The following is a 57,671-nucleotide window of genomic DNA, read 5'->3' as shown; positions in this document are numbered from 1 at the left end:
CGGGTTACATTTGATAATTGTGAACTCAATGAATCTGAATTTAGTGAAGTTAAATGGAATCATTTCGAACTAACTAATTGCCAATTAAATAAAACAAACTGGGTAGGAACTCAACTAAATAAATTAAATCTATCCTCTTGTAAATTTGAAACCTTAAATCTATCCCCTGATTTAATTAAAGGTTTTATCGTTAATTACGAACAAGCTATTACAGTTGCTTTAACCCTAGGCATTGTTCTTGATGAGCCTAGATAATTTTTTTCAAGCAAAGCAATAGCGCTTATTCTTAATATCCTTTATACTGAAAAAAAATAAAAAGGACTGATCTAATTGAGCATAGAAACTCGCGTATCCTTTGGTAAAACTAAAACGACTGTATCTATTGATTCTTTTGAAACAACTATTATCTTTAAAACAACTAAAAGCATTCCTAAAACTCTTTCAGAAAACAATATCTATCTTTTTTATTTAGAGAAAGCACTTGTTTTTATTGGTGATCAAAGTGATTTAAAAAAACACAACGATATAGCTTGTGATTCCTTAATTGAAGTTCAAACAACTTTAGACATTGATTCTATTTATTTAAAAAGATTACTTAGCAACATCGCTATTGAAAATGGAATTACTCTTCCTACTATAGAAGAAGTATCTGTTCCATCCAATATTGAAAAAACATTTAGTAAACTAACTGAAGCGATCTCACTTATTATAAAAACAATGGGCTATTCCTTTGAAAAAGTAGAAAAGAAAAAAGCCAAACCTGCTAAAGCTCGACATAAATGGACAAAAGAAGTCAGCGAAAAGGAATTTTACATCGATACTCGAGATAGTATCGCTACAGTGATGTGGATTAAACGTAATCAAATGCTTATCAAAAAAGGAGCTACGATGATGAAAGAAGCTCCGTTAAACAAGGATGGTTCTGTTGGTTTTTCAGCAAAAATGGGTGACAAAATTCGTTCTGAAAACCATGATAAATTTTCTAGTTTTGTAACTACAGAGGATATTATTCTAAAAAGTGTTAATGAAGTTGGACTCTTTTTATATTTTGCTGGCACAAATAGCTGGCTAGAAATGATTGACAAAGATGGAAAAACACTTAATGAATGGACAGTTGTTGAATAGAAAAAGCTAACCGAAAAGGTTAGCTTTTTTTACTTATTAATCAAATCATTATCTGCAATCATCTCTCGTAAATCAATTTTAGATAAGTTAGCACCAAAAGGAGTATGGCCTGGTTCAAGAACAACTCCTCTAGACAACCTTCCTAAACTCAATGAATCAAAACCAAAATCTTCAATTATTTGAGCCACTTGATTACCAGCGTTAACACTATCTGTTGCATATGCTATTGCTTTATGTTCTTTTTCCTCAGTTTGATATAACACTTCTTCTAAATCATGATATCCCATATGATTAAATGCTTTGACAACAATACTATCTTTTAAGTATTTGGCTACTGTTTCACTTGAAGATAAAGAGTCTTGAATGATTGAGCTTTCTAAACCATCTACTTCCCACCAATAATTCATCGCATCTATCACAATCTTATTTTGTAATTTTTCTTTAGGTACTGTTTTATATTTTCCAAGAGGAAGAGCTAAAATAATAATGTCAGCTTCCTCAGCAACTTCTTCTGCTAATTTAGCTTTTGCACCAGGAACGAGTATCTCAATCGTCAAAGCAATCTTATCAACTGAACCACTGCCTGCAATCAATACTTTGTACCCTGAATTAATTCCTATTTTAGCTAAAACTGTTCCTAATTTACCTGCACCTAATATTCCGATAATCGGTTTAGTCATTAGTAACACCTTCTTTTAATAATTCACGTACTCTAGGTATTACTTTTTCACCATATAACTGAATGGTTTTAAATCGATCTTTTTGTAATTGCCCTCCTGCACCGTAAACTAAATCAAAGCGATTAATACCCATTTCTTTTATGACTTTAGCTATTTTTTGCGCGACCGTTTCAGGACTTCCAACATAAAGTGAACCTGTTTTAACTTCTTGTTCAAAATGTTCACGGGTCATCGCTCCCCAACCACGTTCTCTACCAATCGTATCCATTGATGCCTTTATGTAATTCCAAGCAATTTCAATTGCTTCCTCGTCTGTATCAGCTACAACGCCATGTGAATGCATTCCTACCGGATGAGCAACTTGTCCAAATTGTTCTGCTGCACGTTTATATAAATCCATGTAAGGTTTAAAACGGATTGGTTGGCCACCAATAATGGCTAACATAACTGGAAATCCGTACTTAGCTGCTCTGACTATTGAATCTGGAGAACCTCCTACACCAACTTGAACATCTAATTTTTTAGACATTTGAGGATAAATTTCTTGATTGGTCAAACTTTGAGTAAATTTACCTTCCCAAGTAATAGGTTTATTTTTAATCAACTCATTAAACATTGCTATTTTCTCTTCAAACAACTCATTATAATCTTGTAAATCAAAACCAAATAAAGGAAAAGATTCAGTAAACGAGCCTCGACCAAGCATGACTTGAGCTCGTCCGTTTGATAAAGCATCAATCGTTGCAAATCGTTCATACAACCTAACTGGATCATCTGAACTTAGAACTGTTACTCCAGTTCCTAAAGTAATATTCTCTGTTACCATTGCTAATGCTGCTAAGACTGTATCAGGACTAGAAATCGAATACTCTTTTCGATGATGTTCTCCTAATGCTAAGACATCAATCCCTAATTTATCTGCTAATTTTCCTTCTTCGATAATCATGCGTAAGGATTCTTCATATGTAAGGCGCTTATTTGTTTCATCATTAAAAGCAACATCACCAAATGTGTCTAATCCAAATAATATTTTATCCATCTTCAAACACTCCTATAACTGTTAATATAAAATCATTTTATAGTAAGTTTTTTGAAATCACAATTTTAATGCTTACTTTAAATAAGTGAGTATACAAAAAAAGATAGAATCACTTAATCGCGATTCTATCCTGCTCTTTATTTACCACGCAAAGGCATCTGTTTTTTCTTTTAAATAATCTAACCATTCTTCATTTTCTAAAGATAAGAAGGTTAATGAAATCCCTGCCATATTCGTTGAGGTCATAAAGTTACCACTCTTTTGAAAAACAACGTCAATCTCTTGTAACTGCAGCAATCTCTTCACATCATTAGCAAAAATGTATTGCTCCATAACCGTCGTTGTCCCTAAGCCATTAATCATTAAGGCTAATTTTTTTAAAGGTTTCCCTTTGTATTGAGCCAGTAATTTATTGATTAACTCATTAGCCAAATATTCAGACGAGAAAAAAGGCTCTTCTCTGTAACCAACTTCTCCGTGAATCCCTATGCCAAAAGAAATATGGTTTTCTTCTAGTTCAAATAACTTTTTACTACTACCAAATTCTTTACCACTTGCTAGAGCGACTCCCAGAGTATTCATTGCTAAAATAACCTCTTCACCTAAGTTTTTAAGTTCAATTAAACTTAATCCTTTTAAAGCAGCTGCTCCAATTATTTTTTCAACAAAAATAGTTCCCGCTACACCTCGGCGACGTTTTTTATAACTGCCCTCTTCAATGGAACAATCATCATTAACGATAATGTGATCAACTTTATAACCTAACTCTTTCGCTTTTTTCTCAGCTTCTAAAAATTCGGTCACATCAGCTTCAAAATTTTTAATAATTAATAAGGTTCCTTTGGGTGAGTCAACTTCTTTAATAGCTCTTAAAATTTCACTAGCTTTTGGAGGAATAAAAATGGGACCACTCACACTAGCAGATAGCATGCCTGCTCCTACATAGCCAAAATGAGCTGGTTCATGGCCACTTCCTCCACCGCTAATTAAAGCAACTTGATCTTTTGTATTTTTTTTATATGTTATAATGCCAGTATTTTTTATTCGTTCTAATTTGTCTTGATGAATAAATGCTACACCATTTAAAACTTGAGAAACAGTGTCTTTTGGCTTATTAATGATTTGTGTCATACCCTTTTTCTCCCATCTCAAACTTTATTTAGTGTAACACATACATTGATAATTCAGTAGAAACAAAAGAGGAAATTTCTGTTTGCTCAAAAAAGCATTCATCTCATTTCCTCTTTCTTGATTATTTAATTTTTAAAGGAGCCAACTGCTCTTCAATAGCAGAAATATCCGCACCTGCCTGGATTAAGGCAGCAGCTGTATAACTTCCTTCTAAAAGTGCTACATCATAAAAGACAACTTCTTTATCTGTCATCTCAATAGCCATCTCTAAATTCATTTTAGCACTACCTAAATCATAAAAAGCTAAAATTTTGTCTGCTTCATTTTCATCAAAAGCCGTTAGAATTTTATCAAAACTAGTGCCAACACCGTTATCCTCAGTTCCACCAGCAATCGTCACAGAAACATCTTTAGCTACTTCATTAATTAATCTTTTAATTCCTACTACTACGTCTGATACATGTGACACCATTACAATTCCTAAAGTCATTAGTCAATCACTCCTGCTTCTATCATTGCTTCAAATAAATAGCTACTAGACATTGAACCTGGATCAATATGACCTAATGAACGTTCGCCTAAATAAGAAGCTCTTCCTTTTGTTGCTTTAATATCTTTAGTTGCTTCAGCAAAACCTTGAATTTTTTCAATGGTTAAAGTATTGTCTTTTAAAGCTTCAATTGTTGGTACCCAAACATCAACCATTGTTTTTTCGCCTAATTCAGCTTTACCTCTTTTTTGAATATCAGCAAGACCTGCTTCTAAAATATCAACGATATCTTCTGATTTCATTGATGCTTTAGTCATTCCCATAAAAGCTGAACCATAGAGAGGTCCTGATGCTCCTCCTACTTTACTAATTAAAGTCATAGCAGTTAATTTTAACGTATCTGTTACGGTTTCAGGTTGCTTTTCTTCAATGGCTTTCATCATTTCAGCTGTACCACGTGCCATATTAGCTCCATGATCCCCGTCACCAATCGGCGTGTCTAAATCACTTAAATATTGTTTATTAGCCACTACTTTATCTGTAAATAATTGTAACCATTTTTTTAACGTTTCATTTGTCATCTAAAATCCCTCTTCCTACCAAGCAATTGTTTCTACTGGATAATTTAGTTGTTCTTTCCAGTTATCTTCTAGTTTAATCATAGTTAAAGAAAGTCCTGACATATCAAGGGATGTCATTAAATCGCCCACTTTTTTAAATTCAATTTGTAGACCTTCTTTTTCAAGCAACTCTTTCACGTCATTAATAAAAACAAATTGTTCCATTAATGGTGTGCTACCTAGGCCGTTAACTAACAATCCAAATTTCTCACCTTCACTCCATGAGAATTCAGCTTTTAATTTTCCAACTAATTCAACTGCTAATTCTTTTGAAGGTTGTAATTTTTCTTTACGATAACCAGGTTCACCATGAATCCCAACACCAAACTCAATCTCGTCTTCTTCTAAAACAAAACCAGGTTTTCCAACAGCAGGAACTGTTGCTCCTGTTAATGCTAAACCAATTGTTTTTATATTTGGAACTAATTTATCAGCTACTTCTTTTACTTCAGCTAATGATCTACCTTGATCTGCATAAGCTCCTAAAATTTTATGAACTAAAACAGTTCCTGCAACGCCTCTTCTACCTGCTGTATACGTGCTGTCTTCAACAGCAACGTCGTCATCAACAATAATAGTTTCTACTTGAATGTCTTCCATCTCTGCCATATCTTTTGCCATTTCAAAGTTCATAACGTCCCCTGAATAGTTTTTAATAATAAGTAGAACACCAGCACCTGTGTCTGCTGCTTTAATTCCCTCCAACACTTGGTCAGGAGTTGGTGAAGTAAAGACTTCCCCACAAACAGCCGCACTTAACATACCTTTTCCAACAAAACCAGCATGAGAAGGTTCGTGACCACTTCCTCCACCGCTAACTAAACCAACTTTTCCTTCTACGGTATTTTTTCGAACAATTACATCAGTTTCAGGAACTCTCTCAACTAAATCACTATACGCATAAGTTAATCCTTCAAGCATTTGAGTTAAAATTTCTTCTGGTTGGTTTATAATTTTTTTCATTGTGTTCTTCCTTTCTATAACTAGCATCTTAGCAACAACTTCATTATAATAGGAAAACGTTTTCTAGGTAATGGACAAAATTCAAAATGTGTCCGCTTACTTTTTTAATTGTTATTTATTCCATTACTTGCTATTCTTATTAGACAAGAGAGAGGATGTGTCAGAATGGTATCAAGTGGGTCATTAATTACCAAAAAGATAATTGCCTATTCATTTAAAGAATTGATGAAACATCATGAATTTGAAAAAATTTCGATTAAAGAAATAATGAACCATGCTGATTACCGAAGACAGACTTTTTATGATCATTTTTCAGATAAATACGAGTTACTTGATTGGATTTACAACCAAGAGATCACTGAAATTATTGAACATTTTATTAGTTATGAACATTGGACCAAAATTATCCCTCGAATACTTCATTACTTTGAAAAAAATAAAAAATTCTATCAAAAAACATTAACTATTAAGGATCATCATTCTTTTGATGCTTGTCTCGTTCAACATACCCAACTTCTATTTCAAAATATTTTAATGGAGAATAATCAACAAAAGCTTCCATTAAAACAAATTGAACAAAATAGCTCTTTTTACGCCTATGGTATAACTGGCATTATCAAATCATGGCTCCTTCAAGATTGTCAGACGCCTAATAATGACATGGAAAATTATCTTATTTCTGTTATTGAGTCCACTATAATAAAAAACGATTGACGAGACTTATCTCATCAATCGTTTTTCTATTATTAATGTAAAATATGCCCCTTAGCAATATTATCACTAATTTTCTTAAACATCTTCTCTGCTTTTGGATATAAAATAAATCCTGCTACAAAGAAAGCAATTGTGACACCGATTAGTATAGCTATTGCTTTAAGAGCTGTTGGCCAGTAAATTCCACCTACTGATTCACGAAGTAAGTTAACCGCATGAGTGAATGGAATATAAGGATGAATCGCTCTAAAGAATGGTCCTGACATTTCAATTGGGAAGTTACCCCCACCTGCTGAAATGGAGAGTACCAGTATAATAATCGCAATCCCTTTTCCAAGATTGTCAAAGAGAGCGACCAGTACATACACCATCATCATAAAGGCCAAATCAATAATTAATGCAAATATCACATTCCAAACTGGATTTTTCGTATAAGCACCTAACAACCACTGATTACCTAATACTACAATTAATGCTTGGAAGAAACCAACTGTTAAGTAAGTCATCATTCTAGCTAAAAATTGTTGACGTTTAGAATATTTTAGTTGTTGTTTTTCATTTAAATGGAATTTAGTTGAAGCAATACTTGAGAACAAGACCGCCCCTACCCATAAACATAATGCTGTATAGAAAGGTGTACTTGCAGATCCGTAATTAGGAACTGGATAAACATCTGTTTGTTTTAATTTTACTGGATTAGAGATAAATTCACTTTCTTTATTAGCATCATTTTTCAAGTATTTAACCAATTCATCTAAATCCAAATCTTTTTCACCTTTTTTAATAACGTCACTTGCCTTAACAATACCATCTTTAATATTAGGCCAATCTTCGTTAATTAACTCAACTGCAGCTGCCATAGCTTTTTCAAAATCTGGTGCTTTTTCATTTACCATCTTCATTGTTTTTTGAATATCAGCTTCGACACCAGGTAAATCATTTTGGATAAATAAGGCAGCTTTATTCAATTTCGTTTTTAATTGTGGAAAATCATTTCTAAAGAAATCTGCTCCACTATTAATTCCACCAACAATAAGATCCATATTGCCATTTAACAGCTCGTTTGCTGCATGAATATCATTGTGAATGGCAGGTAATTCTTTTTGATAAGATTCTAAGAATCCAACTGCTTGAGTAATAATATTAGAAGTACTTGTCATCAATTGATCCACACGATTAATTAAATCATCACTTATAATACTTCCTGTAATATTTCCAGCTTCTGTTAATGCTTTTTGGGCTTCAGTAATTAAAGCATCTACCTCACTTTGGATACCATTAATGTCTATGCCACTAACAACACTGTTAATATTAGCTGCTTCTTGGCTAATTCTTGTTAAAGTTGCTTTTAACTCTTCTGTTGAATTAGAGATTGAGCCCCAATTGTTAAGAACATTGTCTACATCTTGTTTCATATGGTCTACTGTATTTTTTGCTTGTTGTAATTGAGCAATAAAACCATCTAAATGATTACTATGAGTGAAACTTTGTAAACTTTCTAATAACTCGATTACCCCTTGAATCATTTCACTTTGACCTGCTAATTTATTCGATATAGTGACTAATTTATCATAAATCGCATCTTTGTTCTTCTTCTGATAATTCATGGTCACCTATCGCTGTCACAAGTCCATCTGCAATTTTTTGTGTTTCAGCAGAAACCATTTGAATAATTTTAAGACTTGAGTTTACCCCACTACCAATATTTGGAAGGGCGTTTTGAATTTTTTCTAAATCTTGTTTTACTTGTGGAATAAGTTCATTAGCTGTCTGAGCTAACTCATTTACTTCTGGTAAAACTTTTTGAGCATCTTGGATGATCCCTAAGCCTTTTTTAGCTTCATTAATCGCATCATCCATCATTTGTACAACTTGACCAAAATCTTGATCTACTTGATTGATTTGACGGCCTGCATCTTTTATTTCTGGAATTTTATCTTGTACTTGGTAAACTAGTTGCCCGTATTTTTCAATTTCTGGCATCTTTTGATTCAAGGTTAATACTTTACCTGTCATTTGATTCACTTCAGGAATCATATCAACAAATTCATTTGCCATTTTCAATTTATCTTTAAATTCAGGCATTTTTTTATTTAAATCGATAACTTCTTTTGTATAACCATCAATTTCATCTAAATGGTCATTAACTTCTAAAATTTTACTACTTAGTTTTTTAATAGAAGGTAAATTACTATCTAAGTTAAAACCTATTTCATTTAAAGCTTCCATTAAAGTTTTACTGACTGTTCCAACAAATTCATCTGAGATGGTGTCTTTAATGGTCCCAGCACCTTTATCAGAAATCTTAGGTGCAATGGCATTAATCTTTTGATTAACACTATAATCTATCTCAGGATTTTTAATATCACCTTTAACAAAACTTAGTAAGTTTTCTGAAAAGTTTTCAGGTAAATAAATCCCTGCATAATACTTCCCGCTTTTGACTCCCTTATCTAACTCTTCTTTAGAATCAACAAATTGCCATCCCATATTATGATTATCTTTTAAATTTTCAATAATATTATCCCCAATGTTGACTTCTTGATCCATTACCGTTGCCGTTTTATCTTCAGAATACACAGCTATTTTAATATCACTTGTATTTGAATATGGATCCCATAATGCTGCAATGTTAAACCAAGCATAAAGCGATGGAATAAACATTAAAGCAATCATTAAAATAAAAGTTAGTTTATTCTTAAAAATTCTCGTCCAATCAAGACGATACAGTTCGAAAACATTTTTTAAACGTTTCATCTTTGTCCCTCGCTTTTAAATAAATTGATTCCAATCTCTTTTAGGTATCTCGCCGTAATCTGTAAATACTTTAGACAAAACATCTTGTACAGAAACATGCTTTAATTCTTCATTCCAAGCATGATCTGCTTCATTGAAAACTTGTGAGATTTCTTGATTTCCGTCTTGTGCAAACTCATTAAAATCAGAGAATGCTCGTTCTAAAACACCTACATGCGGAAATGAATGTAGTGGGCCTTCTATTGACTCAACTATCTCCAATAAAGAGATATCTTTTAAACTTTTTTCAATGTAAAAGCCACCATTATTTCCAGAAACACCTTCAATTACTTTAGCCACTACCAATTTTCTCAATAATTTTTTAATATATGATTGAGACACAGATAATTTCTTATAAATAGCTTGTGATGAAGCCGGAATATCCTCAGTTTGCGTGGCAAGAATTGCTATTATCGCTAACGCTTGCTCTGTTGCATTTGTTAGTTTCATAAAAGTTACCATCCCTTTCCTCTACTTCAAATAGCTATTATAGACTTCTTGTGTCCACAATGCAATTTATTTATCTTGAAAAATAACAAAAGATTTTATTTAATTTTTAGTTAGTCCAATTATACTCTCTAATTATATTTTTCCATCTATTTTCCAGTGATTTCAATTTCAAACATATCAGGGTTTTCAACTAGTTTAATGATTGAATCTAAGTATTTATTTAACTCAGGAGACCATTCTTTTATAACTTGGTATCCTTTATCAGTTTTCAATTTTTCTATTTCCAACTCGGACAACTCATTATTTCCAGTAAAATAGCGCCAATTGGCCTGGCCTACAAATCTAGCCGCTTCATCTAAGTCCTCTTCTATATACAGACCATTTTCGATTAATTGACCATAAGCCATTTTTTCACCGTCATCCACAAATAAATTTTTGGTAAACTCACGGTAATTCAATAAATTAGGATCTTGAAGGTCTTCTTTTTTAGCCCAAGAATCAACATCAACTCTTTTTTTCTCGTAACTAATTTTTTGAGAGCTTAAGCTAAGTTCTCCGTACAATTGCTCTGTCATACTATAAGAAGGTGACACGACTTCCCTTATTTGCTGAGTTTTATCTTTTTTTACACTTTTAGCATGGATGTGACCAGAAAAGACTAAAGAGACATGATATTCATTCAACAAATTTTGTAATTCCGCATTATTATTGAGGACAAAACCTTCATAAACTACCTCATTGTGCTTCAACAAATTATGATGCATAAAAACGACAGTTTCTTTTTGGTTCTCTTGTCCTTTTTGTAATTGCTTCTCAATCCATCTCATTGTTTCTGGCTTAATCTCTCCTTTGGTTCGGGGAGATGTCGTACTTTCTAATTTGCTATAAATGTTAGTATCAAGCATTAAGAATTGATAGTCCTCATTGACATTCACCAAATAACTTAAAGAAGAATCATCTTGTTGAGTCCCATACTTATAACTTATATCAAATATTTTTTTGAACTCATCGGCACTTATTTGACTAGATTTAACTGAGTTATTTTCCTTAAATTCTCTAGCCCATCCATCTTGAATATCATGATTACCTGGAATAACCAAACACTGAATACCATTTTCTTCCAACGGATGAAAAATCTTGGCTAGTTCTTCTGCACTCTTTTTTTCTCCATTTAAAGTTAAGTCTCCTGTGATAATAATTCCAGCGGGTTTCTCATTTAACGCTTTATCTACCAAAGCTTGTAAACTTTCTTTTTGATACTCTAGTTCTTTACCTGCTGACGTTTTCTTAATTTTTTCAAAAGCCTCACCTGTATCGTATAATTCTGGGCTAATAAAATGGGTGTCTGACAATACCCAGTACACAGGATTTATGACCAGATTTTTTTCTTCTTTATTTGAAAATAAATTATTAGTAAGAGCTACTCCTAATACAATTAATAGACAAATTACTAAAATAACGATTGTTTTCCTTTTCATTTTATCCCTTTCCATTCACTTTAATACCTTCATTATAGAGTAAAACATAGAGGAACACATTACATAAAATAAGTAAGTTTTATTTTGTTCAAAAAATGCATATTAATTAACTTTTTCGAAATAGGAAGCTATACTAAAAGAAAAGAAAGAAGGCATTTTTATGACTAAACAAAAACTTGATATCATCTTCATTTCACTACTACTCCTCTTACTCGCAGTGATTCGACCAATTCTCTTTGATTTAACACTCTCTAACACTTTATATGGTTTTATTCCTCCTATTTTAATGGCATTATCTTGGTTACTTTTTCCCACAAAATTTATTCTTAATTTTATTGTCTCGTTCTTCTCATTTTTTATCGTTATTGATATGCGCCCCTGGTTTATTCAATTCACAAGTCATTATATTACAGCTTCGATGGCTTTAATCTTCTCATTATCTCTAACTCTATTATTAAAGCATCAAACAAAAGAAGACCCACTAGATGGAACGTTTCTTCGTTTCTTTCAAAAGAAATTTCCTCAACTCAATCTATTTCTATTATTTATTATTGATACTTTAGTGTCTGGTTCTATTCTAAGTCTTATGTTTATTGTCTCTATCCAAAAAATAACTTTTTTCCACTTAATCGCTGCATTTTTTATCAGTGGTTACTATTCAGGAACAGCTGTTTACTTCTATCTATACCTTCCAGAAAATAAAAAAATAAGAGAATGACTTAATTTTTAGTCATTCTCTTAGCGTCTCCTCAAGTTCATTACTTGAGGAGACATTTTTTTAATCTATTAACACCAATTAATTATTATGTATTCTTTCAATAATTGACAAAGTATCTTGTAAATCGATTTTAGTGTCATTTTCTTTTTGACTAATAGCAAATAACAAAGGCGATACCTTTTCAAAAACTACCTCTGCTTCTTGAGCATCTGGTATATCACTCCAAACAGCTAATGCGACACCTGGAAGTTGATTCGTTATCTTTTCAACTTTCTGAGACTGTGGATACATCAATGGATTCCAGTCAGTCATTATTTTTTCAAAGGTTGGATAAGTATATCCTGCTGCTTCACCTAACACATAATAGAAATAATTATCATTAAAGTTAATAACTTGATACCCTTTATTAATAAATGTTTCTACCGGTGCCATTTGTTGGTGCCACTTAGTCCAATAAGTTATTTCTACTTTATCGGATAAAGTAACTATTTCCTTACGATTTAAACGATAAAAACCATCATTCCAAACGCGAGGAACAAATCCCCAACTACTGATTTTTTCAGCTATTTGATTAACGTAATGAACAAAATAATCCATAGCCGTTGCTTGTTCTCCAAATAAAGCTACCGCTGCTTCTTTCAAATCTGGATAAGCGTCAATTTCATCAAAATCAACAAATTCATCTCCACCAATATGGAAATAAGTACTGCCATAAAATAATTCAGCATATTCCTTATAAAGAGACTCAATAAACAAAACAGCTTCTGAATCAACAATATTTAGGGCTGATGGATAATTTTCCAGTTGCCCATCTGCATTTTTCTTTCTTAGTTGCCATTCTGGTTTATCTTTTAATAATTGTTTTAAATGTCCCGGTGTATCGAAATCAGGAATAATCTCAATACCTAAATGATTCGCATACTGAATAACTTCTCGGATTTCATTTTTAGTTAAGTAGTCATCTGATACAATCTCAGGTGCCACTTCTGATTCAATTCTAAATCCCTCGTTCTCTGAAAAATGAAGTTGCAAGTAGTTAAATTGAGCAAGACTCATACTATCAATAAATTTCAATAAGACCTCTTTAGGAAAATATTTTCTTCCCATATCAATCATTAAAATTCTTTCTTTTTGAACGTAAGTAACTACTGTCTCACCTTCAGTAAGTTGATCTAAATAAATTTGTAGTAAGCCTTGTGTTCCAACAGCTAGTAGATTGTCTAAAGAATCTGCCGTAATAGTTACCTTATTACTATCAACTGAAATTAAACCAGCTACTGTTTCATCCAGTTTTAGAGAAATATCACCCTCAGTAAAACCAATTGCTATATCCGTATCTAACAATCTGTCAGCATTTACTTTTAAAGCTTTAGCTATTTTTAACTGCTCTTTATTTTCAACTTGAATGGATTTAATTAGCCGTGTTGTCATAACTTTTCTCAAATCCTCCATTGTCAATTAAAGACTTAAACCAATAACTACTTGCTTTATCTGAACGTGAATAACCATCTTCACGGTTCACACGATAAAAACCATAACGATTTTTATAAGCATTTAACCATGACCAACAATCTGAAAATGTCCACATATGGTAACCAAAACAGTTACTACCATCATTAATAGCCTCATTTAATTTCATTAAGTGATTTTCTAAGAACTCAATACGATACGTATCTTGTACTACCCCGTTTTCATCCATAAAACGTTCTTCTTCAGACACACCCATCCCATTTTCTGAAATATACCATGGGATATTTTTATAATCATTTTTCAAGCGCATTGCAATATCATACATTCCTTGTGGATAAATTTCCCAACCACGGTGTGGGTTAATTTCTTTTTCTGGCCAATCATAGTGACTTGAAAAGGCTCCAGGAGATGTTGCTGGAAAATGAGGATTTTTTGGTGCTTGTACACGTAATGGTTGATAGTAATTACACCCAATAAAATCAACTGTATTATCTTCAAAAATTTGACGGTCACCTTCTTCAACATCTGGAAGTAAATCATTTTCACGATAAATTTCAATTAACTCTTCTGGGAAATAACCATGAACCGTTGTATCTAGGAAACTTCTGATATAAATTAAATCAGCTATTTTACCAGCTTTAACATCTTCTGGTTCATTACTTTTTGGATAAACAGGTGACAAGTTTAAAATCGTCCCTACTTGTCCATCATTATTTGGATTGTCACGATAAGCTTTAACAGCTAAGGCGTGAGCTAATAAAGTATGATAACCAACTTGAATAGCACGCTTGAAATCATATACTTTAGGATAATGAGCATCTCCCATATAACCACATTCAATATGAACTAATGGCTCATTAAATGTTGCCCATGTTTTTACAATATCACCAAATTGTTCATAAGCAGTTTTGGCGTAAAAAGCAAAGTGGTCAACTGATTCTCTTGCTTCCCAACCACCTTTTTCCATTAACCACCAAGGCATATCAAAGTGGAATAAGTTAACAATCGGCTCAACGCCATTATCTTTCATCTCTTGGAAATAATCACGATAGAAGGCTACCGCTTTAGGATTCAAAGTTTTACCATCTGGTAATAATCTTGTCCAAGCAATCGATGTACGATAAGAATTCATCGACATCTTTTTCATTAAAGCCACGTCTTCCTTATATTGATAATACACATTTGATGTATCATTTGGGCCTACGTTATCAAAAAATAATTCTGGTTCTAATTCAAACCATTTATCCCAAGTTGAAGGACTTTTTCCATCTACTAAAGCTGCACCTTCTGTTTGCGGTGCAGATGTTGCTGCACCCCATAAAAAATCTTTTGGAAATGTAATCATGTCTTTTCTCCTCTACAATAACCTTATTTTTGCTGCTAATAACGAATGATCTGATAAGTCTGTAACTATATTTTTTATTGCTACTATTTCAATATTGTTAGATAAAATGATATTATCAATCGAATAATGGTTCATATTGCTATCTTCTTCTAAAAAGGTTCTTAACCATTTACCTTGATGACCATTAATAAGTTGATAGTCATTAAATACTTGCCATTCTTCTAAGTTTTGATCCATATTAAAATCACCTAAAATAATTTTGTAGGCTGCAGTCTCTTTAGTTAATTCATCTAACAAATCACTTATTTGAGATTGACGAATAACTGGAGATTCAAACGATAAATGAATATTATACAAAGCAATCTGCTTACCCATAATCTCTAATAACACTTTTTGATACACTCTTTTTTCTAAACCATATTCCTTAAAACTCACTGTGTCCTGGCTTAATATAGGAAAACAAGTAAGAATGGCGTTACCGTATTCACCTTCTTCAAAAACCATTGCTTTTGAAAAATAACGATTTGAATAGATTTCCTCTAAATATTTAACCATTGAATAAGGATTTCGTTTAGTCCATTCATCGACTTCCTGTAAACCTAAAATATCTATTCCCTGTTGATTAAGCCAATGTTTTAATTGTTCTTTATTTGGTTGTAAGCCAGCTGCTACATTAAATGTACCAACCCAACATTCTATCATTTATTTATCCCTCTTAATATTCTAAAGAGTACACCTGATAATAAGAATCACCTTGAACAGGTTGAATAATATCAGTTACTAATTTTTCATTGGTATTCAAGGAAGTTATCACTGGTAACTCTTTTCTAATCTCTTTTAACACTAATGGTTCAGTATTTCCTTGTTTTTGAAAAGCAAACACTTTATTGGCTTTTTGAGTAAAAGACCAACCAGGTATGTTAATCTCTTTAATAGCTCTTGTTTCGTAGATAGCTTCACCAAAAATGTCTAACCATTCACCAAGTGGTCTTAATATAGCTAGTGCTTCATTTGGTAATCGTCCATCTGGTTTTGGTCCAACACCTAAAATCAGATTTCCACCTAAACAAACAACTTGAACTAAGTTATCGAGTATTTCTTCAAAAGGTTTGTAAATATCATTGGGACAGAATCCCCAATTTTTAGCTAATGGGATATTACTTTCCCATACTTTTGTAGGAGGCACTTCAGGAATTTTACGCTCTGGTGTCACGTAATCTTCATACTTCCCACCAATCATACGGTCCACAATCAACATATCCGGTTGATTGTGGCGAACATTTTCAGCAATTTGTTTCATATCAAGCTGTTCATCACGAGCATTAACCCATCCACCATCAAGCCAAAGAATATCAATATCACCATAGTTTTCACTGATTTCTGTTAACTGATTTGTCACAAATTCATTATAAGATTTCCACATTTCTGGGTTTTCCTTAGGATTGTAACTTGCTTGTCGTCCCACAGCGTGCTCTCCTGGAACCCAATAAAGAGGTGAATGCCAGTCTGGTTTAGAATAGTAAGCTCCAACATTTAAGCCTTCATTTCTAAAAGCATTTGCCACTTCACCAAAAACATCACTTCGCGGATTATCCGCAAAAGGACTAGGTTCAGCAGTGATTTTGTAATCACTATATTTAGTGTCATACATATTAAATCCGTCATGGTGTTTCGTTGTAAAAATCATGTAACGAAAACCGGCCTTTTTACATTCTTTCGCCCATTCTTCTGGGTTAAAACGATACGGATTAAATGAATGGTTCAATCCCCAATAGTCTTCCCTTAACTCGTTTACGTCATTTCGCCACGGTTTTTTCCTTGCCCAATCATCTTCTTCTGATAATTGCCACGATTCCACAATACCAGCTAAAGAATACAGCCCCCAATGAAAAATAACGCCTAATTTTTGATCTTGGAACCATTCTAGTTTTTCTTTAATATTTTCAGGTAATTCTTGATACGTCTCAATCTCAGTTTCAATATTTTCTACAATATCTTCTCTTAATTTCGTCATTTCACTCACCTATATTTTTTATTTCAGTCTATGTCTTATTTCTAAACGTGAAAAATACTTATCTATTCTTACTTCTAAATTGTCCTGGAGTCATGCCAACAATTGTTTTAAATTTTCTAGTGTAATTGGAAACATCATAATATCCTGAACTTAAGATAATCTCTTTAATTGGTTTATCTGTTTCAATTAATTCTTTTTTGATATGTTCCAAACGTAAATTTTGAATGTATTTCGAGAAAGTTAAATCCGTTTCTTTTTTTATAAATCTACTTAGATAAGAGATAGAGACATCAAATTCCTCTGCTAATTGTTCTAACGAGATATCATGAGAAGCAAAATGCTGATTTAAGTATCCGAAAATCTCTTTTTGTAATTGAGACTCTTGGTTCTTTAAATCACTTTTAGCTGCTACACAAATTTGACGACTAATTTGAATTAAAGAATCTCTTAATTCTGATAAATTTCTAAAGTTAGCAGCATGTTCAGCAGATGCTAATATATCTGCTCCTATTGTATCCATTCCAATATTTACTACCGTATTTAATAAATCGAATCCATACAAACGCATTCTCTCATGATTAATTGGGTTATTTACTGGTAATCCAATTAACCAATCAATCGTTTCACTAGCAATTTCAAAATCTCCTTGAAGCAAACTTTGAGTTAATTTTAATTTTTCATCTTTTGGATAAGAAAAGCCTAAGTTTTTATCACTGTTTTCAGAAATTTTATCATAATAATAAACTTTACTTTTTTGTTCCGTAAAAGCAACTGACTGAATTGCTGCTAAACTCTCAATGTAACTTCTGTTAATATTTTTTAACTCAGTTACCACACGTCCTACCCCAATAATTGGTGACACTGTATTTTCAACTATTATTTTACGAACAATTTCGCGAACTATAGTTGGTTGTTTTATAGTACCATCCATACTAACTAGTAAAGCAATCGCCTGATCTGATAGCAACTCAGACCCGTAAGCTTGAAATCCCATTCCTGATATATCATCTAAAAAATTCATTAAAAACTCTTGATTTTGTATACTTGTTTTGGTGTTTACCATTTTGGTATCAATCAGCATAACAAAATACCCCTTATTAAAGAAAAGTAAATTAACAGAATCCAATAAAGTTTTCGTTTCACTATCATTAGTAAAACGTCCCATCATCAAACGTCTTAACACTTGTTCTTTAGCGTAAGGTGTCTGTCTTCTAATTTCTTCATGAAGGTTTTCATTTTGCTTTAAGAAATGACTTACATGATATTCAAAATGATCAAAAGAATCAACACTTTCAATAACATCGTCAGCTGTAATATTAGATTTCAACAACTTCTCTAATTTGCGAATAGGTTTATATTGCTTACGTCCTATAAATAGTACTGCTCCTACTCCAAGAACCATTACAAAAAACACTATAATTAACACATAACGATTGGTTCTATTCAGTTCTTTAAAAACCTCGTCTACATTGGTTAGCGCCACATAAGTTAAAGAAAAATCTTCATCTTTCAATGTATCAATCTTTATTCTGCCATCATCAGTTTTAAAAATATCTTTTTGGATAGTTTTTGCAATTTTTTTCTCAGAATCAAAAAATTCTGGTAGAGAAGTACTTATAGAAGATGCTAATACGTTTTGTTCATCATCTAATATAAATAACCTACCACTGTTTTTATCTATTGATTTTTCTAAAATACTCTCAACATTACTACTCTTCATGGTATACATTACTGATCCATAATGGGTCCCATCAGCTGAATTTAAAGGAACCACATAGGTTAGCAACCCAATTCTTTTTTTATTTTCAATTGGTGGAATCATTTTAAAGTTAGGAATCTTAGTGTTCAAACTCTCTGACAACTCTGTACTATTAAAATCAAAACTTTTATATCGAAATGCATTAAATGTATTAAAATCGACACTTCCTGCTGATGAATACAATTTATTTGGTTGATTATCGTAATAGAGATACATTTCTTCTATTGTATTGTTAGTTACCTTATAGCGCTGTAACTCTTTCATCATCTCCATTGAGTAATACGGATGCTCTGCCATTTTAGGTGTTATTTTGGGATTAGAATCAACTTCTTTAGTTAACAAATCTAATTGAGTAAAATTGGTTGAAAAGATTGATCTTACTTGTAATAAATAATTTCTCGTTGATAACTCAATTTGATTGTTAAGGCTTTCAATAGATATTCTGTACCACACAAATGAAATAATCGAAAATGGAATAAGAAAAACCAACAAATAAGAGATAATATAACGATGAAAATTTCTTTTTTTAAACCTTAATTTAAATAGTGAAACTTTCTTCATCTCTCCTCGACCTTTCTTTCAGCCTTTTCCATTCCTTGAATGCCAAACCAAATAATTGGTAACACATAAATAGGTACAGTTGACACGAAAAGTAAGATTGGAAAAATAGTTACAATAAAAGTTCCTACAAAAACACCTACCAACATCGCTAAAGTCCCAACTAAATTTGATAAAAATAAAATAACCGTTCTTTGTAAATATTGTTTATAGGTCAATTCATAACGACACAGTGCTGGAAAAACATATAAACTAGTTCCCAACGCAAAAACAAAAAATACCAATAAAATAAAATGAAGAATTGCTGAATGGATTAATGCTTCTGAAACTCTTAAATCAAACCATAAAAAACCTAATATTGCTAAAAATGTATACCCTAATTGATTAGCTATCTTAAAATAGCCTTTATAATAATCCTGAAACGCTTCTCGTTTTAATTCATCCCCATGTCTAATTTGGTTATAAAGACTTTGAAAAACAGCTGCTAAACTCGGGAAAACCCCTAATATAATAACACCTCGTAGTGCATATAATAAAAAATATAATTGATACATCACACCTTGAATGAGTGTTTGTCCAATCACATAACTTAATTTTATAATTCCTCGTAAATCCTTCATATCGTCTCCTCCTCTTAATTGAACAATAGCATAAAAGCATTTACAAGAAAACTATTTTTTCAAAAAACCTAGAAAAATGGAACGAGAGCACTGATGCTCTTCGCTCCATTATTGGTTTAAGCTATTATTTTGTTTCTGCCCAACGATCATAAGCACCTTGATATACTTTTACGTATTCTTCAACGCCCATACCTTCAAGTGTTTTCACGTATTTATCCCAATTTGATATTGGTTCAACACCTGTAATAAATTTAGCTTCCATTTGCTCGACATAAGTTTTCATATCTGTTCCAATATCTCGAGTTTTATCAGTCTCTTCTTTTGTTAAATAAAGAAGTGGGAATGGAACTTCTGCTGCTGGATCAATCTTATCTTTAGTTTCTTTTGCGATGAAATCATCAAAAGTTGTATCTAAAGGTTCATTAGCATTTTTGTAAATAATATACTCACCTTGTGGATCATAATCTACAGTAGGTACTGGCATACCATATGCTGGTGAAATATATTTTCTACCCTCTTCTGGATTATCTTTATCAGAATCTTTTGCTACAACACGTACTTTTTCACCTTTATCGTTAGTTTCCCATTTCCAGAATTCTCCTTCTGGACCTTTGTTCAGATAAAAAGCACCTTCTTCACTGTAGAAATAATCTACCCATCTCAGTAGCGCCTCAGGAGAAGCAGCTTTATTTGTGATAGCAAATGTTGCTCTTTGCATTCTTGGACTTCCTGGAATCACAGCTTTTTCTGACACTGGAGATGTTAAAGGTTGGAACATTGGATCTTTAACAGCTTCTTCAGGAGATTTTCCTGTTGTAAAGAATGAATACCAATCTTGGAATACTCCCAATTGATTGTTTTGTCCTTTAGCTGTTTTTTGTTCACCAGACTGACTATAAACCTCTTGATCCAATAATTTTTCTGAATATAGTTTATTCATAAATGTCACGTATTCTTTATAATTATCAGTAACAGGAGTATATTCTACTTTTCCATCAATTTCTTGAATTCCTCTAGCTTTCATTCCAAAAGCACCCATTAAATATGTACTTGTATGTTCCATTTTTGTATCAGTTAACGGGATTTCATCTTTTTTACCATTACCATTTGGATCTTCATCACGATATTTTACTAATAAATCGTAGAACTCATCTGTAGTTTGCGGTAATTCTTTTTGACCTACAGCATCTAACCAGTCACCACGATACCACATTGGACCTTTAGGCCATGATGCTGTTCTTGCTCTTGCCAACCAAGGTAAAGAATAAATGTGACCATCCGGAGTTGTGATTGATTTTTTTATTGTAGGATCTTCGTCCATTAATTTTTTAAAGTTCGGCATATTTTCATCGATTAAATCTTCTAATGGTACTAAAAGTCCTTGCTCACCATAATCCATTTCCATAGCTGGTGTTAATGTGTCTGGACCTGTTCCGAATAATACATCTGGTAAATCTCCACTAGCAAATGCTAAGTTTAATTTAGTTCCAAAGTCATCTGATGGCGGGGTAATAAACTTAAACTCCATATTAGTTTTCTCAGCATAATCTTTAAAAACTGGTAAGTCTGCCCACTCGACTTCCGTCATACGTGGCCCCATCATTGTCATTTTTAGCTTATCTTTAGTAATCGGAAATTCTCCTACTTTTCCCAACTCAACTGCTTCCTTCTTAGTTTCTTTCTCCTTGCTTCCACAAGCTACTAAAAATAAACTTGCTGATAATAAACTTAGAGCGATTTTTGATTTTTTCCCTAATTTCATCATTCTGCCTCCTAATATTTTTGGTTTTAAAAAAATTTAACCCTTAACTGATCCAACCATCATACCTTTTACAAAATATTTTTGTAAGAATGGGTATACAACGATAATTGGTAATGTTGATACAATCATTACGCCATATTTAATAATAGCGGCTAATTGTTGTTTACTATACATTAATTCAGCCATATCTCCAGTCACCATACCTGTAGAAGTTGCCCCCATATCATTTAATACTAAAATTTCTCTTAATACCATTTGAAGTGGATACATTGACTTATCTGATAAGTAGATTAATGCACTAAAGTAACTATTCCAATGCCCTACACCATAAAATAATGCCATAACAGCAATAATCGGTGTTGAAAGCGGCAATATTATTTTAAAGAATAATTTAAAATCTGAACAACCATCAATGATAGCAGCTTCTTCCATTTCACGAGGTATCGTCGTTTGGAAGAATGTTCTTGTTACAACTATGTTGTAAACCGAAACAGCTCCTGGCAACACTAGTGCCCAAACTGTATTTAACATGTGTAAATTTTTAACCAATAAATAACTCGGAATTAAACCTCCACTTACAAACATTGTCACTAACATAAATGAGGTGAACGTCTTATGACCATAAAAATCAGGTCTTGATAAAGCATAGGCTGCCGGTAAGGTAACAACTAAGTTAATCGTTGTTCCTAAAGCTGTGTAATATATAGTATTTAAGTAACCTCTCCAAATGCTATCATTTTGTAAAATTGTTTTATATCCTTCAAAAGTAGTTCCTTTTGGGAAAAACCACATTTCCCCTGAGTTAACAGCTTGCGGATCACTAATTGATGCACTAATAATATAAATCAAAGGATACAAAACAATCGCAACAGATAGAATAACAAAGATATAGTTAAATCCCATAAAGACTCTATCTGCTTTTGTATCTTTTACTAATCGATTATTCATGTTTTCCCTCCTTTTAAAATAGTGATGATTCCCCTAATTTTTTCGCGATTCTATTAACAGCTATTAAAAGAATAGCATTAATAACTGAGTTAAATAACCCTACTGCCGCTGCATAACTATACTGAGCGTCAAGTAACCCTTGTTGGTAAACAAATGTGGAAATAACGTTAGATGATTCCATATTCAATGGATTTTGCATTAAAAGTATTTTTTCATACCCTAGATTCATAACAGATCCAACGTTCATGATTAATAGAATAACCATTGTCGGTTTAATTGTTGGAAGGTTAATATGCCAAATTCGTTGAATACGACTGGCACCATCTACAATAGCTGCTTCATGTAGTTGAGTATCTACTCCAGCTAATGCTGCTAAATAGATTACCGAGCCCCAACCTGTTCCTTGCCAAACACCTGAAAGGACATAGACCGTTTTAAACCATCTCGGATCTTCCATAAACGCAATGGGTTCCATTCCGAAAAAGCCTAATGCATGATTGATGATACCTGTTGATGGATTTAAGAATGCCAATAGCATCCCAACCATTACTACTGTAGAAATAAAGTTAGGTGCGTAAGTAACTGTTTGCGAGAACTTTTTCCACGGTCCATCTTTTACTTCATTTAGAGCTAATGCCAAAATAATTGGTAACGGAAATCCAACTACTAAAGAATAGAAACTAATCCCTAGCGTGTTTTTTAATAAGTCCCAAAAATAGTAAGAATCAAAGAATCTTTGAAAATGTTTCATCCCTACCCAAGGACTTCCCCAAACACCTAATGTTGGCACATAATCTTTAAAAGCAATCAGAACACCGTACATCGGTATATAAGAAAAAATAAAAATAATTAGAAATGCTGGAAGAATAAATAAGTACAGTTGCCTACTGGCATATATCTTTTTCCTTCTTATTTCTTTCTTGCTCCTATTCGGCGTGTTGCTAACAACCTCCATTTGTTTTCCTCCTCTTCACTTGTTAACGCTTCCAATGTATCGTTTTTTCAAATGGTAATCAATGTGTTGTTTTTTTAACCTACCAAAAAGCTTATATAATAACGTTTCCAAGTTCTTCAACAATATATTTAACATTATAAATAATCAAATTTAGATGTGTAAAACTAGTTTTAAGTATGTATTTCTCTCTTTCACATAGTAACTGTACATCTTATTCTTTATAATAAAATGTATATACGAAAGGAGCTTAAAAATGAAAACGCTATATTTTACTGGTGACACAAAAAATGTTTACGATGGACTTTTATTGCTTCAAGAAAAACTTAATTTTAGAATGGATTCAGATGGGGTTCAAGTGAACTTAATTGAAACGCCTAAAGAATTAAAATTAATCAAAAAAAACAATAAAATTGAAATTTATTTTTCAGAACCGACACATCTCTTCAGAATGCTTTCCGTGTTATTTAATTATTGGAATGAAGATATAAATTTAACCGAAACACCTCAATTTAATCGAATAGGACCGATGATTGATACATCGAGAAATGCGGTCATGACTGTTGATAAAATAAAAGAAGTCATACTTACTTGTAGTACATTAGGATTAAATCAAGTCATGCTTTATATGGAAGACACTTACGAAATTCCTGAATATCCTTACTTTGGCTATTTAAGAGGCGCTTATTCTTATGAAGAATTAAAAGAAATTGATGACTTTGGAGATACTTTAGGTATTGAAGTCATCCCGTCAATTCAAGTATTGGCTCACTTAAAAAACCCACTAAAATGGAATTTCACAAGAGAATTCAGAGACACAGAAGACATTCTATTAGTTAACGAACCTAAAACCTATGACTTTTTAAAAGCCGCTATTACAGCTGCTTCTAAACCTTTTAGAACTAACAAAATCCATGTTGGAATGGATGAAGCTGATAAACTAGGATTAGGACGCTCTCTTCAATTACATGGTCTACAAGATCGATTCCAATTAATGAATGATCATTTAACTCATGTCCTCGAAATTTGTAATACCTTAGATCTTAAAGTAGAGATGTGGAGTGATATGTTCTTCCGTTTAGGTTCTAAAACCGGGGACTATTATGATCCAGATTTTAGTATTTCTGATGAAACAATTGCAGGAATTCCTGAGGTTGCTATGGTTTATTGGGACTACTATCACCATAAAGAAGAAGAATATTTAGGACTAATCACAGACCATCAGCTTCTTAAAAAAGAAATTATTTTTGCTGGTGGTATTTGGACTTGGAACGGTATCGCACCCAATTACGGTAAAACGATAGAAACAACTCATGCTGGATTAAGTGCTTGTAAAAAAGCTAATGTGGAATGTGTATACGCTACTCTTTGGGGAGACGACGGAGCAGAAACACCTTTTGATTCTGCCCTTTTAGGTTTACAACTCTTTGCTGAACATCAATTTTACGAAACAGTTTCAAATGAACACCTAGAAAAACAATTTGCTATGTATCAACAAGAAGACATGAATAGCTTTTTATTACTTGATCTATTCGATCAAACACCTGGGGTTACAAAAAATAATCCTCACGGGTCTCATACAAGTAAACTTATTTTTTATCAAGATCCATTACTTGGTCTTTATGACAAAACTATTAGTCCCTACGACTTAACAACACATTATACTGATTTAGCCAATCAATTAGCTAATTGTCACTCTACTAAAAAAACTGAAAAGCTATTTTCTTTTTATCAGTTATTTGCTATGATTTTAGCTAACAAGAGTTCACTTGGTATTGACATGCGTCAAGATTATCAAGCTAATACACTAGCTAATATTCCAACCTATGAAAAACGTATCCAAGAACTCAACAGTGACACTAATTTATTAAGAAAAAAACATCAAGAAATTTGGTTTGAGGCAAATAAACCCTTTGGCTGGGAAATACTTGATATTCGTTATGGCGGTCTTTTAACTCGTCTTGATTCGACCTTATCAAGATTACAAGATTGGCAACAAGGACTATCTATTCCAGAGTTGGAAAAAGAAATTTTACCTTTTGATGGCCCTTACCTAATGCCCAAAGGAATCGTAGGACGGAATCTCTATCACGGGATTATTAGCCCAAGTAAATTATCTGATGTTTAGAGAAGGATGTTAACGCGATGAAGAAAAAAATACTTATTATTTCCGGTATCCTTATTTTTACCATTATTACTATCAGTCTTTTTTCTCCTTTTAAAAAGTCACTGCAAACCGATACTTTAAAAATTACTGGGAAATTTAAAGACGAGAAAACTGCTAAAGAATTATTAGCTTGCCTTGAAAAGAATATCAATGCTGCTAATAACAAAGACATGGACACTTACTTGGAAACATTAACTCCTGAAAAAAGAGAAGATACCAAAAAAGAAATGACTTCTTTTTTTAAAGAGTATGATATTCAAACAGAACTTTTAACTTTTGACATAAAAAAACAAGATGACGACCATGCTTTAGTTCAAGCACAACAAAAATCAATTAACCACGGAGACAATAAGTATCGAAATCATATTGCTGAAGCCAATCACACCTTTGTCAAAATAGATGGTAATTGGTACATCGACCAATCCGTTATGAGTAATACTAAATTTATCAAAAAATAAAGACGTTAGGAATGACCGATTCAGATCATTCCTAACGTCTTTTTATATTTATTCAATCATCGAAGCGCCTATTAAATTAGCATCATTGCCGTATTCACAAACACGTAACTCTGGTACTAATGGGGAGCGTTGACCAAAACTCATCACTTCTTTTAACTTTAAATGAATTTCTTCAACTAAATTAGGATGTTTCGATATCCCACCACCAATAATAATCACTTCTGGATCAAGGATATACTGAAGATTATAAATACCTAGTGCATTAAACAAATACAAGTCATTAACTGCCTGTTTCGCTATCTCATTTCCTGAAGTAGCTAAAGCAAAGACTTCTTCTCCCGTTAATTCTTCACCTAACTCTTTTGAAACTTTTCTTGCCATGTGAACTGCAGAACCTAATACTGCCCACTCCTGTCTACCATCTACAAGCATCATACCAAATTCTCCAGCAAAATCATGAGCGCCTTTTTTAATCTGACGGTCATAAATTACGGTGCCGCCAATCCCAGTTCCAATAACTAAAAACAACATATCTTTGAACTGTTTCCCCGCACCAAAATGTAATTCAGCTAAGGCTGCACAATTAGCATCATTCTCAAAATAGATAGGTTTAGCAAATACTTTTTCTAAAATGGCAATGAATTCAACTTCGTGTAAATAGTGAAGAGAGCTAGCTCCATCAATTCGTCCTGTTTCATTGTTAGGGACACCTGGAACACTGATATTGATGGAGACAATTTTATGCCATTCTTTTTGATAGTCTAATACCATTGTTTCAAAAATACTCACCATCTCAGTCCATGTCTTTGGTGAAGAAACTTGCGTGATATCACTAAGGACACCCTCTTCACATAAAGTATGTTTAATGCTTGTTCCACCAATATCAATTACTAATTTCATCGTTTACTCCTTAATGTCTATTTATAGATTGGTCCAAATGTTTGACATGCTCGGTAATCAGAGCCTTCTAAATCTTCTGTTCCAAATAATGACCATGCTTTCGGTCTAAAGATACGATCCTCTGAAATATTATGCATATTAACAGGAATTCTTAACATTGACGCTAAAGTAATTAAATCATCCCCCATATGTCCATAAGAAATCGCTCCATGATTGGCTCCCCAATTATTCATTACTGAGTATACATCCTTAAATGATCCTTTACCAGTTAAGATTGGAGCAAACCAAGTTGTTGGCCATGTTGGGTCTGTTCGGTCATCTAATGTACGATGAACTGAATCAGGTAACTCAACTGAATAACCTTCTACAATTTGTAATACTGGTCCTAATCCTTTAACGTAATTAATACGAGACATCGTTAATGGCATTCCTTCTTTTGATGTATAATTCGCTGAGAAGCCACCACCTCTAAAGTACTCTTTAGAAGCTGGTCTAAATTGTGTATTTTCTAAAATAGCCTGTTTATCAGCTTCTGTTAACTCCCAGAAGTGCTTCATAATCGGTTGACCATTCTCATCTAAGGCTTGACCTGTTCCATCTAATGTTGAAGAGCCTGAGTTAATCAGATGAAGTAAACCGTCTTTAGCACGCCCTTCTAATTTATGTCCCGTCACGCGTTCAACAGAATCACTTGACCAAAATGTTCGAACATCAGCAAAAATTTGAGCACGGTTTGTTAATAAATAGTTCATTAACATAGAAACACCGTTTAAACTGTCATTTTCTGTTGCTAACATAATTGGCTCTCTTGAACCATTCCAGTCAAAAGTTGAATTAAGAATAGTTTCCATAAAGTCACCATTAGGGAAATGATCTGTCCATTGACGTTGACCTTGGAAGCCTGCAACAAGAGCTTGATGACCACACGCTTCTTCTTTAAAACCTAGTTCAGCTAAACGAGGGTTCCCTTGCATTAAATCACGACCAATTAAAGTCATTTTTGTCACAAATTCCCACGTGTCATCCAATGTTTCTCTATCCCATTTAAGAGCTTCTGGATTATTATCCGCTCCCTCAATACAATTTTCTTTTACCCACGCTAAAGCTTTTTCATACTCTTCTTTGTCATAAATTTCTTCTTCAATACGTCTTGTAAATTCTGACATATCAATATATTCATTTCTCATTCCTAGATAATCCATAAAGAAATCATCTTTTACAACTGAACCTGCAATTCCCATTGAAACACTTCCCATTGATAGGTAAGCTTGATGTTTCATCATGGCAACACTTAAGCCTGATTTAGCAAATTTAAGAATTTTTTCTGATACATCATCAGGAATACTTTCATCTCCGCCGTCTTGAACATCTTTTCCGTAAATACCAAAAGCTGGAATTCCTTTTTGAGCAAAGCCTGCTAAAACAGCAGCTAAGTAAACAGCTCCTGGTCTTTCAGTCCCATTAAAGCCCCATATAGCATGAGGAATTGATTTATCAATGTCCATCGTCTCTGTTCCGTAACACCAACATGGCGTCACTGTAATAGTTAGACCCACATTATTTTTATTAAATAATTCTTTACAATCAGTAGCTTCCTTCACGCCTCCAATTGTTGATTCGGCAATAATGCACTCAACCGGCTCACCATTAGGATAAGTTAAACTATCCGATAAAAGTTTAGCAACTCCCTTAGCCATTTGCATTGTTTGATCTTCTAATGACTCTCTAACACCCATACGTCTGCCATCAATTGTTGGTCTAATCCCGATTTTTGGATAATTCATCTGTTAATCAACCTCTTCTCAAATTTTTATTTCTTTATTTAAAATATCGGCGTATCTCCAAAAATTATTTTCCCATTCATCTGTCTCCATCAAATCTGGATAATATTTTTGTATTTCTTGTGTTTTAGTTACTAATCTTCTTGCTTCAGATACTGACTCAATTTTATCTAAGGCCATAAATTGAGTTAATAGATTTCCTAGAGCAGTTGCTTCAACTGGCCCTGAGTAAAGAGTTACCTTGGAAGCATCAGCAATCATTTGGCAAAGTAAAGCTGATTGAGAACCACCACCAATAATATAAACAGAATCAAAATCTTTTCTCAGCGTATCAGTAATCTCTAAAAAAGTGTGACGATAACGATAGGTTAAACTTTCATAGACACATCGAACAATTTCACCATCAGTTCTAGGTACTTCTTGGTTTGTTTGTTTTGCAAAGATTTGAATTTTTTGGATCATATTTCCTGGTGTGCTAAACATGGCGTGCTCTGTATCAATTAGTGTTTTAAATTGTTCAGTTGGCTCTATTAACGCTTCAAAATCGCCATAATTATAATTTTTACCTAGTTCTTCGAATTCCTTTTTAACTTCTTGAATAATCCAAAGACCAGTTAAATTTTTTAAGAAACGGGTACTTTTATTAATACCACTCTCATTCGTTAGATTATAGCCATATGATTTATCTGTCATCACCGGTTCTTTTAGTTCTGTTCCAATTAATGACCATGTACCACATGAGATAAATAGGAATTCAGTGGTTGAGGGAATCGACACAACAGCACTTGCTGTATCATGACTACAGACATTAATGACTGGAATCTTCCCTAAGCCAAAATCTTCTTTTAAAAAGCCTACTTGGTGGCCTTCATCCACTAATTGAGGAAATAAGTGAACAGGAATATTATTTTCTTCCATTAATGAATAATGCCACTCTCTTTTTTTAGGATCATAGAGCTGAGTTGTAGACGCGATACTTCTTTCAGCGTATTTTTTGCCTGTTAGTAAGTAATTAAATAAATCTGGCATTAAAAGTAAACGATCTGCCTTATCTTTTAATTCTGAATCTAAAGATAAATCTGCAAGTATTTGGAAAAAAGTATTAATTCCCATAACTTGATTTCCCGTTTGCTCATAAAGAGATTTGAAGGTTTCTTTTCTTTCATTAAATATAGGAGCCATACGACTATCTCGATAATTTCTTGGTGAATGTAATAACTCACCTTCATGATTAAGTAAACCGTAATCCACGCCCCAAGTGTTAACTGCGATACTATCAATTTGATGGTCAGACACAGCTAATTGAATCCCTTCAATTACTTGTTGAAATAAAAACTCAATATCCCAAACTAAAAAACCATCTCTTTCCACCGGTCCATTATTAAATCGATGGATGACAGACATATTAAGGTTAACTCCGTCATATTCTCCTAGGATTACTCGACCATTTGAAGCTCCTAAATCGATTGCTAAGGACTTTGTCATCATAGTATCACCACTTTAACTGTATTTTTTGTATCCTGGATGTTTCCCAGTAATTTTATATTTACTTCTCATTGAAAGAAGCTCATCTAATTTTCCTTTTTCAATTTCTTTTTCAGGTTCACCGTTTCTAAGCATTCTTGCTGTAAAAATGGTTTTTGCACATAATTCTAAAGATTCCATACGATAATACGCTGTGTACAAGTCACTTCCCATACTTAAAGCTCCATGATTTTCTAACAATAAAACATCATGTTCTGGTAAAAATGGAACGATTGATGCTGGTACTTCTTCTGTTGAAGGTAAACCAAATGGTGCAATCGGAATTGATCCAATAACTAGTGAACTTTCAACTAAAGAATAGCTATCTAAAGGAATTTGAGCTAAAGCAAATCCTGTTGCTGTAGGTGGATGAGCGTGAACCACTGAAAAGACATCATCTCTTTCCTCATAAACTTTTAAATGCATTTTGATTTCACTTGAAGGTTTGTAAGCAGGATCTCCCTCTAACACATTTCCTTCTTTATCAATTACTAATAATTTATCTGTAGTAATAAAACTTTTACTAATACCTGTTGGTGTTGCGATAAATTTATTATCTTCTAACTTAACCGTTACATTACCATCATTGGCGGCTACCCAACCTAATTGCCACATCTTTGAACAGACATCACACACGTCTGCTTTAATTTTTTCAATAGACATTAATTCATCTCCTAAGACTTTATTTTAATTTTTTTTTTGCTACAATATGATTTAAGGGAGGGGTTATTTTGTTAACTGAACGTAAAAATAAAATTATGGATATTCTGTCTAAAAAGAAAACGATTTCTAATGAAGATTTATCCAAAGAACTTTTTTGTAGTATTTCTACACTACGCCGTGATTTGATTGAACTTGAAAGAGCTGGTGAAGTATCCAGATACCATGGTGGAGTCACAATTGTTGATGCCACTAATTCTGAATATAATTACCTTTCAAGAGAAAAATCAAATACGAAAGAAAAAAGTTATTTAACCTCACTAGCTGTCCCCTTTATCAACGAAGGTGATTCTCTATTTTTAGATTCTAGTAGCACTGTATTAGAGCTTTGTCAGTACCTTGAATCTTTTAACCATCTTATCGTTGTTACAAATGGGGTTAAAACAGCTTTAACTCTAAGCACGATTGATAATCTGAGTATTTATATTGCTGGTGGCGAAATAAAAAATAATTCATCCTCAGCAGTTGGTGAGTTAGCTAGTAATTTTTTAACTAACTTCCGAGCAGATATTTTATTTCTATCTTGTCGTGGTTTAGATGAAAATGGTGTTTACGAAGCAAGTCTTAGCCAAGCACTAATCAAACAAAAAATGATTAAAAATGCTAAAAAAGTCGTTCTTTGTGTTGATTCTTCCAAAATGAATTCACCACACTTCTTCAACCTTACTTCTTATGAAGATATTGATGTGATACTTACAAATGAAAAGCCTTCCAAAAAACTTTTGACTGCTTTTGATGAACATAACTGTGACGTTTATTATTAATTATCGTGAGGTTGACCTAGTAGGTCTCCCTCACGTTTTTTATTCAGTTAACTTTTATTCCTCTTAATTAAAAACAACTTTTAATACAATATGGCCTTCAATTTTTTCCAAATTCACAACTAAATAACCATTTTGAACGGTAAAATCTATTTTTTCTTTTGTCACATTATTCTCGACTTCTTTAACTAGCTTATCTCCAATGTAATATTTCAACTCAGTTTGATATAGAGGGATAATCTCATCTATTGTGTAAATATCTTCTGAATTTTTCTTCATCACATAGTTTAAGCCATGAATCATTGCCACATTCTTATCTTCAGATTGGTTAACAGTTGTTAAGAAGACTGTTGGTCCATTATGGATTAATAATTTTTCTGTTATTTCCTTTTCAAGAACGTCTTTAATGATTTCTTTTATCCATCTGGCTGCATTTTTACGATAAATTCTAAATAAAGGATGTGAGAAATAATAGATTCCTTTTTGCTTAACCCCTGCTGGAAAACCTGTTACTTGTTGAGATGGTGCATGTTGATGTGAACAGAACGTCTCTCCTTCACGGTTAAAATAACTTTTAACTGAATCAAGAATAACTTCAGATGTAGTTGATTCAACTTTCAATCCTTTTAGATACATAACAAATTCTTCTTTAGGTAAGTTTTTACCAATAACATCATTTGGTAAGATAAAGTCACGGTCATAATCAGCTTCACCAAGGTAATTAACACCATAAAAAGGTTGTTCTTTCAGGTCTTCTTTGATTAATGACTGATAAGTTCCTAAAACAGCGCCGCCTTTAGCTACAAAATCTTCAAGTTTTGCTACTAATTTATCAGAATGCTTAATCACGTCAGGCAAAATAATTACTTTATACTGACTAAAGTCCATTTGACTATCAATAATATCAAACTGATAGTTTAATTCTTGCAATAAACGGTTTGCTCCAATTAATGATGGATCGATTCTAAGTGAATGCTCTCCTGCTACCCACGTTTCTTCTGGTGTTAATAAACCAATCTCTGTTTGTGGCTTATTAGCAAAGAAGCTATCTTTTTCAATTAATTCAATTTCTTCGTAAACATCTCCAATTAAATCATAAGCAGCATCAGATAATTTACCATTTGGGTGAAGTTGATCGCCAATTGAGCAACCAGCACCTAATGCTAACATGTTAAAACATTCAAACTGCAGAGCTTCCTTATTTTTTAAAGAGTGGAAATCCCCCCAGTACGTATGGAATTTCCCAGTCATTCCAATCAGAGGTTTATTTAAATTTCGTGCATAACGTGCTGTAATTGGGAAATGATCATATCCCCATCCACCACTAGGTAAACTCTCTAATTCTAAATGAGAATAACTATCTAGATTTTCTTTATCCGCAAATCCAACGTGTGAACCATTGTAGAAAATTCCTGTTCTTGGAATTTTGTCCCAAATTAATGCAGAAATTTCATCTTTAAATTCGGCTAACATCACTTCTGAATATTTCAAACGATTCACATCAGAATCATTTGGAATACCATGTTTAGCCATTTCACTTTGACACTTATCACAATGACAGTTAACTTTAAATAAAATATCCATAAAGATACCATCAATATTTTCTGGTTTTACTGTTTCAATAATATCTAATAAGTGCTCTTTGAAATACTCACGGTACCCGCTATTCAAGCATAGCGTATAATAAAAATGTGGTTCTGGAACTCCTTGACTGTTCATCGGCTCTCCATTTTCATCAATTGCTAACCATTCTGGATGTTCTCTTGCTACTAAACCATCCCACTGAACCGTTGTGTATATTGGCACATCAATGCCAACTTCATGACAGGCTTCAATTTGCTCTAACAATAAATTTTTATTAGCAAGCTCTGGATGAATAAGCTCTGGATGATTTTTTGATGGATAATACAGCCAGCCATGATGACATCTCGCAAAACAAGTAATTGAATCTACATGCGCCTCTTTTAATCTTGTTGCAAATTCTTCCTTTTTAAAATCAATTCCAATATTTGGAATATGTTCACTGGTATGAAAATCTAAATGGACCTGTCTTTGTTTAATTGACATTCACTAACGCCTCTACTTTCTTACTTAATTTATTGGTAGTTAATTGATATAATCCTAAAACCATCAATTTTATCAATGGTAAAATGAAGTTTATTTCCCTCTATTTTATAAGGTATTTCTTGCTTATTACTTTCATCAATCACACTAAAACACACTTTCTTAGATAGATCTAACCTCTTTCGAAGCAAATCCAAATCTATCGAAACGTCTTGACTGAATAATGGTATCTTTTCTTCTATTGTCTCAACCTTTAAAGAACGTCTCTCTGGAATATAGTGAAGACAATTTACTATTATCCTTTGATGACCAGGCTGATGATTAACAATAAAATCTGCAGTACTAGGTAATGACGTAGAGAAAACACTTTCATTTCCTAATAGGCGTTTGATACTCTCAACAATAATTTTTTTATACATCACATTACCAATTTCTTTATATAAAAAGAATAAAGGGAACGTTGAATAAATCATAAAGTCATCTTCAATCAAAACAGGGTCTGTTGTTTTTTTATTCAATGGAGCTTGGTAATGTGAATAATAATGAGCGTAGGTTCTTTGATAAAAAGGTTGTCCTTCATAAGCTAAAACTTTTCCACCATTGTTAACTACTTTTAAGCTACTACTATGCATGATTATTTCATTGTGTTTAATATTATTCAATGTGTCATTTATGAAATACGAAGGATTATACTCATTTTCACCTTGATTTTGGCATATCCACCACTCTGGGAAGTTGTTATCTAATAAAAGACCTGCTTTATAGGTACAAAAAAGTTTTCCACCTTGCTTAACAAAATCATTTATTTTTTTATTAGTTTTCTCATCCATAATAAACTCATCAGCTAAAATCAAAAGACGATAGGAACTGAAATCACAATCCACATCAATAATATCGAATTGAAAATGAGATTCATTTAAGGCATTAACTGCTCCAGCTAAAGAAACCGTATATTCTTTAGGTTGTGCACTACACTCTGGATGTAAAATAGCTATCTCAGCCATTGAACTTATTCCATCAATTAAGGGTTCATATTTTTCTATTTGTTGATAAATTTTACCAATTCGTTTATATGTTTTCTGCTCTAGAGTTCCTGTTGGTTTCAACTGATCTCCTATAGAACAGCCTGCTCCATGGGCTAAACACAGCATAGTTTCATACTCTAAAGCAACTTCATTTTTAAGACTTCCAAAATCTGCCCATGATTGATGAAATTTTGCTGTCATACCAAGATAAGGTTTCCCTAGTGTTTTGGCATATCTAACCGTTATCGGAAAATGCTGATAACCCCAATAACCACTTGGTAAAGATTCAATTTCGATATGACTATAATTATCAATGTTTTTCTTAATTTTAGGTGTTACATTTCCCTCATTGAAAAACACAGTACACTCTTCGTTATAAGCTCTTACTGTTTCATAAATTTCTTTTTTAGTACGTTCTTGCGTTTTTTCAGCAAATAATAATACTTCTTCATTATTCTCTGGATTAATTCCTTCAAGGGACATTTTCTTAATACAGTTAGGACAAAAACATGGGTTTTGCCATAATATATCAAAAAATAAGCCATCCAATTTTGCTCCAACATGTAAAATGGTATCAATAATTTGTTCCTTTAAATAATCTAAGTAAAGTGAATTAAAACAAAGCATTTTCCAGCCTGGCGATAATTCTAGATTGGAGTCAAAGCCATATAAACTACCATCTTTATTTCGTTGAAGCCACTCTCTATGACTGTCAGCACTAAAAGAATCCCATCCAACTGTTAAATATATCGGTGCTTTTATACCAATTTCATGAACAGCATCTACTTGAGCCATTAGAAAATCACCAATCATTTGAGGATGTCTTGCTGGTAACTTAGTATCATAATAAATATGACCATGGTGACAGCGCCCTGTTAAAGTAATAGAATCCACATGAGCATCTAATAACTTTTGTTGAAAGTCCTTCTTATTAAAGTCTTTTCCTAATTCAAAAGGTAAACTTGGTGTATGAAAGTCAAGATGTATCTGTCTTTTTCTCATGTCATTATCCTTTCACAGCACCTGCCGCAATTCCATTTTCAATTTTTTCTTGGAATAAGATATAAATAACAAAAGGTACTGAAATCGTGATACTGATAGCTGCCATCAGCGGCCCATACTCAGATCCTCTTTCTCCGTTAAAGTTTAGTAATCCTAAGGAAATTGTTTTAAGTTTATTGTCATTAATGAATAGTAAGGGGAATAACACATCATTCCATGTACTTAAGAAGTTAAAAATACCTACAGTTGACATTGCTGGTCCACACATTGGTAAAATAACTTTTAAATAAATTTGAAAATATGAGGCACCATCGATAATTGCAGCTTCTTCAATTTCTTTAGAAATAGTACTCATAAAGTTAGTTAAAACTGCTGTTGTAAATGGTAAAGCAAATGCTACATATAATAATACAAGCGCAAACATATTATTTTTCAAATTAAACATTCCGATTATATACGAAACAGGAACAATAATAGTATGCATTGGAATCATCATTCCAATTAAAAAGAAAAGAGATAAAAATTTATTAAATTTAAAGTTCATACGAGATAAAACAAAAGATAACATCGAACCAATAAATAAAATCAAAGAAACTGACACGACTGATAAAACTAAACTGTTTATCATATAACGAGACATATTAGCTGATTCCCATGCTACTTTATAGTTCTCAACTTTCCAAATTTCAGGCAAACTAAATGGTGATGTAAAAATCTCTGTATTATTTTTAAAAGATGAAATAATTGTAAATAACATTGGTCCTATAAAAACAAATGTCATTATAATTAAAAATGTATAAGTTAAAATTTTACCCGACTTAGTCATTAGCAGATCTCCTCTTTTCAATGAATTTTGGAATAAAAGTTCCAAGGAACGTTGCTACAAGTGTCATAACCAATAGTATAATTCCGATTGCACTACCTACACCATAGTTATCGTATTTAAACGCTTGATCGTAAACTAATGTGGTTGGTAAATTGGTTAAACCATTTGGTCCTCCACCTGTCATAACAAATACCAAATCGAAAATCTTAACAGTTCCAATAATATCTAAAACAATACATAAAATAATCGTTGGTTTTAACATAGGAATTGTAATTTTAAAGAAGCTTTGAATAGGTGTTGCACCATCGATTGTTGCTGCTTCATACATCTCTTCTGGAATCCCTTTTAAACCAGCTAGTAAAATAACCATATAATAACCAATACCAGCCCAAATATTAACGAAAATAACCGTTGGCATTGCCGTTTTAGGATTAATTAGCCAACCTGTTACTAAATCCGACAGACCCATTACTTCTAATAAACTATTAAATGATCCATTTGGCATAAAGATGAAGTACCACAACAAACCAACTGCTGTTAAAGGAAAAATAGTTGGAACAAAATAAATAATTTTGAAAAATCTTTTTCCTTTTATTTTAGTATTTAAAAAGACAGCCAATACTAAAGCAATAGGCGTATGGCATAACACACTAAAAAACACCATCTTAACAAGGTTACTTACAGATGTTGTAAATAATTTATCTGAAAATGTTCTTGTAAAGTTTTTAAAGCCAACAAATTCCATAGGCGACCCTTGAATACCATTCCATGTATGAAACGAAAAATAAAAGGCCATTCCAATTGGAATAATTAAAAAGATGGAATAAATAATAATTGCGGGTATTGTCATGGCTCCTAATTGAACCTTATCTTTCATTGTTAAAAAAGATTTTTTCTTTTTTGCTTTTTCTGCCATTCTTTGTTTTCCTCCCATTCCCTTATCTTCTTTATCTGATTAATAGTAAAAAGAAGATGAAGAGAAGAATTACTCATTCTTTTTCTAAACTCCTCATCTTCTTTTATATTAATTATTTAGCGTTATTATCAATTTCATTTTGAATTGTTTCTGCTGCTTCTTCTGGTGAACCACCTTGAAGAATTCCTACTAACGCATTTCTTGTTACGTCTTGCATCGATTGAACTGGGTCATAATCAAAAACGTCTACCGCAATCCCTGTTGATGTTTTTGCTAACTCAGAATTTTTTAAGAATAACTTAGTTGCTTTTTCTGGGTCAACTTCATAATCTGTTCTTGGGAAAATTTGATTTGCTTCGTCTGCATATTTTTTAGCAATTTCTGCGTTACTTAAACGTTTTGCCAATTCTAATGTTAACTCTTTTTCACGTCCTTCTAAATCACCACGGATTTGTAACGGACTAATAACTTGCATGTCTTCATCTTTGAATTTTTCTTTTCCTTCAAAATAAGGGAATTTAGCAAAATCAATTGTGTCACCTAATTTAGTTTTTTCTTCATTGTAAAAATGAGGAATATTCCATGGACCTGTGATTACCATTGCTGATTCACCGTTAAAGAATGATGTTAAAGCAATTTGGTCATCAATCCCTACAGCATTTTCATCAAAGGCTTTCATATCAGTTAATTTTTTAACTACATCTAATGTCTCTACAACATCTTTATCTGTCCATTTAGCTTTACGATCACCTAAGTCTTTTGCTTTCTGAGTTCCTAACATTCTATAGAAAATTAAGTTATGTAAATGACCTGCCGTATAGTTTGCTTTAGCTCCTAAAGCAATTGGTGTTACATCAATTTTATTTAACTTAGCAATAGCATCTTCAAATTCTGTCCAAGTTTCTGGAAATTTTGGAATACCTGCTTTCTCGAATAATTCTTTGTTGTAATAAATACCAATTAAACCAGACTCAATTGGAATACCATATGTTCCTTCATAACCTGGTACATTGTAGTAGCTTAATGCTCCTTCAACGAAACCATCGCCCCATTCTTTATCTTCTTTAAAGGCTTCATCCATGTTCATGATTAAATTATTATCAATATACTCGCCTAAGTTTGCCACACCTTGAACACGGTAGATATTTGGTAAATCATTAGAAGCTCTACTTGTTTTTAAAATATTGTTAAAAGCACCTTCATCTCCTTGAGAATCATCTACAATTTCAACCTCAGGGTAATCTTTAGCAAATTGATCCAAAGTTTCCTTATACACTAAAACTTGTGGAGAAGTTCCTGTCATTCTTGTTAACAAACGAATGGTAATTTTTCCATCTTCTTTTTTATCTGCTCCTTCTTTCTTACCACACGATGCAACAACGAATAAACTAGCAACTAACACCATACCTAATAATAACTTGACACTCTTCTTCATACTTTCCCTCCTAAATGTTATCGCTTTCATTCCGATGACAGAATTATCGCATATATTTTTTGAGTAGTATATACTTTGTCATTTTATTGAATTTTTTACAGATTTTAATCATAAAAAAAATCAAAAAAATTAATATTGTTTAAATTTGTTCATCTAAAAAAAGAAAAGAGATAAAAAGGTAGCTGTAAACTTACCTTTTTATCTCTTTTTCTATTGATTCATTTTAATAGTTTGTTCAAATCCTGTAGCTTCAATTATTATATTGAATTTATCTACATGAGTTTCTTCCATCTTTTCGTTGTAGTAATATAGTTCTTCATCAGCTAGAAGGATTTCAAATTGTTTTTCTTCACCACTTTTTAGAAATACTTTTTGGAAACCTTTCAATTCTTTCACTCTAGGTATTACTTTTTCTTGGTGTAATCTTGTATAAAGTTGAATCACTTCTGCCCCATCACTTGAACCAATGTTTTTAATATAGCCAGTCACTTTTCTATTATGATTTTTATCTTTTGAAGATACTGAAATATCATTTATTTCAAACTGAGTATAAGATAAACCAGAGCCAAATAAGTAAGCTCCTTTACCTTGGCTATCGAAGTACTCTTTTTTAAATGACACATCACGATAATTATAATAAACAGGTAACTGTCCCGTATTTTTGGGGATTGTCATAGCTAATTTTCCACTTGGATTTGATTTTCCAGTTAAAATATTAGCAATACCTTCACCACCATATTGCCCAGGATATCCTGCAATAAGAATACTTTCAAAGTAATCTGCTACTTCTTCTAGACAATGTGGACGCCCCTCTATGATAATAGCTGTCATTTTCTTATCCAGTTTAGCTAACTCTTTGACTAATTTAATCTGACACGTTGGTAATCGTAAATCTGCTAAATCAATATTTTCACCACTAGTCATCTCTGCTGATCCAGTTATCGCTGCCCCATTTGCATCAAATGTAGTTGAGAAATCACGTGCACTTGATCCTCCTAAAACGACAATAATATGATCAGCATCTGTTGAAATTCCTATTGATTCTTTAATTCCACCTTCTATTTCAGAAGTAATGGTTGTTCCTTGCGAATGTTTTATTTCAGTACCAGTAAGATTAAAAGCAGTTTTAATTCCAGATAAAACAGAAACACAGTCTTTTTCTTTTTTAAAAGGCGTATAGTCACCTAACTGATTATAAATTAAGTCACTATTTGGCCCTACAACAGTTAATTTATTTATCTTTTCAGGTGATAATGGTAACGTTTGGTTGTCATTTTTTAGTAACACAATTGATTCTTCCACAAGTTTAACAGATAATTCTCGTTTGTACTCCTCATTAAAAGTTGATCCTTGTAAGTCTTGTTCTTCAAACAAACCTAATTTGTCTTTTAGACGTAAGACTCTAAGTACGGCTTGATCTAAAATCTTTTCTTTTAATACTCCTGTTTCAACAGCTTCTTCTAGATAAGGATAAACCTCATCCCATAAACTAATATCGACACCACTTTCAATTGCCCAAGCAGCTGTTTTAACTCTGTCACCAGTCACTTCATATAGTCTGTCTAACGCACAACCGTCAGCCATAACTGCTCCTTTAAATCCAAATTCATCTCGTAAAATTTCAGTTAGTAATTCACGACTTCCATGGCACGGAACACCGTCAATATCATTATAGGCAGCCATACATAACTCTGCACCATTTTTCACAGCTGCTCTCATACTTGGCAAATGGATTTCTCTTAGTTCCCGATTTCCTATATTAACTGGGCCAGCATTATGTCCTCCCATAGCTGAGCCTTGCCCTGCAAAATGTTTTAACACAGCAAGAACTCTATTACTTGGAATTTTTTCTAATTCATTTGACCCTTGCAAACCTCTTAAAGCAGCTAAAGTAAATTGCTTCGTTAGATACGGGTCTTCACTAAAACACTCTTCGGTTCTTCCCCATCTTGGATCTCTAGCAACATCTAAAGTTGAAATTAATCCTAAATGTGCTCCTTTTTCACGAATTTCACTAGCTACAATTTCTTGCACTTGTTCATACAATTCAGGATTCCATGAAGCTCCGCTTGTAATATTAGCTGGGGTTGTTAGGGAATCTAATCCTTGATGACCATGTGGGCATTCTTCTGATAGCAACACAGGGACTCCTAAAGTCGTATTCTCTTTCACGTAATCTTGAATCATCTGACTGACAACACTAGCCTCTTCTTTACTCAGTCCAGTTGTTAAGTTCTTTCCTGACCAAGGATCTGCTCTAAATACGCCATAAATAACACCTACGCCATCCCAACGAGCCACTTCTTCTTTAAATTTCTCACTTAATGAAATGACACCATTTTCTTTTTCATAGGTTTCCCAACCATATAGACGTTGATTTAATTGCCCTACTTTTTCCTTCAAACTCATTTTATTTAATAAAGATTCAATATTCATCTATATCCCTTTTTTCTTTATCAATTTAATTGTTTGGATTTCAAACGGTGCAAATTCTACAGTAAGATTGCCTCCATTGCTTAATTCTAGTTCTTGTAATTCATTTTCCAATAAATCACATAGTACTGCTTTTTCATAAATATCTTCTATTTCAAATACACCAGTAGTTCTCTTATTATGAAATTCATAAGCACGCATAATAGTTGCTTTGCCATCTTCTGATTTTTTAACGGTATCTATCAAGATATTTTTTTGTAACACTTTTCCAAATGTTTTTTCTGCTTGAGGTATATTTTTCGTAATTCTACTAATACCTGGTACATTTAAGTCTAATGATTGCTCAACTGTATCTGCTTCTTGCCATGTTCCCTCATGAGGTAAAATTGAATAAGTAAAAGTATGTTTACCTTGATCAGCTTCTGGATTAGGGTCTGTAGCTGATTTTATCAAACTAATTCCTATTTTTTGATAAGAAACATTAAAACCATATTTAGAGTCTGTAATCACTGAAACCCCATAACCACCTTCTGAAATATCTACCCATTTTTGACCAGACACTTCAAATCTTGCTTTATCCCAAGATGTATTCTCATGAATAGGTCGTTCAATATTACCAAACTGAATATCAAATGTGGCTTTATAACTATGAACTTCTACTGGAAACTCAGCTTTTAGTAATAAGTGTTGCTGATGCCAATCTACTTCTGTTTCAAAGTCAATTCTTCCATTATTTTCATATAAATGGATTTTTTGGCTAATTGTTGATTCTTCATAAACGCGCTCAACTAATAATGTTTTTCTAATAGGACCATCTTCAATTAATTTGGCTTGTTTAACTGATTTAACAGGCCAAACTTTTTCTTTGTAGTAGATATCAATATCCCAAGCATCATAGTTTAAAGGTAAGTCTTCATACACATTTAATTGATTAAAGATCTCACCTTGTGGAATGATTTCACGATGATTCTTTTTATCATAAACAGAAACCAAATCATATTCATCATTAAATTCTAAAATATAAAAAGATGTTTCAATCGTTTTAGATAGTTCTGAATCAACTTGTTTTTCGATTGTTGGTACTTTAACTATCTTCATATCTTGACTACTTAAACTAGGTACATTCGGTACTTCAACTAATACTTTATTTTCAGATGTTACTTGTGTATGTAGTATTTGTCCATCTACTTCAATTGCTTCATTTGAAGCTAGTTCTGTTTCCACTATCATATTTCGTTCAATTCCTAGTGGGTTGAACAACCATAGTTTATTTTCAGCTTGATTATTATCAGAATCACTTACTAACTCATCAATTAATCTTTCAGCTGTTTCAATTGTCTGTTCATATTCACTATCTGTTTGGTCATAAACTTCCTTGATAGAACTTCCTGGTAAAATGTCGTGGAATTGATTTAGAAGAGTTAATTTCCACATTTTTTCAAGTTCTGCTTGTGGATATTTTTCTAAATCTAATAAGCTATACATTTTTTCAACAGATTGTAATAAATTCTCAACTTGACGATTGTATTTTTTATTTTGAGCCATTGAGGTATACGTTCCTCGGTGGTATTCAAAATACAATTCACCCATCCATTTCGGAACTTTTTTATCAGCTATAGTATTTTCTAATTTTTGGAAGAAAGCTTTTGGTGTTGTGGATTCAACTTTAGGCATACCTGGTAAACCTTTATTTAAACGCTTAGCATTCTCAAGCATTTCAATTGTCGGACCACCACCACCGTCACCATAACCATAGGCTACTAATACCTCATCATTAATATCTTTTTGTAAATACCTCTTCCAACTTCCCTTGATTGAAAATGGATCTAAAAGACCATTGTATGTTGTATAGTAAGGAGTTGGACTATAGGCCTCACTTACTGTTGTAATAAAGTGTGTTAGCACTTCACTTCCATCGATTCCCTTCCAATAAAATGTATCACATGGAATTTGGTTAAACTGATTCCACGATATTTTAGTTGTCATAAAATAAGGTGTATTTGTTTTCTTTAAAATTTGAGGTAAAGCTGCTGAGTAACCAAATACATCTGGAAGCCAAAGAATTTGACTATCTTGATTAAATTCTTCTTTTATAAATTGTTTACCATAAACAATTTGACGAACTAATGATTCACCAGAAGTTAGATTACAATCAGCTTCAACCCACATCGCCCCCTCAACTTCCCAACGGCCCTCATCTATTCTCTTTTTAATTTCTTGATATAATTGAGGATATCTCTCTTTAATAAATTGATATAACTGTGGCTGACTTTGAATGAAAGAATAATCTGGATAATCGTCCATCAATTTTAAGACGGTTGAAAAACTTTTTTCTCCTTTTTCAATAGCTTGTTCAACAGTCCATAACCATGCTATATCAATATGTGTATGTCCAACCACTCCTACTGTAGGTTGGTATTGGCTAAACTCTGAACGATAAAGTTCGTCTGCTAAGATAGCTCGTGCCTTTTTTAATCCTTCATAATAACCTTCAGATTGAGGTGAACTAAAATTTAAATAGGTGCTTGCTTTTTTTAATACCCGTTCATAGATTAGACATGAATCTGGCTCTTCTAAAACAGCACGCCAACTTTCTAATGCTACGTAAAAATCATAATAGGTTTGGCGACTGAGCTCGTCGATTAAATTAAGTCTAACGGTTAATGGGTATTTCTTTTCTTCTCTTCCACTAACTAATTCAATTCTTAAATTAATGGTTGTTTTCTCTAAGTAATGTGAAGGAAGTATCATTTCACGATGATTAACATCAATCCCTTGAATTAACACATCATCTAGATATATTTTCATTTGAGGATTTGTTGTATTGTCAGATTCTGTATTAGAGGTGAATAACTCTAATGACATAGCTTGCCCTTTCCAATCTTCTGGAATAGTTATTTCCCCTACAAGCGTATAATCATTGTTTTTTTCTCCAAAATATTGACCTTCTTCTAAGATTTTCATGCCAAATCCTGTTACAAAATTTAGATTAGTTATATTTTTAGACTGAAGATTACGATATCTTCTTAACTCCGAATTCATTCGTTGAATACTTTCTCTTACAAACATCAATTTCCCACCTATCTCCATTTAATAATTAGTTTCCTATTGATTTTAGTTAGTTAGCACGATAAACTTACTATAGTTCATATACTAAGTTAGCCAAAGTTAAATGTCAACCGTTTTCATTATGGTCTTTGTAAATTAAATACCTATTATTTAAATAAATGGAGTGAAGATATGATTACAGATAAATATTATATTCGCGGACAAAATGAATCTCTTATTTTGAGAGAAATTATTAATAAAAAAAATATCTCTAGAGTAGAACTATCGAACCTAACAGGACTGAATAAAGCCTCTGTCTCATCTATTACAAAGAAATTAATAGATACTAAACTAGTTAAAGAAATAGGCACTGGGGATGGCAGTATAACAGGTGGTAGGAAACCCATACTCCTTGCCTTCAACCCAAAAGCTGCAAGTAGTATTTCCTTTGATATTGGCCACAACTATATTGAAGGTTTATTATCATACCTAGATGGAGAAGAAATTGTCTCTATTACAAAAACAGATTTTCCTATAACAAAAACTAATGTTTTATCTTTATTAAATAAAATGATTCAATCTTTAGAAACAAAAGAACCAGATTCACCACATGGGATTGTAGGTATAACGATTGCTATACATGGACTCGTTTATAACAATCACATTATTTTTACTCCTCACTATGATTTAGATCAAATCAATTTAGCAGAAGAATTAAGCCAATTGGTTTCTTATCCTATCTATATTGAAAATGAAGCCAACCTTACAGCGATTGGTGAATATACATTTGCTTCTAATCATAATAACTTGGTCTGTATTAGTATTCATAATGGTATTGGTGCAGGTATTGTATTTGATGGCCTGATTCAAACAGGTAATAATGGAAATGCTGGTGAGATTGGACACTCTACTTTAATTCCAGATGGTAAATTATGTCCTTGTGGTAATCGAGGATGTTTAGAATTATATACTTCTAATAAGAGTATTCTTCAATCTATATTAGAAGTAAAAAAATTAGATGATATCAATTTGAAAGTTGCCCAACAGTTATTTCAAAAAGATGATGCAGAGACAAAAGCTATTATGGAGAAAAGTGCTTATTATTTAAGTATTGGGATTAATAACATTATTACACTTTACGATCCTGAGGTTATAATTATTCAAAGCCCTTTATACAACGAGATACCTGAACTTTTAGATATTGTAACCAATCATCTTCAATGCCAATTTTCTAAAAAAACAACTATTCAAATTAGTTCACTTAATAAAAAAGCTACTCTTTATGGTGCTTTAGCAATCACTGTCCAACATTTTTTAAATATTCAACAGTTAAAATTATTATAGAAAAAAAGAGCTCAGCCTTTCTCGGCTAAGCTCTTTTCTTATTATTTCTCTTCAGTTTTTTCTTCTTTTGGTTTTTCAATCATTACTTTACGTGATGCATTAACGCGACCTTGTTTATCAATTTCAGTTACTTTAACTAAAATTTCGTCGTTCATTTTTAGAACGTCTTCTACTTTAGCTACTCTTTCGTGAGCTAATTGAGAAATATGTACTAAAGCATCTTTGTTACCAAATAAGTTAACGAAAGCACCAAATTTTTCAATACGGACAACTTTAGCTAGGTAAACTTCGCCTAACTCAACTTCACGTACTAATTCTTTAATGATTTCAATTGCACGGTTAATTTTCTCTTGATCAGAATGAGCAATACTTACATTACCTTCTTGATCAATATCAATTTTAACATCAGTTTCTTCGATAATCTTGTTGATGGTTTCTCCACCTTTACCGATAACTGTTTTGATTTTATCAGGTTTGATTTGAATCATTTCAATCTTAGGTGCATATGGGCTTAACTCTTTACTTGGTTCTGCAATAGTTGCTGTTAAGTTAGCTAAGATTTCCATACGAGCTTTTTTAGCTTGCGCTAATGCTTCTGTTAAGATTTGTTCAGTGATACCTTCAATTTTAATATCCATTTGAAGAGCTGTAATACCAGCTGCTGTACCGGCAACTTTAAAGTCCATATCGCCTAAATGATCTTCCATACCTTGGATATCTGTTAAAATTGTGTAGTTATCATCATCCATTACAAGACCCATTGCAATACCAGCAACTGGTGCTTTAATTGGCACACCTGCATGCATTAAAGCTAATGTTCCACCACAGATACTTGCTTGAGAAGAAGAACCGTTTGATTCTAATACTTCTGATACAAGACGAATCATGTATGGGAAATCTTCTTCACTTGGAATAACTTGCGCTAAAGCACGTTCTCCTAATGCCCCATGTCCAATTTCACGACGACCAGGTCCACGACTTGGTCCAGTAGAACCTACTGAGAATTGAGGGAAGTTATAATGATGGATAAATCTCTTACTTTCTTCTGTTCCTAATCCATCAATAATTTGATGCTCACCTAAAGGAGCTAATGTACAAGTTGTTAAAGCTTGTGTTTGCCCACGAGTGAATAGTCCAGAACCATGAACGCGAGGTAAAATACCTGTTTCAGAAGCTAAAGGTCTAATCTCATCAATTTTACGGCCATCAGGACGCACTTTATCAATTGTGATTAAACGACGGACTTCATTTTTTTCCATGTCTTCTAAGATTTGACGAACTTCTTTCATCCACTTAGCTGATTCTTCATCTTCTTCAAATTTTTCTTCGTAGAAGGCTTTGATTTCTTCTTTTAAAGCATCAATGTTATCTTCACGAGCTAATTTTTCTTCTGTTTGAATTGCTTCAACCATACGAGCTTGGTAAGTTTCATTGATTTCTTTTTCTAAGTCAGCATCAACTTGTAATAAAGTAATTTCCATTTTTTCTTTGCCAATTTCTTTAGCAATTTCTTCTTGGAAAGCAACTAAGCGTTTAATTTCAGCATGACCAAATAATAAAGCACCTAACATATCTTCTTCAGATACTTCTTTAGCACCACTTTCAACCATGTTGATAGCATCTTTTGTTCCAGCTACTGTTAATTCAATATCTGATGATTCTAATTGTTCAACAGTTGGATTAATTACATATTCACCGTTTACGCGACCAACATCAACACCCGCGATTGGGCCGTTGAATGGAATATCAGATACACATAAAGCAAGAGAAGAACCTAACATAGCAGCCATTTCTGGTTGGCAATCTTGTTCTACACTCATTACAACGTTTGTAATTTGCACTTCATTTCTGAATCCTTCTGCAAACATTGGGCGAATCGGGCGGTCGATTAAACGAGCAGTTAAAGTTGCGTTTTCACTAGGACGAGCTTCACGTTTAATGAAACCTCCTGGGATTTTACCTACTGCATACATTTTTTCATCATAGTTAACTGTTAATGGAAAGAAATCAACATCTTTCGCTTGTTTTGAAGCAACTGCTGCTGTTAAAACCACAGTATCACCGTATCTTACTAAAACTGAGCCATTAGCTTGTTTAGCCATTTGACCAATTTCAACTGATAAGGGACGACCTCCCCAAGTTGTTTCGAATACTCTTTTTTCAGAATTCAACATTTTAATAATCTCCTTATGTCACCCAATGATAAGTTCTACTAAACAAATGTCAAAATCCTTCCAACATTCTCACATTTGTATAGTAGTGTCGCTTCCATTGTGTGCTATTTTTTTAAAAGAAAAGTGAGATCCAAACCAGACCTCACTCCTCTTATGACTTGTAAAAATTAACGACGTAGACCTAATTTTTGGATTAGTTCACGGTAGCTTTGAACATCGTTGTTACGTAAGTAAGCTAATAAGTTACGACGGTGTCCAATTTTTTTCATTAATCCACGGTATGAATGATGATCTTTTTTGTGGATTTGAGCATGCTCGTTAAGTGCATTAATTTCAGCTGTTAAAACTGCAATTTGTACTTCTGGAGAACCAGTATCTCCTTCATGACGTGCGTACTCTTTAATGATTTCGTTTTTACGTTCTTTTGTAATTGCCATTTCTTTCACCTCTTGGTATTTTTTTGCCCTACAACTGAGTAATTCGTTGGTGACTCGAATAACCTAGAAATAGGATATGTGATAACTTATCACACAATGGTACTTTACAGTATTTTCACTATAAAAGCAAGATTATTACACCATCTTTTTAAAGTTTTATCTAATAATTTCCTTTCTTTTTCAAGAAACAAATATTACAATATTTAAAGAAAGCTATGATAGAATAATATCAAGTTAAGAATAGAAAGGAAGTAACTCTAAATGATTACAATGGATGACATCGTTCGAGAAGGACATCCGACACTTCGTGAAGTTGCTAAAGAAGTTCCATTTCCACTATCTCAAGAAGATATTGAGTTAGGCGAGAAAATGACTGAATTTTTAAAAAACAGTCAAGACCCTGAATTATCAGAAAAATATGGTTTACGAGGCGGTGTAGGTCTAGCTGCTCCTCAATTAGCTATTTCAAAACGTATTATTGCTGTGGAGATTCCTAGCATGACTGAAGATAGTGATGAGCCTTTTTTAAGTACTGTTATGTATAACCCTAAAATTTTAAGTCATTCCGTACAACAAGCAGCCATTGAAGAAGGCGAAGGCTGTTTATCAGTTGATCGTCATGTTCCTGGTCTTGTTATCAGAAACTTTAAAGTCACTTTATCTTATTTAGATAAAGACGGAAATTCACATAAAATTCGCCTTAAAAACTATCCAGCTATTGTGGTTCAACATGAGATTGACCATATTAATGGCGTGATGTTTTACGACCATATTAATAAAGAACGTCCTAACTACGCACCAGATGACGTTTTACTTATTAATTAACAAAAAATCTCTGACTAAATTAGTCAGAGATTTTTTTAGATTAGATTGAATTCTTTTAAGGCATGAACAATGCCACCATCATTATTTGAAAGTGTTACAAAATCTGCTACTTTTTTCAACTCAGGTTTCCCATTAGCCATAACAACACCAACACCTGCATAGGTAATCATCTCTACATCGTTATTACCATCACCAAAAGCAATAATATCTTCTTGTTTGAAACCATATTCTTTAGCAACTAATTTTAAAGTCTCTGCTTTAGAACCGTCTTTTGGTAAAACATCAATCCCGTATTCATGCCATCTAACAAAACGAAATTCAGGGAATTTATTTTCATAGACTGGCATCTTAGCTTCGCTTAATAGGGCAACTATTTGATACACTTTTTCTCGTTTATGGAAATCTTTTTCAACTTCTGGCATAGATTCGCCAAAACTTTCCATCGCTAATTTAGTTTCAGGTTGAAAATCTTGATTTCTAATTTTAGTTTCTGTTAAGCCATTAAAGACTAAATCAATATTTTCTTCATCACTTATAGTAACTAATTTTTCTAAGGCTTCTTGAGATAAAGCATTTCCGTAAATTTGGTTGCCATCGACAAAAGCAACTGCTCCATTACTTAGAATACTATGTTCAATACCTGCTTCTTCTAATACATCTACTGCTATCGGTAGGCTACGTCCTGTCGCTACCATTACCATGTGACCTTCTTGTTGTAATTGTTTGATAGCCTCTTTCGTTTCAGGTAATAACACGTGCTCATCTGTTACTAATGTTCCATCAATATCAAAAACGATTAACTTTTTAGTCATTATTTTCCTCCTAAAATGAACTAAATAAAGTATAACAAATAAAGGAGTAACATAAAAATAAAAAAGAAAAACACAAACAAATTTCAGTTTGTGTTTTTCTGATTATCCTATTGAAACGAAATTATCTAGCTTCCACTAGCAAATTCACAATCATAGTAATACCAAACTATAGTTTCATTATTATTCTTATTAACTTCTGTATGAGTTTTAGTTGCTTTAAAATTCATTGCTGCTAAACGTTTTCCCATAATTCCATTTTGACCGAACGCAAAAGACTCTTCCTCATTACCTGAACTATTAGTATAATACACTTTAATCGGAATAGTCTCAGGTAGAGTATCTAGATTTTTTTCTTCTTTAAGTGATATATCTGGAATAAGCTCACCTTGATTCAATTTTTTTGTTCCAGAACCATCTAACATATCCATTTTGAAGTAATAATCTGCAATGTTTGGGTGACCTTCAGCTAGTAGCCCATTCTCATCTTTAACAAAATCCATCAATTTAGCTGGAACACTTGTATCATTTTTATCAGAGTAAAATTTAACTTTTACTGTTTGATTTTGTGGTACAAGTAACTTACCAAACTTATTAGTAATTGTTTCCCAAGAGTAGTTTAGTGGTGAGTCTGTGGTTGGTTTAAGATAAACCGTTACCCACTTCTCATTTGAGTCATCGGAGTAATCAACTTTGACTTCTTTTTCAGTTTTCAAAGAAGCTTTGTTGTTTTCATCCTTTGTATTAGATTGTTTAAAACCAACATATTCATAATACTGCGGTGTCTTATGACTTAAAACAAAACGATTATTTTCTTTCTTCACCTTTGTTTTAATGGTTTTATAGTCAACCTCTTTTTTCTCTACATCACTTGGTACTTTTACTTGGTTTATTCCATTTTGTTTTTCCCACTTATCATTCGATCGTTGATAAGTCATATAACCCGTTTTAGGAATCTTTATGGAAGAAGAATCTTCTTGAATCACTTGTCTAATATTTAAAGTGACGTCTCTCTCGTCTTCTTCATACACATAATAGATAGTGACATCTTTTATGGCTGGGTCATAAGGAACCGTGAATTTAAGTGTATAGTTTTTTGGCAACTTCTCAAATGTTGATAAATCTATTGTGTCACTCGGACCATGATGATCCACTTGATACAGAGTCGGAATCAATTTTTCATTTACTTTATGCTCTGGTGCTGTTCTAACTAACTCTACTTCTTTCATTACTAAAGTCTCAGTTGGAATACTAAATTCTTCAGTAGTCAACTTTTTCCCATCTTTATCAAGCCCTACATAATGAAGATTAAAATATAAATCTGGGTTTTCTTCGTAATAAAACTTATGATTTCGTTTATTTGATAAATCATAAGGCATCATGCCGTGGGTTTCAGCAATATCTCCTGGACCATTATTTTGAGTATCGCCATTTCCTAATGTATAAATCTTTTCTTCAGATTGACCATTAGCCCATAGGTAGCGATGGCTAAACTTAGGAACCGTTCCATCTTTATCTAATTCACTATCCGAAATTCGTTTAACGGAAACTTCATCATAACCAAATGATGGTTCTGAAATAACCTTCTTATTTGCATCTAAAGGATATCCTAATTTATTAGGATGCTTATCTTCATTTACTTTAGAAACATTATCTTTACGAGGAGTGTACGTCTCATCCTCATTTTTTAATAAGGCTCCACTTGAAGTTACCTCTTGATCTGTATAAAAATTATCATAAACAATTCTCTTAGTCGTTGTTACAAAATTAGAATACCCTTGTGTTTCTAGCATAATCCACACAACGCTATTGTCAGAAACTTCTATGGAATCATCTACTAAAGTTTCTATAGGTGGGTCACCAATGCTATGCTTTATTCCTTCCCAACCATTCGCTTGAGCAATATCTACAGTTTCAAAACCTTTTTGAGAAGCATTATTATATGCATCCATAAATTGATCGTAAGTCGGTTCTAAAATTGTAAATTCATTTGAATTTGCATCATATGGCATTTTAACCATTTTAACTTGTTTTAATTCTGGTTCAACCTTAATATTAAGTTGCTCGTCATGATATGCTGTCCCTATATCAATTTTCATATTGATTTGTTCAGATTCATTATCTGATATGTAACGCTTTTCTTTTTTACTATTTATTTCTATACTGCCAGGAATTTGTCGAGGCGCACCACGCATAAACATAAATTCATACATGTACATATTATATAATCCGTCCTGAGAACTGTTACCTGCTGTACGGCTTTCATATTCACTATAATCCCATCCCCAAGCTACAGCCGCAGACCCATCTAACGCTGTTCTATACATATTACCTGAATTGTCTATTACCATGGTACTTGATTGGTAAGTATACACATCTTCAATATAAGGCATTTCATTTAAAGGGTGTTCTTCTGAATAATCAAACGTCTCTAAATTCGTACTTAAACCAATCCAAGACTTTTCTGATTCCTTAATAGCAGGTATACCTGATTTATTAGTCAATCCGACAGGTAAGTTATCCTTTAATTTAAGTTCTACTATCCAATCTCCAGTATAGCTATCCGTAGCAATCAAAAAATTAGCATCATAGATGGTTGGTGCAACCTCTCTTACTGTATAAACTAAGCGATTACCTTCTCCATCAATAGGAAAAACTTTATTATGTTCATTTTTTTCCCCAAATTCTCCTACTGTTTTCATATATTTCTTATCGTATATCGTAGGATGTAAGCCATCAGCCATCGCACTCCACTGACCGTGTGTTTTATAGCTCAATAAAGCAGATGTAAAATCCACATGCTTTTGTCCTTTAAAAACCGGTGTTTTAACTGTTGTTAAACCACCTTGAGTATCTCCATCTCCTAAAGTCTTAGGCTGTCTTTTAGCTGTGGCAGAATATGTATTCAATTTACTAGGCAGAGGACCATCCGTTCCAAATGAATAAAACGTATTATATCCCCAACTCCATAATCTACCATGAGTATCAATAAAATAACTTACGAATTTCCCTGCTGTAATTTTTTCAGGTGTCGGCTCATACTCTGATGTACTTAAATCATACTGAACTAATTGTGGCGTTTTTATTACACTTGGAGCAGCTTTCTCATACACATGCCCCCACTGATAAACCTCATTATCTTCAGTCAATACTAAATTGACTCCTGTATTAGAGGAGATTCTTTTTATTTTTATATCTCTATCAGAAAACCACGAAACTTTTTCAATACTAGGATCTTTGGCTCCTATTCCGGTCTTTCCATTTCCTCTTTGACCGTATGTATTATTCCCAAAAGTAAAGATTTCCCCTTGATCATTTAAAATTACACCATGATCATTCCCTAAAGAGATATCTGAAATAACACCTACAGTATTTTTAAAATCTGTTAACTCAACTGCCTCTTTTACATATCCTGTCTTTCCTTGAATAACATCATTTGCACCATATCCAAAAGCATACAGCTTATTTTGATCATCTAAAGCATAGGTAAAACTAGCTGCTTCTGAAGAAGTAAAGACCTGAATGATTTTTTTTCCTGATAAGGATGTAACTACTGATGGCCTATTATTAGTACTGGGATTACTTCCGTTACCCATTTGACCTTCTAGTCCTCTCCCCCAGGCGTAAACTACACCTTGCTTATCAACAGCATAGTTAGTATGATACCCCCCTGTAATTGATTCGATTTTAATATTATTTTCAATGAAATATGGAACTCTAAACATTCCACCCGCATATAATTTTATTGGTATTTTACCATTTATATCTTGAATTCCAATTTGCCCAGAAGTATTGTATCCCCAAGCCCAAACAGCTCCTTGGTCATCTAAAGCTGTTCCGCCTAAGTAGTTAGCTTGAGCTTGAGTAAAATTAACTGCAGATGCGGAACCAACAGTGGGAGCATCTTCTACTGCATAGGCTTTTATTGGAAAATAATATAATAAAAGGTAACAGAAAAGTAACAGGAAAATAAAAGGAAATTGATTATTAAAACATCTATTTTTTAATCTCATTTTCCTTTCACCTCTTTTCCTTTTGTAATTTATCGTCTACAAGTTTTAAATTCTTTTCAGTTGGCGCATTATCTCTATTTCCCCACCAAGAAAAGCGGTATTCGTTGTCACGGAAATCTACGGATTCTAACTTAACATCAATTGAAAATTCAGCACCTGAATATAACTCTTTAGCTTCATCCGACAGACTATCTACAGTAACTTCATCAAATAAAACGGGAGATTCTTCACCTGGTTTAATAATTTTTGTATAGTAATAAAAACCATCTTCTCCCAATAGCCAATCAGAGTTAGCTGATATATTATACTTAATACCAAGACTTTCATCTATTGGTAAAATTTCATCACCTTTTTTAAACTCTGGAAAAACTAATAATCTAGCAAAAGCTGGAATATCCCCAGTATTCTTTACAGAAACCGCTTTAGGATAAGGGTTTCCAAACTCAAAAGTTTCAGGTGTTGCAAATTTATCTACCAAAACTACTTCATATTTAAAATTACTTTTAAATTGATTTTCTTTCGAATCGCTTGTTGTAAACCAAGCATAGGTAGAAGCAGATGCAATAGCAATTAGGATAACAATAAACGTACTAATGACCGCTATCTTATTCCAGCTACTAATATCTTTAATTTTGTCTATAAATCTTTTTTTCTTTTTGATTTTTCGTTTAGTTTTAATTTTTTTCTTACTCACTCACATCACACCTTTTTTCAATAAAAGGACACATAAAAATTTATGCATCCTCTTATATCTTTAATTAGTGTTCTTTTCTAAATATATTTTTTGATAAACCACTAATGTCAACAGTACTGATAAGATTGCCAACATTGTCAATAACGTAGTTGCTTTTTCTCCTGTTTTAGGAAGAAAACCTGTAGGAGTTTTCTTTTCTAAAGGTTTTACAACAGGTTCTTTAATATCTTCTGCTGTTGCTTTAACATCCCATCGAACGACAGCTTCACTTGACTCATTCATTAAGTCTTTTATTGGAATATCTGGACTTACATATAGTTCAACTACCATTTTCCTAACTGATTTAGCTGGTAGCTTCCCAAAATAAACAGCACTTCCTTTATCAACTATTTTTTTGCTTTGATTAGCCAAGTTTCCTTCAAAAATAACTTTTCCCTCGTACGTCCACTTCATATCAACTTTTTGAATCAAATTAATTGGTCCTGTAAATTTAATAGGTACCACATCAATTTTAATTCCGATATCTTCTGAGCGGTCATTTCTAATTTCTATTTCCCGAATAATTTTATCTCCGGGAAATAGATCCGTTAGATTAAAGAAGTAACCATTAACATCTGTTAATGATACTCCCTTATCATCCATTAGTAATACGCCTTTAGGAATTTCTTTGTTGTCAGCTGCATCAACATTTCCAGGAGAAATAACGAATAACAGTCCAAACATTGTTAAAGCAATTAACAAATCAACTAATTTTTTCATGTTATTCTCCTTTCAATGAGTTCACTCAATTATTTTGTTAAATTAGCAGTCATCGCATCATATAATACTTTATTAGATGCTTCTGTAATTCCCCATGCTGATAAAGCTTCTTTAGAACCTTGAATACCTTCAGTCATTACTGTTAATTTGTAATCTAAATATTGGAAAGTATTATCGGCTTTGTCATTTAATGTTACACTTCCTAAGAAGAATGGTGTAATTGCTCCACCTTTAACAGCATCTACAAAGTAGAACCAACCGTCTGCTTCATTGTAGAACCATTTTCCAGTTTCTGGTGTATTTGCCATGTTTCCAGTGTGATATGCTAAGTCGATTAAAGGCTCAACTTTTGAAGTTTCAACTTTATCTTTTGCTACAAATGGTGCTTCAGTCCAGTTTCCTAATACTGCATCAGCTTTTGTATAGTATTGGTATTTAACGTTAGTAGCTGTAATAGCTTTATCTTCTAATTTAAAATCAGCTTTGATAGCTCCATTTTGAGATGAAATAACAGAGTAGAAGATTTCTTTAACTCCATTTGATTCAACTTCTCTTACATATAATTTATCATCAGCTGCTAATCCAGTTACTGTATACCCAGCAGCATCTGCTAATTTCCAATCTGGATTTTTACTCATATCGTTAACAGGAACTACAATACTTTTTGCATCATTAATTAATGTATCTGAATAGTTAATTGCTAATTGTTTACCATCAGCTTCTAATTTTTCAATAACTTCTTTGAATGATGCTCTAACAAAAACAGGTTCTTTACCTAAGTTAGCTACACCAACATCTTTTTGAACTTTTTGTCCTGGTTTCCACTCTTCTGGTTCTTTAAAGATTTCCCATACTTTAACTGAATCCGTTGGAATACCACCAGTTTTAAATTTATTCTCTACAGAATCTTGCGCTGTAAACCAAGCAAACGTTGCTGATAAAACCATGATAAACGCTAGTGCTATAGAAGCACCCATTACAAATTTTTTATTTTTTCTTAGATTTTTCATTTTTCTTCCTCCTAGATTTCCTTTTTCTTTTATTTGTTTCTTTTAAATAACTTGTTATCAAATACACAAATAAAAATAACGAAACTACAAAAACGATAACGGATAGTAGGTTCTCGCGAACAAACTTTATTATGGTCCCTACTTTTGGAATCACAAGGACTTTTTTTCCTATAATATTTTCACCACTGATTTCAGGATCGGGACTATTATTGGCATCCCCTTGTGTAATAAAGTTTGGAACATCACTCTTAGAAGTATCTTTTGGCTCTTTTTTTTCTATAACTCTATGGGTTAAGTAAGTATTAGTTGAGTTCACATTTGGAACAAAAGTGATAATATCCCCTACAACTACATCTTTAGGATTAATTTTCTTAACGATAATCATATCACCTGATTGAAAATTCCCTTTTTGATTGGACTTAGTTTTCACCATAGAATCAGTTAATACGTTGTAAAATCGGTAACCCGCAATGGTCTTATCTTCTTTTTGACTTACCATAAATAGGAATGCTCCACCTAATATGAGGATAATTGTGATAAAAAAGACAAAATCCATAAACATTTTTAATGCTGTATATTGTTTTTTAGAAGCACTTTTCTTTCTGCTTTTACTTTTCTTCTCTTTCCCTTTCTTATCATTTCCTCCTTTACTAGTCTTTTTGTTAGGGTTAACTCGATTATTTCCGGACATTTTATTATCCTACCACCCTTTCAAACATGTAATTACCATAAAGAATACACTAATAGAGTTACTTGTATCATATCACTTTAAAAACACTTTTTATACACCTGAATAATTCATAGCTTTAATTCTTTGGTACATTTTATTGAAATATGTATCACTAATATCCCTATCAACTGATTTTGACTAAAAAGTTACTTCAAACATTCACTGTTCAAAAATATTGAGGAAT

The 57,671-nt window shown here is 32.8% G+C and carries 47 protein-coding genes (1 of these 47 running past the window's edge); 9 read left to right on the top strand and 38 right to left on the bottom strand.

Annotation, left to right across the window (positions count from 1 at the left end; translation table 11 throughout):
• Positions 1–255, top strand: the 3' portion of a protein-coding gene (locus tag ACODH8_RS11605; protein ID WP_332465074.1) for a pentapeptide repeat-containing protein. 390 nt of this gene lie to the left of the window's left edge; the window shows 255 of its 645 coding nt (coding positions 391–645); its start codon lies off the left edge, out of view; the stop codon is at positions 253–255.
• A gap of 75 nt (positions 256–330) precedes the next feature.
• Positions 331–1,125 carry a hypothetical protein gene (locus ACODH8_RS11600; protein WP_332465073.1) on the top strand — a complete coding sequence of 265 codons (795 nt, stop codon included), beginning with the start codon at positions 331–333 and terminating at the stop codon, positions 1,123–1,125.
• 29 nt (positions 1,126–1,154) lie between these two features.
• Here the strand turns inward: ACODH8_RS11600 and ACODH8_RS11595 are convergent, their stop codons facing one another.
• From ACODH8_RS11595 to dhaK, 6 genes are all read right to left on the bottom strand, one after another.
• Positions 1,155–1,805 (bottom strand): NADPH-dependent F420 reductase, encoded by a 651-nt coding sequence (locus ACODH8_RS11595; protein WP_332465072.1) that lies wholly within the window; start codon positions 1,803–1,805, stop codon positions 1,155–1,157.
• Positions 1,798–2,844 carry an Atu2307/SP_0267 family LLM class monooxygenase gene (locus ACODH8_RS11590; protein WP_332465071.1) on the bottom strand — a complete coding sequence of 349 codons (1,047 nt, stop codon included), beginning with the start codon at positions 2,842–2,844 and terminating at the stop codon, positions 1,798–1,800. Before ACODH8_RS11590 ends, ACODH8_RS11595 begins: the two co-directional genes overlap by 8 nt.
• A gap of 141 nt (positions 2,845–2,985) precedes the next feature.
• Positions 2,986–3,975, bottom strand: a complete 990-nt coding sequence (gene dhaQ / locus ACODH8_RS11585) for a DhaKLM operon coactivator DhaQ (RefSeq protein ID WP_332465070.1) — start codon at positions 3,973–3,975, stop codon at positions 2,986–2,988.
• 121 nt (positions 3,976–4,096) lie between these two features.
• A complete protein-coding gene (gene dhaM, locus ACODH8_RS11580) occupies positions 4,097–4,465 on the bottom strand; it encodes a dihydroxyacetone kinase phosphoryl donor subunit DhaM (RefSeq protein ID WP_332465069.1) in 369 nt (122 codons plus the stop codon).
• Positions 4,465–5,046 (bottom strand): dihydroxyacetone kinase subunit DhaL, encoded by a 582-nt coding sequence (gene dhaL, locus ACODH8_RS11575; RefSeq protein WP_332465068.1) that lies wholly within the window; start codon positions 5,044–5,046, stop codon positions 4,465–4,467. Before dhaL ends, dhaM begins: the two co-directional genes overlap by 1 nt.
• 15 nt (positions 5,047–5,061) lie before the next feature.
• A complete protein-coding gene (gene dhaK / locus ACODH8_RS11570; protein ID WP_332465067.1) occupies positions 5,062–6,048 on the bottom strand; it encodes a dihydroxyacetone kinase subunit DhaK in 987 nt (328 codons plus the stop codon).
• Positions 6,049–6,213: 165 nt separating this feature from the next.
• On the opposite strand from dhaK, the gene dhaS reads away from it, so the two are divergent.
• Positions 6,214–6,762 (top strand): dihydroxyacetone kinase transcriptional activator DhaS, encoded by a 549-nt coding sequence (gene dhaS, locus ACODH8_RS11565; protein ID WP_332465066.1) that lies wholly within the window; start codon positions 6,214–6,216, stop codon positions 6,760–6,762.
• Between the two features lie 32 nt (positions 6,763–6,794).
• Here dhaS and ACODH8_RS11560 read toward each other — a convergent pair whose 3' ends face one another.
• The 4 genes from ACODH8_RS11560 to ACODH8_RS11545 all read right to left on the bottom strand — a co-directional run bounded on the left by ACODH8_RS11560 (position 6,795) and on the right by ACODH8_RS11545 (position 11,486).
• Positions 6,795–8,369 carry a YhgE/Pip family protein gene (locus ACODH8_RS11560; protein ID WP_420517749.1) on the bottom strand — a complete coding sequence of 525 codons (1,575 nt, stop codon included), beginning with the start codon at positions 8,367–8,369 and terminating at the stop codon, positions 6,795–6,797.
• Complete coding sequence (locus ACODH8_RS11555) at positions 8,332–9,519, bottom strand: YhgE/Pip domain-containing protein (protein ID WP_420517748.1); 1,188 nt, start codon at positions 9,517–9,519, stop codon at positions 8,332–8,334. Before ACODH8_RS11555 ends, ACODH8_RS11560 begins: the two co-directional genes overlap by 38 nt.
• A 15-nt stretch (positions 9,520–9,534) precedes the next feature.
• On the bottom strand, positions 9,535–10,008 hold the full coding sequence (locus ACODH8_RS11550) for an Rrf2 family transcriptional regulator (RefSeq protein WP_332465064.1): 474 nt from the start codon (positions 10,006–10,008) through the stop codon (positions 9,535–9,537).
• A 146-nt stretch (positions 10,009–10,154) separates the two neighbouring features.
• The gene (locus ACODH8_RS11545) at positions 10,155–11,486 is read right to left on the bottom strand and encodes a metallophosphoesterase (RefSeq protein ID WP_332465063.1); all 1,332 of its coding nucleotides are present in this window, start codon (positions 11,484–11,486) and stop codon (positions 10,155–10,157) included.
• Positions 11,487–11,646: 160 nt separating this feature from the next.
• On the opposite strand from ACODH8_RS11545, the gene ACODH8_RS11540 reads away from it, so the two are divergent.
• Positions 11,647–12,204: a hypothetical protein gene (locus ACODH8_RS11540; RefSeq protein ID WP_332465062.1), complete on the top strand. Its 558-nt coding sequence runs from the start codon at positions 11,647–11,649 to the stop codon at positions 12,202–12,204.
• Between the two features lie 78 nt (positions 12,205–12,282).
• Here ACODH8_RS11540 and ACODH8_RS11535 read toward each other — a convergent pair whose 3' ends face one another.
• The 9 genes from ACODH8_RS11535 to ACODH8_RS11495 all read right to left on the bottom strand — a co-directional run bounded on the left by ACODH8_RS11535 (position 12,283) and on the right by ACODH8_RS11495 (position 23,635).
• On the bottom strand, positions 12,283–13,635 hold the full coding sequence (locus ACODH8_RS11535; protein WP_332465061.1) for a family 20 glycosylhydrolase: 1,353 nt from the start codon (positions 13,633–13,635) through the stop codon (positions 12,283–12,285).
• Positions 13,616–15,019 carry a glycoside hydrolase family 1 protein gene (locus ACODH8_RS11530; protein WP_332465060.1) on the bottom strand — a complete coding sequence of 468 codons (1,404 nt, stop codon included), beginning with the start codon at positions 15,017–15,019 and terminating at the stop codon, positions 13,616–13,618. The genes ACODH8_RS11535 and ACODH8_RS11530 overlap by 20 nt, the downstream gene beginning before the upstream one ends.
• Positions 15,020–15,031: 12 nt before the next feature.
• Entirely contained in the window at positions 15,032–15,721 is a 690-nt protein-coding gene (locus ACODH8_RS11525; RefSeq protein ID WP_332465059.1) for an endonuclease/exonuclease/phosphatase family protein, read from the bottom strand.
• Between the two features lie 13 nt (positions 15,722–15,734).
• Positions 15,735–17,033: an alpha-L-fucosidase gene (locus ACODH8_RS11520; protein WP_332465058.1), complete on the bottom strand. Its 1,299-nt coding sequence runs from the start codon at positions 17,031–17,033 to the stop codon at positions 15,735–15,737.
• A gap of 58 nt (positions 17,034–17,091) precedes the next feature.
• Positions 17,092–19,353, bottom strand: coding sequence for a helix-turn-helix domain-containing protein (locus ACODH8_RS11515; protein WP_332465057.1), 2,262 nt, complete (start codon positions 19,351–19,353; stop codon positions 17,092–17,094).
• Positions 19,350–19,970 carry a YesL family protein gene (locus ACODH8_RS11510; protein ID WP_332465056.1) on the bottom strand — a complete coding sequence of 207 codons (621 nt, stop codon included), beginning with the start codon at positions 19,968–19,970 and terminating at the stop codon, positions 19,350–19,352. Before ACODH8_RS11510 ends, ACODH8_RS11515 begins: the two co-directional genes overlap by 4 nt.
• 124 nt (positions 19,971–20,094) lie before the next feature.
• Positions 20,095–21,732, bottom strand: a complete 1,638-nt coding sequence (locus ACODH8_RS11505) for an extracellular solute-binding protein (RefSeq protein ID WP_332465055.1) — start codon at positions 21,730–21,732, stop codon at positions 20,095–20,097.
• Between the two features lie 36 nt (positions 21,733–21,768).
• Complete coding sequence (locus ACODH8_RS11500) at positions 21,769–22,680, bottom strand: carbohydrate ABC transporter permease (protein WP_332465054.1); 912 nt, start codon at positions 22,678–22,680, stop codon at positions 21,769–21,771.
• Positions 22,681–22,693: 13 nt separating this feature from the next.
• Positions 22,694–23,635, bottom strand: a complete 942-nt coding sequence (locus tag ACODH8_RS11495) for an ABC transporter permease (protein ID WP_332465053.1) — start codon at positions 23,633–23,635, stop codon at positions 22,694–22,696.
• Between the two features lie 253 nt (positions 23,636–23,888).
• Here ACODH8_RS11495 and ACODH8_RS11490 point away from each other — a divergent pair, with 253 nt between their 5' ends.
• Together ACODH8_RS11490 and ACODH8_RS11485 are read left to right on the top strand one after the other, a co-directional pair.
• Entirely contained in the window at positions 23,889–25,760 is a 1,872-nt protein-coding gene (locus ACODH8_RS11490; protein WP_332465052.1) for a beta-N-acetylhexosaminidase, read from the top strand.
• 17 nt (positions 25,761–25,777) lie between these two features.
• Positions 25,778–26,257: a hypothetical protein gene (locus ACODH8_RS11485; protein ID WP_332465051.1), complete on the top strand. Its 480-nt coding sequence runs from the start codon at positions 25,778–25,780 to the stop codon at positions 26,255–26,257.
• 48 nt (positions 26,258–26,305) lie between these two features.
• Here ACODH8_RS11485 and ACODH8_RS11480 read toward each other — a convergent pair whose 3' ends face one another.
• The 4 genes from ACODH8_RS11480 to ACODH8_RS11465 are packed head-to-tail and all read right to left on the bottom strand — an operon-like array spanning position 26,306 to position 31,125.
• Complete coding sequence (locus ACODH8_RS11480; protein WP_332465050.1) at positions 26,306–27,157, bottom strand: ROK family protein; 852 nt, start codon at positions 27,155–27,157, stop codon at positions 26,306–26,308.
• A gap of 17 nt (positions 27,158–27,174) precedes the next feature.
• Positions 27,175–28,941: an L-fucose isomerase gene (locus ACODH8_RS11475; protein ID WP_332465049.1), complete on the bottom strand. Its 1,767-nt coding sequence runs from the start codon at positions 28,939–28,941 to the stop codon at positions 27,175–27,177.
• 18 nt (positions 28,942–28,959) lie between these two features.
• Positions 28,960–30,426, bottom strand: a complete 1,467-nt coding sequence (locus ACODH8_RS11470; protein ID WP_332465048.1) for a rhamnulokinase family protein — start codon at positions 30,424–30,426, stop codon at positions 28,960–28,962.
• Between the two features lie 12 nt (positions 30,427–30,438).
• Entirely contained in the window at positions 30,439–31,125 is a 687-nt protein-coding gene (locus tag ACODH8_RS11465) for a class II aldolase/adducin family protein (RefSeq protein ID WP_332465047.1), read from the bottom strand.
• A 68-nt stretch (positions 31,126–31,193) separates the two neighbouring features.
• On the opposite strand from ACODH8_RS11465, the gene ACODH8_RS11460 reads away from it, so the two are divergent.
• Positions 31,194–31,946, top strand: a complete 753-nt coding sequence (locus tag ACODH8_RS11460) for a DeoR/GlpR family DNA-binding transcription regulator (protein ID WP_332465046.1) — start codon at positions 31,194–31,196, stop codon at positions 31,944–31,946.
• A gap of 63 nt (positions 31,947–32,009) precedes the next feature.
• Here the strand turns inward: ACODH8_RS11460 and ACODH8_RS11455 are convergent, their stop codons facing one another.
• The 7 genes from ACODH8_RS11455 to ACODH8_RS11425 all read right to left on the bottom strand — a co-directional run bounded on the left by ACODH8_RS11455 (position 32,010) and on the right by ACODH8_RS11425 (position 44,713).
• Positions 32,010–34,010 carry an alpha-amylase family protein gene (locus tag ACODH8_RS11455; protein ID WP_332465045.1) on the bottom strand — a complete coding sequence of 667 codons (2,001 nt, stop codon included), beginning with the start codon at positions 34,008–34,010 and terminating at the stop codon, positions 32,010–32,012.
• Positions 34,011–34,039: 29 nt separating this feature from the next.
• Complete coding sequence (locus tag ACODH8_RS11450) at positions 34,040–36,034, bottom strand: alpha-amylase family protein (RefSeq protein ID WP_332465044.1); 1,995 nt, start codon at positions 36,032–36,034, stop codon at positions 34,040–34,042.
• A gap of 4 nt (positions 36,035–36,038) precedes the next feature.
• Positions 36,039–36,860, bottom strand: a complete 822-nt coding sequence (locus ACODH8_RS11445) for a carbohydrate ABC transporter permease (protein WP_332465043.1) — start codon at positions 36,858–36,860, stop codon at positions 36,039–36,041.
• A complete protein-coding gene (locus ACODH8_RS11440) occupies positions 36,853–37,776 on the bottom strand; it encodes a sugar ABC transporter permease (RefSeq protein WP_332465042.1) in 924 nt (307 codons plus the stop codon). Before ACODH8_RS11440 ends, ACODH8_RS11445 begins: the two co-directional genes overlap by 8 nt.
• 112 nt (positions 37,777–37,888) lie before the next feature.
• Positions 37,889–39,211, bottom strand: coding sequence for an ABC transporter substrate-binding protein (locus tag ACODH8_RS11435; protein WP_332465041.1), 1,323 nt, complete (start codon positions 39,209–39,211; stop codon positions 37,889–37,891).
• 210 nt (positions 39,212–39,421) lie between these two features.
• Positions 39,422–41,647: a glycoside hydrolase family 3 N-terminal domain-containing protein gene (locus ACODH8_RS11430; RefSeq protein WP_332465040.1), complete on the bottom strand. Its 2,226-nt coding sequence runs from the start codon at positions 41,645–41,647 to the stop codon at positions 39,422–39,424.
• Positions 41,648–44,713 (bottom strand): alpha-mannosidase, encoded by a 3,066-nt coding sequence (locus tag ACODH8_RS11425; protein ID WP_332465039.1) that lies wholly within the window; start codon positions 44,711–44,713, stop codon positions 41,648–41,650. It abuts the gene before it with no gap.
• A gap of 171 nt (positions 44,714–44,884) precedes the next feature.
• On the opposite strand from ACODH8_RS11425, the gene ACODH8_RS11420 reads away from it, so the two are divergent.
• Positions 44,885–46,036, top strand: coding sequence for an ROK family transcriptional regulator (locus ACODH8_RS11420; RefSeq protein ID WP_332465038.1), 1,152 nt, complete (start codon positions 44,885–44,887; stop codon positions 46,034–46,036).
• A 41-nt stretch (positions 46,037–46,077) separates the two neighbouring features.
• Here ACODH8_RS11420 and pnp read toward each other — a convergent pair whose 3' ends face one another.
• Together pnp and rpsO are read right to left on the bottom strand one after the other, a co-directional pair.
• Positions 46,078–48,210 (bottom strand): polyribonucleotide nucleotidyltransferase, encoded by a 2,133-nt coding sequence (gene pnp, locus ACODH8_RS11415; RefSeq protein ID WP_332465037.1) that lies wholly within the window; start codon positions 48,208–48,210, stop codon positions 46,078–46,080.
• Between the two features lie 167 nt (positions 48,211–48,377).
• Positions 48,378–48,647 carry a 30S ribosomal protein S15 gene (gene rpsO, locus ACODH8_RS11410; protein WP_332465036.1) on the bottom strand — a complete coding sequence of 90 codons (270 nt, stop codon included), beginning with the start codon at positions 48,645–48,647 and terminating at the stop codon, positions 48,378–48,380.
• 261 nt (positions 48,648–48,908) lie between these two features.
• Between rpsO and def the strand changes: the two genes are divergently transcribed.
• Positions 48,909–49,472: a peptide deformylase gene (gene def, locus ACODH8_RS11405; protein ID WP_332465035.1), complete on the top strand. Its 564-nt coding sequence runs from the start codon at positions 48,909–48,911 to the stop codon at positions 49,470–49,472.
• Between the two features lie 35 nt (positions 49,473–49,507).
• On the opposite strand, the gene ACODH8_RS11400 is transcribed toward def, so the two are convergent.
• From ACODH8_RS11400 to ACODH8_RS11375, 6 genes are all read right to left on the bottom strand, one after another.
• Positions 49,508–50,284, bottom strand: coding sequence for a Cof-type HAD-IIB family hydrolase (locus ACODH8_RS11400; RefSeq protein ID WP_332465034.1), 777 nt, complete (start codon positions 50,282–50,284; stop codon positions 49,508–49,510).
• Between the two features lie 125 nt (positions 50,285–50,409).
• Positions 50,410–54,294 (bottom strand): hypothetical protein, encoded by a 3,885-nt coding sequence (locus tag ACODH8_RS11395; protein WP_332465033.1) that lies wholly within the window; start codon positions 54,292–54,294, stop codon positions 50,410–50,412.
• A gap of 7 nt (positions 54,295–54,301) precedes the next feature.
• Positions 54,302–54,988 carry a hypothetical protein gene (locus ACODH8_RS11390; protein WP_332465032.1) on the bottom strand — a complete coding sequence of 229 codons (687 nt, stop codon included), beginning with the start codon at positions 54,986–54,988 and terminating at the stop codon, positions 54,302–54,304.
• Between the two features lie 60 nt (positions 54,989–55,048).
• Complete coding sequence (locus ACODH8_RS11385; protein ID WP_420503806.1) at positions 55,049–55,747, bottom strand: LPXTG cell wall anchor domain-containing protein; 699 nt, start codon at positions 55,745–55,747, stop codon at positions 55,049–55,051.
• A gap of 29 nt (positions 55,748–55,776) precedes the next feature.
• Positions 55,777–56,757 (bottom strand): BsaA family SipW-dependent biofilm matrix protein, encoded by a 981-nt coding sequence (locus tag ACODH8_RS11380; protein WP_332465029.1) that lies wholly within the window; start codon positions 56,755–56,757, stop codon positions 55,777–55,779.
• On the bottom strand, positions 56,735–57,448 hold the full coding sequence (locus tag ACODH8_RS11375) for a signal peptidase I (protein ID WP_332465028.1): 714 nt from the start codon (positions 57,446–57,448) through the stop codon (positions 56,735–56,737). The genes ACODH8_RS11380 and ACODH8_RS11375 overlap by 23 nt, the downstream gene beginning before the upstream one ends.
• Positions 57,449–57,671: the final 223 nt, after the last annotated feature.

This window comes from Vagococcus fluvialis, from assembly GCF_048815235.1.
Classification (GTDB): Bacteria; Bacillota; Bacilli; order Lactobacillales; family Vagococcaceae; genus Vagococcus.
This window is presented reverse-complemented; position numbering and strand designations above follow the sequence as displayed.

Excerpts from the sequence above, each read along its gene's own strand:
- ACODH8_RS11425 (WP_332465039.1), bottom strand. The coding sequence starts at position 44,713 with ATGTTTGTAAGAGAAAGTATTCAACGAATGAATTCGGAGTTAAGAAGA.
- ACODH8_RS11555 (WP_420517748.1), bottom strand. The coding sequence starts at position 9,519 with ATGAAACGTTTAAAAAATGTTTTCGAACTGTATCGTCTTGATTGGACG.
- ACODH8_RS11545 (WP_332465063.1), bottom strand. The coding sequence starts at position 11,486 with ATGAAAAGGAAAACAATCGTTATTTTAGTAATTTGTCTATTAATTGTA.
- ACODH8_RS11525 (WP_332465059.1), bottom strand. The coding sequence starts at position 15,721 with ATGATAGAATGTTGGGTTGGTACATTTAATGTAGCAGCTGGCTTACAA.
- ACODH8_RS11440 (WP_332465042.1), bottom strand. The coding sequence starts at position 37,776 with ATGGCAGAAAAAGCAAAAAAGAAAAAATCTTTTTTAACAATGAAAGAT.
- ACODH8_RS11520 (WP_332465058.1), bottom strand. The coding sequence starts at position 17,033 with ATGACGAAATTAAGAGAAGATATTGTAGAAAATATTGAAACTGAGATT.
- ACODH8_RS11385 (WP_420503806.1), bottom strand. The coding sequence starts at position 55,747 with ATGAAAAAATTAGTTGATTTGTTAATTGCTTTAACAATGTTTGGACTG.
- ACODH8_RS11445 (WP_332465043.1), bottom strand. The coding sequence starts at position 36,860 with ATGACTAAGTCGGGTAAAATTTTAACTTATACATTTTTAATTATAATG.
- ACODH8_RS11535 (WP_332465061.1), bottom strand. The coding sequence starts at position 13,635 with ATGACAACACGGCTAATTAAATCCATTCAAGTTGAAAATAAAGAGCAG.
- dhaL (WP_332465068.1), bottom strand. The coding sequence starts at position 5,046 with ATGACAAATGAAACGTTAAAAAAATGGTTACAATTATTTACAGATAAA.
- def (WP_332465035.1), top strand. The coding sequence starts at position 48,909 with ATGATTACAATGGATGACATCGTTCGAGAAGGACATCCGACACTTCGT.
- ACODH8_RS11560 (WP_420517749.1), bottom strand. The coding sequence starts at position 8,369 with ATGAATTATCAGAAGAAGAACAAAGATGCGATTTATGATAAATTAGTC.
- pnp (WP_332465037.1), bottom strand. The coding sequence starts at position 48,210 with ATGTTGAATTCTGAAAAAAGAGTATTCGAAACAACTTGGGGAGGTCGT.
- ACODH8_RS11465 (WP_332465047.1), bottom strand. The coding sequence starts at position 31,125 with ATGTCTATTGAAAAAATTAAAGCAGACGTGTGTGATGTCTGTTCAAAG.
- ACODH8_RS11540 (WP_332465062.1), top strand. The coding sequence starts at position 11,647 with ATGACTAAACAAAAACTTGATATCATCTTCATTTCACTACTACTCCTC.
- ACODH8_RS11515 (WP_332465057.1), bottom strand. The coding sequence starts at position 19,353 with ATGAAGAAAGTTTCACTATTTAAATTAAGGTTTAAAAAAAGAAATTTT.
- ACODH8_RS11490 (WP_332465052.1), top strand. The coding sequence starts at position 23,889 with ATGAAAACGCTATATTTTACTGGTGACACAAAAAATGTTTACGATGGA.
- ACODH8_RS11485 (WP_332465051.1), top strand. The coding sequence starts at position 25,778 with ATGAAGAAAAAAATACTTATTATTTCCGGTATCCTTATTTTTACCATT.
- ACODH8_RS11550 (WP_332465064.1), bottom strand. The coding sequence starts at position 10,008 with ATGAAACTAACAAATGCAACAGAGCAAGCGTTAGCGATAATAGCAATT.
- ACODH8_RS11450 (WP_332465044.1), bottom strand. The coding sequence starts at position 36,034 with ATGAGAAAAAGACAGATACATCTTGACTTTCATACACCAAGTTTACCT.
- ACODH8_RS11475 (WP_332465049.1), bottom strand. The coding sequence starts at position 28,941 with ATGAATTATCCAAAAATCGGGATTAGACCAACAATTGATGGCAGACGT.
- ACODH8_RS11430 (WP_332465040.1), bottom strand. The coding sequence starts at position 41,647 with ATGAATATTGAATCTTTATTAAATAAAATGAGTTTGAAGGAAAAAGTA.
- dhaM (WP_332465069.1), bottom strand. The coding sequence starts at position 4,465 with ATGACTTTAGGAATTGTAATGGTGTCACATGTATCAGACGTAGTAGTA.
- ACODH8_RS11495 (WP_332465053.1), bottom strand. The coding sequence starts at position 23,635 with ATGGAGGTTGTTAGCAACACGCCGAATAGGAGCAAGAAAGAAATAAGA.
- ACODH8_RS11380 (WP_332465029.1), bottom strand. The coding sequence starts at position 56,757 with ATGAAAAATCTAAGAAAAAATAAAAAATTTGTAATGGGTGCTTCTATA.
- rpsO (WP_332465036.1), bottom strand. The coding sequence starts at position 48,647 with ATGGCAATTACAAAAGAACGTAAAAACGAAATCATTAAAGAGTACGCA.
- ACODH8_RS11435 (WP_332465041.1), bottom strand. The coding sequence starts at position 39,211 with ATGAAGAAGAGTGTCAAGTTATTATTAGGTATGGTGTTAGTTGCTAGT.
- ACODH8_RS11530 (WP_332465060.1), bottom strand. The coding sequence starts at position 15,019 with ATGATTACATTTCCAAAAGATTTTTTATGGGGTGCAGCAACATCTGCA.
- ACODH8_RS11480 (WP_332465050.1), bottom strand. The coding sequence starts at position 27,157 with ATGAAATTAGTAATTGATATTGGTGGAACAAGCATTAAACATACTTTA.
- dhaS (WP_332465066.1), top strand. The coding sequence starts at position 6,214 with ATGGTATCAAGTGGGTCATTAATTACCAAAAAGATAATTGCCTATTCA.
- ACODH8_RS11395 (WP_332465033.1), bottom strand. The coding sequence starts at position 54,294 with ATGAGATTAAAAAATAGATGTTTTAATAATCAATTTCCTTTTATTTTC.
- ACODH8_RS11505 (WP_332465055.1), bottom strand. The coding sequence starts at position 21,732 with ATGAAATTAGGGAAAAAATCAAAAATCGCTCTAAGTTTATTATCAGCA.
- ACODH8_RS11400 (WP_332465034.1), bottom strand. The coding sequence starts at position 50,284 with ATGACTAAAAAGTTAATCGTTTTTGATATTGATGGAACATTAGTAACA.
- ACODH8_RS11595 (WP_332465072.1), bottom strand. The coding sequence starts at position 1,805 with ATGACTAAACCGATTATCGGAATATTAGGTGCAGGTAAATTAGGAACA.
- ACODH8_RS11510 (WP_332465056.1), bottom strand. The coding sequence starts at position 19,970 with ATGAAGGATTTACGAGGAATTATAAAATTAAGTTATGTGATTGGACAA.
- ACODH8_RS11590 (WP_332465071.1), bottom strand. The coding sequence starts at position 2,844 with ATGGATAAAATATTATTTGGATTAGACACATTTGGTGATGTTGCTTTT.
- dhaQ (WP_332465070.1), bottom strand. The coding sequence starts at position 3,975 with ATGACACAAATCATTAATAAGCCAAAAGACACTGTTTCTCAAGTTTTA.
- ACODH8_RS11470 (WP_332465048.1), bottom strand. The coding sequence starts at position 30,426 with ATGATGACAAAGTCCTTAGCAATCGATTTAGGAGCTTCAAATGGTCGA.
- ACODH8_RS11500 (WP_332465054.1), bottom strand. The coding sequence starts at position 22,680 with ATGAATAATCGATTAGTAAAAGATACAAAAGCAGATAGAGTCTTTATG.
- ACODH8_RS11375 (WP_332465028.1), bottom strand. The coding sequence starts at position 57,448 with ATGTCCGGAAATAATCGAGTTAACCCTAACAAAAAGACTAGTAAAGGA.
- ACODH8_RS11420 (WP_332465038.1), top strand. The coding sequence starts at position 44,885 with ATGATTACAGATAAATATTATATTCGCGGACAAAATGAATCTCTTATT.
- dhaK (WP_332465067.1), bottom strand. The coding sequence starts at position 6,048 with ATGAAAAAAATTATAAACCAACCAGAAGAAATTTTAACTCAAATGCTT.
- ACODH8_RS11455 (WP_332465045.1), bottom strand. The coding sequence starts at position 34,010 with ATGTCAATTAAACAAAGACAGGTCCATTTAGATTTTCATACCAGTGAA.